Source organism: Phenylobacterium conjunctum, from assembly GCF_042679085.1.
GTDB lineage: Bacteria > Pseudomonadota > Alphaproteobacteria > Caulobacterales > Caulobacteraceae > Phenylobacterium > Phenylobacterium conjunctum.
On record NZ_JBHTLQ010000022.1, the window covers coordinates 1 to 54,456 of the forward strand.

The 54,456-nt window shown below is 68.6% G+C and carries 56 protein-coding genes and 2 tRNA genes (1 of these 58 only partly in view); 37 read left to right on the forward strand and 21 right to left on the reverse strand.

All coding sequences use genetic code 11. From position 1 onward, the window contains the following. From ACFQ27_RS11055 to ACFQ27_RS11080, 6 genes are all read left to right on the forward strand, one after another. On the forward strand, positions 1–583 hold a 583-nt coding region (locus ACFQ27_RS11055; RefSeq protein ID WP_377353628.1), incomplete at its 5' end, for a hypothetical protein. 21 nt (positions 584–604) lie between these two features. Beyond that, on the forward strand, positions 605–2,587 hold the full coding sequence (gene mrdA / locus ACFQ27_RS11060; protein ID WP_374344834.1) for a penicillin-binding protein 2: 1,983 nt from the start codon (positions 605–607) through the stop codon (positions 2,585–2,587). Continuing rightward, positions 2,584–3,738, forward strand: coding sequence for a rod shape-determining protein RodA (rodA, locus tag ACFQ27_RS11065; protein WP_374344833.1), 1,155 nt, complete (start codon positions 2,584–2,586; stop codon positions 3,736–3,738). The genes mrdA and rodA overlap by 4 nt, the downstream gene beginning before the upstream one ends. A gap of 59 nt (positions 3,739–3,797) precedes the next feature. Next, positions 3,798–4,763: an alpha/beta fold hydrolase gene (locus tag ACFQ27_RS11070; RefSeq protein ID WP_377353629.1), complete on the forward strand. Its 966-nt coding sequence runs from the start codon at positions 3,798–3,800 to the stop codon at positions 4,761–4,763. A 67-nt stretch (positions 4,764–4,830) separates the two neighbouring features. Next, a complete protein-coding gene (locus ACFQ27_RS11075) occupies positions 4,831–6,702 on the forward strand; it encodes an AMP-binding protein (RefSeq protein WP_377353630.1) in 1,872 nt (623 codons plus the stop codon). Between the two features lie 137 nt (positions 6,703–6,839). After that, positions 6,840–7,721: a c-type cytochrome gene (locus tag ACFQ27_RS11080; protein WP_377353631.1), complete on the forward strand. Its 882-nt coding sequence runs from the start codon at positions 6,840–6,842 to the stop codon at positions 7,719–7,721. Positions 7,722–7,731: 10 nt separating this feature from the next. On the opposite strand, the gene pip is transcribed toward ACFQ27_RS11080, so the two are convergent. Both pip and ACFQ27_RS11090 read right to left on the reverse strand, forming a co-directional pair. Continuing rightward, positions 7,732–8,724, reverse strand: a complete 993-nt coding sequence (pip, locus tag ACFQ27_RS11085) for a prolyl aminopeptidase (RefSeq protein ID WP_374344829.1) — start codon at positions 8,722–8,724, stop codon at positions 7,732–7,734. 90 nt (positions 8,725–8,814) lie between these two features. Then, the gene (locus tag ACFQ27_RS11090) at positions 8,815–9,837 is read right to left on the reverse strand and encodes an alpha/beta fold hydrolase (protein ID WP_374344828.1); all 1,023 of its coding nucleotides are present in this window, start codon (positions 9,835–9,837) and stop codon (positions 8,815–8,817) included. Positions 9,838–9,945: 108 nt separating this feature from the next. On the opposite strand from ACFQ27_RS11090, the gene ACFQ27_RS11095 reads away from it, so the two are divergent. Beyond that, entirely contained in the window at positions 9,946–11,169 is a 1,224-nt protein-coding gene (locus ACFQ27_RS11095) for a multidrug effflux MFS transporter (protein ID WP_377353632.1), read from the forward strand. Here the strand turns inward: ACFQ27_RS11095 and ACFQ27_RS11100 are convergent. After that, complete coding sequence (locus ACFQ27_RS11100) at positions 11,154–11,534, reverse strand: DUF423 domain-containing protein (protein ID WP_377353633.1); 381 nt, start codon at positions 11,532–11,534, stop codon at positions 11,154–11,156. The genes ACFQ27_RS11095 and ACFQ27_RS11100 overlap by 16 nt on opposite strands. Positions 11,535–11,545: 11 nt before the next feature. Continuing rightward, positions 11,546–12,976: an amidase gene (locus ACFQ27_RS11105; protein WP_374344825.1), complete on the reverse strand. Its 1,431-nt coding sequence runs from the start codon at positions 12,974–12,976 to the stop codon at positions 11,546–11,548. A 66-nt stretch (positions 12,977–13,042) separates the two neighbouring features. Here ACFQ27_RS11105 and ACFQ27_RS11110 point away from each other — a divergent pair, with 66 nt between their 5' ends. After that, positions 13,043–14,086: a DUF1176 domain-containing protein gene (locus ACFQ27_RS11110; protein ID WP_377353634.1), complete on the forward strand. Its 1,044-nt coding sequence runs from the start codon at positions 13,043–13,045 to the stop codon at positions 14,084–14,086. Between the two features lie 3 nt (positions 14,087–14,089). On the opposite strand, the gene ACFQ27_RS11115 is transcribed toward ACFQ27_RS11110, so the two are convergent. Beyond that, entirely contained in the window at positions 14,090–14,716 is a 627-nt protein-coding gene (locus tag ACFQ27_RS11115) for an exopolysaccharide biosynthesis protein (RefSeq protein ID WP_374344823.1), read from the reverse strand. Positions 14,717–14,834: 118 nt separating this feature from the next. Here ACFQ27_RS11115 and ACFQ27_RS11120 point away from each other — a divergent pair, with 118 nt between their 5' ends. The 8 genes from ACFQ27_RS11120 (at position 14,835) to dgcA (ending at position 23,994) form a co-directional block, all read left to right on the forward strand. Continuing rightward, on the forward strand, positions 14,835–15,995 hold the full coding sequence (locus tag ACFQ27_RS11120; RefSeq protein WP_377353665.1) for an MFS transporter: 1,161 nt from the start codon (positions 14,835–14,837) through the stop codon (positions 15,993–15,995). A gap of 70 nt (positions 15,996–16,065) precedes the next feature. Then, the gene (locus ACFQ27_RS11125) at positions 16,066–17,082 is read left to right on the forward strand and encodes a zinc-dependent alcohol dehydrogenase family protein (protein WP_377353635.1); all 1,017 of its coding nucleotides are present in this window, start codon (positions 16,066–16,068) and stop codon (positions 17,080–17,082) included. 59 nt (positions 17,083–17,141) lie between these two features. After that, positions 17,142–18,641, forward strand: coding sequence for an AlkA N-terminal domain-containing protein (locus tag ACFQ27_RS11130; RefSeq protein ID WP_377353636.1), 1,500 nt, complete (start codon positions 17,142–17,144; stop codon positions 18,639–18,641). Next, a complete protein-coding gene (locus ACFQ27_RS11135; protein WP_377353637.1) occupies positions 18,631–19,179 on the forward strand; it encodes a methylated-DNA--[protein]-cysteine S-methyltransferase in 549 nt (182 codons plus the stop codon). Before ACFQ27_RS11130 ends, ACFQ27_RS11135 begins: the two co-directional genes overlap by 11 nt. Positions 19,180–19,247: 68 nt before the next feature. Beyond that, complete coding sequence (locus tag ACFQ27_RS11140; protein WP_374344818.1) at positions 19,248–19,877, forward strand: beta/gamma crystallin-related protein; 630 nt, start codon at positions 19,248–19,250, stop codon at positions 19,875–19,877. Between the two features lie 112 nt (positions 19,878–19,989). Beyond that, positions 19,990–20,232, forward strand: a complete 243-nt coding sequence (locus tag ACFQ27_RS11145; RefSeq protein ID WP_377353638.1) for a hypothetical protein — start codon at positions 19,990–19,992, stop codon at positions 20,230–20,232. A 175-nt stretch (positions 20,233–20,407) separates the two neighbouring features. Continuing rightward, complete coding sequence (locus ACFQ27_RS11150; RefSeq protein WP_377353639.1) at positions 20,408–23,011, forward strand: polar localization protein TipN; 2,604 nt, start codon at positions 20,408–20,410, stop codon at positions 23,009–23,011. Further along, entirely contained in the window at positions 23,008–23,994 is a 987-nt protein-coding gene (dgcA, locus tag ACFQ27_RS11155; protein ID WP_377353640.1) for an N-acetyl-D-Glu racemase DgcA, read from the forward strand. The genes ACFQ27_RS11150 and dgcA overlap by 4 nt, the downstream gene beginning before the upstream one ends. 2 nt (positions 23,995–23,996) lie before the next feature. On the opposite strand, the gene ACFQ27_RS11160 is transcribed toward dgcA, so the two are convergent. Continuing rightward, a complete protein-coding gene (locus ACFQ27_RS11160) occupies positions 23,997–24,335 on the reverse strand; it encodes a heavy metal-binding domain-containing protein (RefSeq protein WP_374344814.1) in 339 nt (112 codons plus the stop codon). 161 nt (positions 24,336–24,496) lie between these two features. Between ACFQ27_RS11160 and ACFQ27_RS11165 the strand changes: the two genes are divergently transcribed. The 3 genes from ACFQ27_RS11165 (at position 24,497) to ACFQ27_RS11175 (ending at position 27,143) form a co-directional block, all read left to right on the forward strand. Continuing rightward, complete coding sequence (locus ACFQ27_RS11165) at positions 24,497–24,958, forward strand: DUF4112 domain-containing protein (RefSeq protein WP_374344813.1); 462 nt, start codon at positions 24,497–24,499, stop codon at positions 24,956–24,958. 35 nt (positions 24,959–24,993) lie between these two features. Beyond that, positions 24,994–25,401 carry a DUF4112 domain-containing protein gene (locus ACFQ27_RS11170; protein ID WP_374344812.1) on the forward strand — a complete coding sequence of 136 codons (408 nt, stop codon included), beginning with the start codon at positions 24,994–24,996 and terminating at the stop codon, positions 25,399–25,401. Positions 25,402–25,481: 80 nt separating this feature from the next. Then, positions 25,482–27,143 (forward strand): SulP family inorganic anion transporter, encoded by a 1,662-nt coding sequence (locus ACFQ27_RS11175; protein ID WP_377353641.1) that lies wholly within the window; start codon positions 25,482–25,484, stop codon positions 27,141–27,143. Here ACFQ27_RS11175 and ACFQ27_RS11180 read toward each other — a convergent pair. Genes ACFQ27_RS11180 through ACFQ27_RS11190 form a run of 3 tightly spaced genes read right to left on the reverse strand, consistent with a single transcriptional unit; the run spans position 27,097 to position 31,390 of the window. Then, positions 27,097–27,810, reverse strand: coding sequence for a M23 family metallopeptidase (locus tag ACFQ27_RS11180; RefSeq protein WP_374344810.1), 714 nt, complete (start codon positions 27,808–27,810; stop codon positions 27,097–27,099). The genes ACFQ27_RS11175 and ACFQ27_RS11180 overlap by 47 nt on opposite strands. After that, a complete protein-coding gene (gene scpA / locus ACFQ27_RS11185; protein ID WP_377353642.1) occupies positions 27,810–29,966 on the reverse strand; it encodes a methylmalonyl-CoA mutase in 2,157 nt (718 codons plus the stop codon). Before scpA ends, ACFQ27_RS11180 begins: the two co-directional genes overlap by 1 nt. Continuing rightward, a complete protein-coding gene (locus ACFQ27_RS11190; protein ID WP_377353643.1) occupies positions 29,963–31,390 on the reverse strand; it encodes a methylmalonyl-CoA mutase family protein in 1,428 nt (475 codons plus the stop codon). Before ACFQ27_RS11190 ends, scpA begins: the two co-directional genes overlap by 4 nt. 132 nt (positions 31,391–31,522) lie before the next feature. On the opposite strand from ACFQ27_RS11190, the gene ACFQ27_RS11195 reads away from it, so the two are divergent. Beyond that, positions 31,523–32,527, forward strand: coding sequence for an NAD(P)H-dependent flavin oxidoreductase (locus ACFQ27_RS11195; protein WP_374344806.1), 1,005 nt, complete (start codon positions 31,523–31,525; stop codon positions 32,525–32,527). Between the two features lie 56 nt (positions 32,528–32,583). Here the strand turns inward: ACFQ27_RS11195 and ACFQ27_RS11200 are convergent, their stop codons facing one another. The 4 genes from ACFQ27_RS11200 to ACFQ27_RS11215 all read right to left on the reverse strand — a co-directional run bounded on the left by ACFQ27_RS11200 (position 32,584) and on the right by ACFQ27_RS11215 (position 35,137). Beyond that, positions 32,584–34,017 carry an MFS transporter gene (locus ACFQ27_RS11200; RefSeq protein WP_374344804.1) on the reverse strand — a complete coding sequence of 478 codons (1,434 nt, stop codon included), beginning with the start codon at positions 34,015–34,017 and terminating at the stop codon, positions 32,584–32,586. After that, a complete protein-coding gene (locus ACFQ27_RS11205) occupies positions 34,014–34,460 on the reverse strand; it encodes a MarR family winged helix-turn-helix transcriptional regulator (RefSeq protein ID WP_377353644.1) in 447 nt (148 codons plus the stop codon). The genes ACFQ27_RS11200 and ACFQ27_RS11205 overlap by 4 nt, the downstream gene beginning before the upstream one ends. 66 nt (positions 34,461–34,526) lie before the next feature. Next, positions 34,527–34,925 (reverse strand): hypothetical protein, encoded by a 399-nt coding sequence (locus ACFQ27_RS11210; protein WP_377353645.1) that lies wholly within the window; start codon positions 34,923–34,925, stop codon positions 34,527–34,529. Positions 34,926–34,975: 50 nt separating this feature from the next. Continuing rightward, the gene (locus tag ACFQ27_RS11215; RefSeq protein WP_377353646.1) at positions 34,976–35,137 is read right to left on the reverse strand and encodes a hypothetical protein; all 162 of its coding nucleotides are present in this window, start codon (positions 35,135–35,137) and stop codon (positions 34,976–34,978) included. Here ACFQ27_RS11215 and ACFQ27_RS11220 point away from each other — a divergent pair. After that, entirely contained in the window at positions 35,127–35,984 is an 858-nt protein-coding gene (locus tag ACFQ27_RS11220) for a hypothetical protein (RefSeq protein WP_377353647.1), read from the forward strand. The genes ACFQ27_RS11215 and ACFQ27_RS11220 overlap by 11 nt on opposite strands. Before the next feature lie 10 nt (positions 35,985–35,994). On the opposite strand, the gene ACFQ27_RS11225 is transcribed toward ACFQ27_RS11220, so the two are convergent. Next, entirely contained in the window at positions 35,995–36,531 is a 537-nt protein-coding gene (locus ACFQ27_RS11225; RefSeq protein WP_377353648.1) for a DUF2239 family protein, read from the reverse strand. Between ACFQ27_RS11225 and ACFQ27_RS11230 the strand changes: the two genes are divergently transcribed. Together ACFQ27_RS11230 and ACFQ27_RS11235 are read left to right on the forward strand one after the other, a co-directional pair. Continuing rightward, on the forward strand, positions 36,469–36,939 hold the full coding sequence (locus tag ACFQ27_RS11230) for a hypothetical protein (RefSeq protein ID WP_374345543.1): 471 nt from the start codon (positions 36,469–36,471) through the stop codon (positions 36,937–36,939). The two genes, ACFQ27_RS11225 and ACFQ27_RS11230, sit on opposite strands and share 63 nt — an antisense overlap. A gap of 598 nt (positions 36,940–37,537) precedes the next feature. After that, complete coding sequence (locus tag ACFQ27_RS11235; RefSeq protein ID WP_377353649.1) at positions 37,538–37,969, forward strand: hypothetical protein; 432 nt, start codon at positions 37,538–37,540, stop codon at positions 37,967–37,969. A gap of 105 nt (positions 37,970–38,074) precedes the next feature. Here ACFQ27_RS11235 and ACFQ27_RS11240 read toward each other — a convergent pair whose 3' ends face one another. Both ACFQ27_RS11240 and ACFQ27_RS11245 read right to left on the reverse strand, forming a co-directional pair. Further along, positions 38,075–38,905: a S1 family peptidase gene (locus ACFQ27_RS11240; protein WP_377353650.1), complete on the reverse strand. Its 831-nt coding sequence runs from the start codon at positions 38,903–38,905 to the stop codon at positions 38,075–38,077. 423 nt (positions 38,906–39,328) lie between these two features. Then, a tRNA-Thr gene (locus tag ACFQ27_RS11245) sits at positions 39,329–39,403 on the reverse strand. A 322-nt stretch (positions 39,404–39,725) separates the two neighbouring features. Between ACFQ27_RS11245 and ACFQ27_RS11250 the strand changes: the two genes are divergently transcribed. The 11 genes from ACFQ27_RS11250 (at position 39,726) to ACFQ27_RS11300 (ending at position 46,930) form a co-directional block, all read left to right on the forward strand. Continuing rightward, positions 39,726–40,151 carry a DUF2948 family protein gene (locus ACFQ27_RS11250; protein WP_377353651.1) on the forward strand — a complete coding sequence of 142 codons (426 nt, stop codon included), beginning with the start codon at positions 39,726–39,728 and terminating at the stop codon, positions 40,149–40,151. A 41-nt stretch (positions 40,152–40,192) separates the two neighbouring features. Beyond that, positions 40,193–41,473 (forward strand): histidinol dehydrogenase, encoded by a 1,281-nt coding sequence (hisD, locus tag ACFQ27_RS11255; protein WP_377353652.1) that lies wholly within the window; start codon positions 40,193–40,195, stop codon positions 41,471–41,473. Between the two features lie 64 nt (positions 41,474–41,537). Further along, on the forward strand, positions 41,538–42,833 hold the full coding sequence (locus ACFQ27_RS11260; protein WP_377353654.1) for a mechanosensitive ion channel family protein: 1,296 nt from the start codon (positions 41,538–41,540) through the stop codon (positions 42,831–42,833). Between the two features lie 56 nt (positions 42,834–42,889). Then, positions 42,890–43,537: an SH3 domain-containing protein gene (locus ACFQ27_RS11265; RefSeq protein WP_377353655.1), complete on the forward strand. Its 648-nt coding sequence runs from the start codon at positions 42,890–42,892 to the stop codon at positions 43,535–43,537. Positions 43,538–43,693: 156 nt separating this feature from the next. Further along, the gene (locus ACFQ27_RS11270; protein ID WP_374344762.1) at positions 43,694–44,173 is read left to right on the forward strand and encodes a UPF0262 family protein; all 480 of its coding nucleotides are present in this window, start codon (positions 43,694–43,696) and stop codon (positions 44,171–44,173) included. A 21-nt stretch (positions 44,174–44,194) separates the two neighbouring features. Beyond that, positions 44,195–44,644: an arsenate-mycothiol transferase ArsC gene (locus ACFQ27_RS11275; protein WP_374344760.1), complete on the forward strand. Its 450-nt coding sequence runs from the start codon at positions 44,195–44,197 to the stop codon at positions 44,642–44,644. A gap of 124 nt (positions 44,645–44,768) precedes the next feature. Next, entirely contained in the window at positions 44,769–44,987 is a 219-nt protein-coding gene (gene infA, locus ACFQ27_RS11280; RefSeq protein ID WP_111458197.1) for a translation initiation factor IF-1, read from the forward strand. 17 nt (positions 44,988–45,004) lie between these two features. Beyond that, complete coding sequence (locus tag ACFQ27_RS11285) at positions 45,005–45,586, forward strand: Maf family protein (RefSeq protein ID WP_377353666.1); 582 nt, start codon at positions 45,005–45,007, stop codon at positions 45,584–45,586. Beyond that, positions 45,583–46,623: a ribonuclease E/G gene (locus ACFQ27_RS11290; protein WP_377353656.1), complete on the forward strand. Its 1,041-nt coding sequence runs from the start codon at positions 45,583–45,585 to the stop codon at positions 46,621–46,623. The genes ACFQ27_RS11285 and ACFQ27_RS11290 overlap by 4 nt, the downstream gene beginning before the upstream one ends. Next, on the forward strand, positions 46,620–46,787 hold the full coding sequence (locus ACFQ27_RS11295) for a DNA gyrase inhibitor YacG (protein WP_374344755.1): 168 nt from the start codon (positions 46,620–46,622) through the stop codon (positions 46,785–46,787). The genes ACFQ27_RS11290 and ACFQ27_RS11295 overlap by 4 nt, the downstream gene beginning before the upstream one ends. Before the next feature lie 67 nt (positions 46,788–46,854). After that, positions 46,855–46,930, forward strand: a tRNA-Phe gene (locus tag ACFQ27_RS11300). Positions 46,931–46,960: 30 nt separating this feature from the next. On the opposite strand, the gene ACFQ27_RS11305 is transcribed toward ACFQ27_RS11300, so the two are convergent. Genes ACFQ27_RS11305 through ACFQ27_RS11325 form a run of 5 tightly spaced genes read right to left on the reverse strand, consistent with a single transcriptional unit; the run spans position 46,961 to position 51,223 of the window. After that, positions 46,961–47,617, reverse strand: coding sequence for a hypothetical protein (locus ACFQ27_RS11305; protein ID WP_374344752.1), 657 nt, complete (start codon positions 47,615–47,617; stop codon positions 46,961–46,963). A gap of 16 nt (positions 47,618–47,633) precedes the next feature. Next, positions 47,634–48,389 carry an SDR family NAD(P)-dependent oxidoreductase gene (locus tag ACFQ27_RS11310; protein ID WP_377353657.1) on the reverse strand — a complete coding sequence of 252 codons (756 nt, stop codon included), beginning with the start codon at positions 48,387–48,389 and terminating at the stop codon, positions 47,634–47,636. Next, the gene (locus ACFQ27_RS11315) at positions 48,379–49,059 is read right to left on the reverse strand and encodes a TenA family transcriptional regulator (RefSeq protein WP_377353658.1); all 681 of its coding nucleotides are present in this window, start codon (positions 49,057–49,059) and stop codon (positions 48,379–48,381) included. Before ACFQ27_RS11315 ends, ACFQ27_RS11310 begins: the two co-directional genes overlap by 11 nt. Positions 49,060–49,067: 8 nt before the next feature. Beyond that, on the reverse strand, positions 49,068–50,513 hold the full coding sequence (locus ACFQ27_RS11320; RefSeq protein ID WP_377353659.1) for an AMP-binding protein: 1,446 nt from the start codon (positions 50,511–50,513) through the stop codon (positions 49,068–49,070). Further along, positions 50,510–51,223: a thermostable hemolysin gene (locus ACFQ27_RS11325; RefSeq protein WP_377353667.1), complete on the reverse strand. Its 714-nt coding sequence runs from the start codon at positions 51,221–51,223 to the stop codon at positions 50,510–50,512. Before ACFQ27_RS11325 ends, ACFQ27_RS11320 begins: the two co-directional genes overlap by 4 nt. Positions 51,224–51,384: 161 nt before the next feature. Here ACFQ27_RS11325 and ACFQ27_RS11330 point away from each other — a divergent pair, with 161 nt between their 5' ends. From ACFQ27_RS11330 to ACFQ27_RS11340, 3 genes are all read left to right on the forward strand, one after another. Beyond that, positions 51,385–51,906: an RNA polymerase sigma factor gene (locus ACFQ27_RS11330; protein WP_374344744.1), complete on the forward strand. Its 522-nt coding sequence runs from the start codon at positions 51,385–51,387 to the stop codon at positions 51,904–51,906. Between the two features lie 100 nt (positions 51,907–52,006). After that, positions 52,007–52,975: a FecR family protein gene (locus tag ACFQ27_RS11335; RefSeq protein WP_377353660.1), complete on the forward strand. Its 969-nt coding sequence runs from the start codon at positions 52,007–52,009 to the stop codon at positions 52,973–52,975. A gap of 36 nt (positions 52,976–53,011) precedes the next feature. Then, a protein-coding gene (locus tag ACFQ27_RS11340; protein WP_377353661.1) for a TonB-dependent receptor crosses the window boundary here: on the forward strand, positions 53,012–54,456 show its 5' portion. The gene runs 949 nt beyond the window's last position; 1,445 of the gene's 2,394 nt are visible here — the first part of the coding sequence; its start codon is at positions 53,012–53,014; its stop codon lies beyond the right edge, outside the window.

The window sequence follows — 54,456 nt, forward strand, 5'->3', positions numbered from 1 at the left end:
TCGCGCCCCCGGCCGCCGCCCCGGCCGCGGCGCCCGCGCCCGCGCCGGCCGAAGCGGAGATCCCGCATTGAGCCTGTCGGCCGCGCGCCCGCTTGATCCCTGGCGCTGGCTGGGCCTGACGACGCTTCAGGTCATGGCGCTGACCATCCTGTTCGGCGCGCCCTTGCGGTTCTGGGGCCTGCCCCTGCCGGAGCCCGTGTTCGCCATGGTGCCGGCCTTCGCCTGGGCGGTGATCCGCCCATCGATGATCGCCCCCTTCGCCCTGTTGGCGCTGGGCCTGTTCATGGATCTGCTCTGGGGATCGCCGCTGGGCCTGTGGGCCCTGTCGCTGCTGGTGGCCTATGGGGCGGTGCTGTCGGGCCGCAACATGCTGGTCGGCCAGAGCCGGCCGATGATGTGGGCCTGGTTCGCCGCCGCCTGCGCCGTGGCCGAACTGGCCGGTTTCCTGTTCACGCGGCTCGACGCGCGGGCGTCGCCCAGCCTGATCGGGCTGTTCTGGCAATTCCTCGCCACAATCCTGCTCTATCCGTTCGCGCACCGACTGATTGACCGGTTCGAGGACGCCGATGTCCGGTTCCGATAGGGGGCCCGCTGGAGCGGAGCGATGAGCGAGCCCTCAATCTTCTTCACCGAGGTCAACGAGCGCCAGGGGGTGTTCCACCGGCGCGCCTTCCTGCTGGGCGGCCTGGCCGGGACGGGGCTGCTGGCCCTGGGCGGGCGGCTGGCGCACCTGCAGATCGTCGAGGCCCAGCGCTATGAGAAGCTGTCGGCCTCCAACCAGTTCAATTTCCGCCTGGTGCCGCCGCCCCGCGGCCTGATCGTCGACCGCAACGGCGTCGTGCTGGCGACCAACCGGCCCAATTTCCGGCTGTTGGTCGCGCGGGAAGAGCACAACGATCCCAAGGCGCTGCTGACCAGCCTGGCGCAGTTCGTGCCCCTGGATGACGCGCGGCAGAAGCGCCTCTTGGTGGACATCAAGCGGGCGCCTCGCCAGACGCCGGTGGCGGTGATGGAGGACATGACCTGGGAGCAGTTCTCGGCGATCAATGTCCGCGCGCCGGAACTTCCCGGCGTCACCGCCGACATGGGCGAAGTGCGGGTCTATCCGCACGGCGGCGCCTTTGCGCACGTCATCGGCTATGTGGCCAAGGTCAATCGCGAGGACATGACGCCCACGGGGCCGAACTCCGAGCCGATCATGCTGCACCCCGGTTTCCGGATCGGGCGCCAAGGGGTCGAGAAGGCCTTTGACCTGGACCTGCGCGGCCGGCCCGGCGCGCGCAAGATCGAGGTGGACGCCAACGGCCGCGAGGTGCGCCAGGACTCGCAGGGCGACATCCCGGCGACGCCTGGCCAGGAAATCCAGCTGACCCTGGACGCCGACATCCAGGCCCGAGCCCTGGACGTGATGGGCGAGGAGAGCGGCGCCATCGTGGTGATGGACTGCCGAACCGGCGACTTGCTCTGCATGGTCTCGGCGCCCAGCTTCGACGCCAACCGGTTCGTGAAGGGCGTCGCCCCGGCCGACTACAAGGCGCTGTCGGAATACGAGCGCAAGCCGTTGCTGAACAAGGTGTTCGGCGGCACCTATCCGCCCGGCTCGACCTTCAAGCCGACGGTGGCGCTGGCGGCGCTGGAGAGCGGCGTTGATCCCGAACAGCGGGTGCTGTGCACGGGCGCCTGGCGGTTCGGCGGCCGGACCTGGCGCTGCTGGGAGAAGGGCGGCCACGGCTCCCAGAACATGCACGACGCCATCAAGAACTCGTGCGACATCTATTTCTACCAGACCGCGCTGCGGATCGGTCCCGACCCCATCGCCAAGGCGGCCAACGCGCTTGGCTTCGGCCAGACCTTCGACATCGGCCTGCCGGGCCAGAAGAAGGGGGTCGTGGGCTCGCGGGCGTGGAAGCGCAAGGCGGTGAAGCGCGAGCCGGTCTGGCAGCCGGGGGACTCGGTCAGCTACGGCATCGGCCAGGGCTATGTGGCGGTGAACGCCCTGCAGCTGGCGGTGATGACCGCGCGCCTGGCCAACGGCAAGAAGGCGCTCAATCCACGGCTCATTAAGTCGGTGGGCGGGCGCGAGCTGAAGCGGGGCAATGCGGTCTCCGACCTGCCGTTCCAGCAGCCACACCTGGACTATGTGCGCGGCGGCATGATCGCCGTGGCCAACGACGTGCGCGGCACCGCCTATCGGCAGAGCCAGCTGGGCCTGGGCGACGTGATGATGGCCGGCAAGACCGGCACGGCCCAGGTGCGCAGCTACGACAACCTGACCTCGCGCAACAGCGCCGCCTATCAGTGGAAACTCAAGGACCACAACCTGTTCGTGGCCTTCGCGCCGGTGGATGATCCGCGCTACGCGGTGTCCGTTATCATCGAGCACGGCGGCCTGGGCGGGGCGACGGCGGCCGCGCCGCGGGCGCGGGAAGTCATGCGCGTCGCCCTGCTGAAGGACCCGGAAATCCGAGCCCGGATCGAGAAGCCGACCCCGCTGCCGGAGCTGGACCCCAACGCCACGGGGGTCGAAGGCGCCGCGCCAGACGCGCCGATGGTCGAGACCCCGCCGCCGCCAGGAACGCCCACATGACCGTAAGCGCCCTTTCCCGTCCCGGCGAACGGGACCGGCTGATCGTCAAGTTCAGCGAGATCGACTGGCTGTTCGCCCTGGCGCTCAGCCTGATCGCCGGCGCCGGCGCCCTCATGATGTTCTCCATCGCCGGCGGCTCCTGGGAGCCCTGGGCCGGGGCGCATCTGTTCCGCTTCGGCCTGTTGGTGGTGGCGATGGTCGTGCTGGCCATGGTCGACCTGCGGGTCTGGTTCGGCATCGCCTATCCGCTCTACATCATCGGCCTCTTGTTGCTGATCGCGGTGGAGGCGGTGGGCGACGTGCGCCTGGGCGCCCAGCGCTGGCTGTCGCTTGGTCCGTTCAGCTTTCAGCCGTCCGAGGTGATGAAGCTGGGGATCGTGCTGGCCTTGGCGCGCTTCTATCATGGGGTGTCGGCGGACGACGCCCGGCTGTCCTGGAAGCTGCTGATCCCAGCCGCCATGATCGCGGCGCCGGTGGTGCTGGTGTCGCACCAGCCGGACCTGGGCACCGCCATCCTGATCGCCCTGACTGGTCTGACCGTGGTGGTGCTGGCCGGGCTGTCCTGGAAGATCATCGTGGCCGGGATCACGGCGGCGATCGCGGCGGTCCCGCCGATGTTCTTCTTCGTGCTGCACGACTATCAGCGCAAACGGATCGAGACCCTGATCAATCCGGAAAGCGATCCGTCGGGCTCGGGCTATCACATCCTGCAGTCCAAGATCGCCTTGGGCTCCGGTGGTTTCCTTGGCAAGGGGTTTGGCCTGGGCTCGCAGAGCCAGCTGAACTTCTTGCCGGAAAAGCAGACCGACTTCATCTTCGCGACCCTGGCCGAGGAGTTCGGCTTCGTCGGCTGTGCGACCGTGCTGTTCCTGTATGGGGCGGTGATCTTCATGGCCCTGCGCACGGCGGGGGTGGCGCACTCGCACTTCGGACGGCTGTCCGCCGCAGGGGTGACGGCGACCTTTGCGCTCTATGTGCTGATCAACGGGGCTATGGTCATGGGCCTGGCGCCGGTGGTGGGGGTGCCGATGCCGCTCTTGTCCTATGGCGGCACCGTGATGATGACGGTGATGATCGGCTTCGGCCTGGTCCAGGCCGTGCGCGTGCACCGCTATTCCGAGGTCACCAGCGGCAAGGGCTCCTTCCTCTAGGACAATCTTGCGGCGTCCGGCCAACCGCCCCAAGAGTTGTGAAAACGGGGAGGACGCCAATGACCGACTACAGGATGATCGACGCCGGAGCGCTGAAGATCCGCGCGGTGGTGGAAGGCGAGGGGCCCCTCGTCATCATGGTCCACGGCTTTCCGGAGAGCTGGTATTCCTGGCGCCACCAGATCGGCCCGGTCGCCGCGGCGGGCTTCACGGCCTGCGCCATCGACGTGCGCGGCTATGGCGGCTCGGACAAGCCGCATCCGGTGGACGCCTACGCCCTGGCCCCGATCATCGGCGACCTGGTGGGCGTGGCTGACGCCCTGCAGCCGGGAGCGCCCGCCATCCTGCTCGGTCATGACTGGGGCGCGCCGATCGTCTGGAACTCGGCCCTGACCCGGCCGGACAAGTTCCGCGCGGTGGGGGCGCTGTCGGTGCCGCACATGGGCGTCGCCAACCGGTCGTTCCGCGAGATCTTCGACGCCTTGTTCACGGCCAAGAACAAGTTCTTCTACCAGGCCTATTTCCAGAAGGAGGGCGTGGCCGAAGCCGAGGCTGAGGCGAACCCGCGGGATTTCCTGCGCAAGTTCTACTACGCGATCTCCGGCGACGCGCCGGTGGGCAGCTGGCCGAACGACAAGACCGCCGACGCCAAGCTGCTGGAGGGTCTGGTCGACCCTGATCCGTTCCCGGCCTGGCTGACGCCGGAAGACCTCGACTACTATGTGGGCGAGTTCACCGCCTCCGGCTTCCGCGGGCCGATCAATCGCTACCGCAACCACGACCTCGACTTCGAGTGGCAGCAGGCGTTCAAGAATCGCAAGATCGAGCAGCCGGCGCTGTTCATCTCCGGCACGCGGGACCTGGCCTTCAACATGCTGGGCGGCCCCGACCCCATCCAGGTTATGCGCCAGCACGTGACCAACCTGCAGGTCGCCGAGGTGCTGGAAGGCTGTGGTCACTGGACCCAGCAGGAGCGCCCCCAGGAGGTCAATGACCTGCTGATCCCCTGGCTGAAGGGGCTGTAGAAGGGGTTGCCGTCCCTGAGGGAAGGCCTGTCATCGTCCGCGCAACAAGAGATAAGCGGAGGAAGACATGACCCCAGCGGATGATCAGGCCGCCGTGAGCGCCGCCCCGCCGCCCTTCAAGCCCCTGGCCCAGAAGCCACCCTCGGTGAAGGTCGAGGCGCGGCCGGACGGCTCCTACATCGTCTCCTCGAACCACCCGCCGGCGGAGGGGCCTAAGTCCATCGCCCAGCTGCTGGCGGATCGGGCGGCGGCCCATCCCGAGCGGCCCTACCTGTTGCAGCGCGAGCCCGGCCACGGCCCGTGGCGCGGCGTGACCTATGGCGAGGCCAAGCAGGCGGCGGACTCCATCGCCCAGTGGCTGATCGACCAGGGGCTGACGGCCAGGGACAGCGTCATGGTGCTGTCGGGCAACGGGCTGGACCACGCCCTGATCATGCTGGGCTGCTATACGGCCGGCGTGCCGATCGCCCCGATCAGCCCGGCCTACAGCCTGATCTCAACCGACCACGCCAAGCTGAAGCACTGCTTCGCGACGGTGAAGCCGAAGGTGGTCTACGCCCAGGACGGGGCGATGTTCGCGCGCGCCTTCGAGACCCTGAAGGCCCTGGACCCCAGTCTGCGTTTTGTCGTGTCCCAGGGCGGCGGGGAGGGGATGCACGACATTTCCGAACTGCTGGCCGTGACGCCGACGCCGGCGGTGGAAGCCTCCCGCGCCCGGCTGGGCCACGCCGACATCGCCAAGTACCTGTTCACCTCCGGCTCGACCGGCATGCCCAAGGGGGTGCCACAGACCCATGGGATGATGGCGGGGGTTATCGCCGGTCAGCAGGGCCTGCGCACCGACCTGGAGGAACCGGCGGAGCCGACCCAGTCGCTGGAGTGGATGCCCTGGAGCCATATCTCGGCGGGAAACATCAGCTTCAACGGCGTGCTGTGGGGCGGCGGCACCCTCTATCTCGACGAGGGCAAGCCGATACCGGGGCAGTTCGAGACCACCATCAAGAACCTGTACGAGGTCTCGCCGGCGGTGTTCGGCTCGGCGCCCATCGCGTTTGGCATGCTGGCCGAGGCGATGGAGAAGGACCCAGCGCTTCGCAAGTCGTTCTTCAAGAACCTCAAATACATGGGCTATGGCGGCGCCACCCTGTCCAACGACATCTATGAGCGGATGCAGGCCCTCGCCATCGCCGAGACCGGCCACCGCATGCCGCTGACCACCATGTACGGTGCGACCGAGACCCAAGGCATTACAGTGGTGCACTGGGCGACGGAGCGGGTGGGCCTGGTGGGTCTGCCCCTGCCGGGGGTGACGCTGAAGCTGGTGCCCAATGGCGGCAAGCTGGAGGTGCGGGTCAAGGGCCCGACGGTGACCACCGGCTATCACAACGACCCGGCCAAGACGGCGGAGGCCTTTGACGAGGAAGGCTTCTACAAGCTGGGCGACGCCGCCCGGTTCCTGGATCCGAAGGACCCGAACCAGGGCCTGGTGTTCGATGGTCGGGTGACCGAAGACTTCAAGCTGGACAGCGGCACCTGGGTCTCGGTCGGCACGCAGCGCCCCGACGTGCTGGCCGCCGCCAGCCCCTATCTGCAGGACGCGGTGATCGCCGGGCAGGACAAGCCGTTCATCGGCGTGCTGGCCTGGCCGTCGGCGGCCGGCATGGCCGCGGCCCAGGCCGCGCCGGGCGTCGGCGGGCCGCTGGAGAAGCTGGCCGGGCTGGTGGCGGAGAAGCTGCGGGCGTTCAACGCCGACGCCGGCGGATCGTCGCGGCAGGTGGGCCGGTTCGTGATCATGGCCGAGCCCCCGTCCATCGATGCAGGCGAGATCACCGACAAGGGCTATGTGAACCAGCGCGCCACCCTGGAGCGCCGGGCCGACCTGGTGAAGGCGATCTACGCCAATCCGCCGGGCGCGGGCGTGGTGGTGCTGAGAGGGTAGGCCGCCGCCAAAACTCTACAGTCCTCGACGGGCGCCGGCCCTTGTAGCTTGCCGGCGACGGTCGGCTTCGGTCCGGCCAAGTGGGGGACGATATGCTGGTACGGGGCCTTGCGGCGCTCGCGGCAGTGAGCTTGAGCGTGAGCGCGTTGGACTGGGCGACGCCGTTGGGCGTGCCCGATAAGCCACCGGTCTGGGACAAGGCCAAGCCGGTTGGGCTGCCGGGGGCGTCTGCGACCTTCACCGAGGCCCAGCTGCATGACCGGTTGAAGGCGGTGGACTGGTTCCCGAACACCCATCCGCCCATGCCGAAGTCGGTGGCTAGCGGGCGTGGCGGGGCGGGCGCCTGCGGATTCTGCCATTTGCCGGACGGCGCTGGTCGGCCGGAGAACGCCGCCCTGGCGGGGCTGTCGGCGGACTACATTCAGGAACAGGTGGAGGCCTTCGCGGCGGGCCAGCGCAAACCGCTGGATGGCTCATGGACCCCCAATGTGCTGATGACCAAGACCTCGGTGGAGGCGACGCCGGCCGAGGTGAAGGCGGCGGCCCAGTATTTCAGCCGCCTGAAGTTCGTCTCGCATGTGCGGGTGGTCGAGGCGGCCCAGATCCCGCGTGCCACCGAGAAGGTCTATGTCTACAGCCTCGACAAGAGCCGCACTGAGCCGATCGGGGTGCGGATCATCGAGGCGCCGGACTCGCTAGAGGCTTTCGAGAAACGGGATCCGCGTCTGCGCTACACCGCCTATGTGCCGCCGGGCGCGATCTTGGGCGGCGCGGCCTTGGCGCGCACCGGTGGGGCGGCGGGGCAGCCTTGCGCCGCGTGTCATGGGGCGGGGCTGAAGGGCGGGATTGCGCCGCCCCTGGCTGGACGATCGCCGAGCTACATCGCCCGACAGCTGTTCTCGTTCCGGCAGGGGATGCGGAACAGTCCGGCGGGCGCGGCCATGGGGCCGGTCACGGAGCGGCTGAGCAACCGGGACATCGTGAACCTGGCCGCCTACGCCGCGTCCCTGAAGCCCTGAGCGGCGTCCGCTAGAGCGCCAGGGCCTGGTCGGTCGCGCGGACCAGGGCGTCGACGATGCCGGGTTCGGTGGAGGCGTGGCCGGCGTCCCAGACCACTTCGAACCGGGCTTCCGGCCAGGCGGACTTCAGGTTCCAGGCGCTTTCCATCGGGGTGACCACGTCGAAGCGGCCCTGGACGATCCAGCCGGGGATGCCGCGGATCTTGCCGATGTTCTTCAGGATCCAGCCATCCTCGGGGAAGAAGCCCTTGTTGGCGAAGAAGTGGCACTCGATCCGGGCGAAGGCGATGGCGAAGTCGATCTCGTTGAACTTCGAGGGCCGGGCCTCCGGGCCGCGAATGGAGATGGTGTCGCCTTCCCACTGGCTCCAGGCGGCCGCGGCCTCAGCCTGGACGCGGCGGTCATGGTGCGTCAGGCGCTTGTGATAGGCGCTGATCATGTCGCCGCGCTCGGCTTCCGGGATCGGGGCCACGTAGCGGGACCAGGCGTCCGGGAACAGGAACGAGGCACCGTCCTGGTAGAACCAGCCCAGCTCGCGCTGGGTGAGCAGGAAGACGCCGCGCAGCACCAGGGCCTCGACCCGGTGCGGATGGGTGATGGCGTAGGCCAGGGCCAGGGTGGAGCCCCAGGAGCCGCCGAACACGGTCCACTTCTCGACGCCCAGATGGATGCGCAGGCGCTCGATGTCGTCGATCAGCGACCAGGTGGTGTTGTCTTCCAGGCTGGCGTTGGGGCGGGACTTGCCGCAGCCGCGCTGGTCGAACAGGGCCATGCGCCACTTCGACGGATCGAAATAGCGCCGCATGGTGGAGTTGATGGCGCCGCCCGGGCCGCCGTGCAGGATCACGCACGGCTTGCCGTTCGGATTGCCGCATTCCTCATAGAAGATTTCGTGCGGCCCGCCGGTGGACAGCCACCCGTGAGCGAAGGGCTCGTTCTCAGGAAACAGGCCCCGGCGATTGGCCGAGGAGGAGACGGCGGGCGGCGGAGAATAGCGTTCCATCCCCCGCATTAGAGCGCGTTAGAGAAGGGGCGGGAAGCCTCTGGCGGGTCCCGCCCCCAACTTTCGCACAGTGTGCTCGCAAGGTGTCGGTCAGGCCGGGAAGCGGCGGCCCATCCAGTCGATGAGGATGCGGTTCACCTCGTCCGGCTTTTCCTGCTGGGTCCAGTGGCCGGAGCCCTTGATGAGCACCTTTTCCAGGTCGCCGATGCGGTCTTCCATGCCGTCGGCGGCCGATGGCGGCAGGACGGCGTCGAGCTCGGCCATCACCATCAGGCAGGGCAGGTTGTCGATCCGCGTGGGCAGGTCGGCCGAGCGTTCCCAGTTGCGGGTGAAGTTGCGGTACCAGTTGATGCCGCCGGTGAAGCCGGTGCGCTCGAAGCTTTCGACGAAGAAGGCGAGTTCTTCGGGCTTCAAGAGCTGGCCTGTGGTGTCGGACTTGTCCCATTGGGCGAGCAGGTCGCGGAAGGCGAAGGTGGACTGGCCCTCGGCCGCCTGGCCGGTGGGCTCCAGGGCGTTCTGCTTCGGCGGCTCCAGGTCGGCGATCATGGCGTCGGCCCGGCGCATGAAGAAGCGGATAGTCTTGTCGACGTCCTTGCCCAGGGCGGCGTCGGCCTCGCCGGGCTTCTGGAACCAGACGATGTACATGTCCTCGCCCAGGGCCATGCGCATCAGGGCGATGGGGTCCATGGGCTGGCGCTGCATGAAGGGGGTGTTGAGGCCGATGACGCCGGCGGACCGCTCCGGGTGCATCAGCGGCATCATCCAGACGATCAGGCCGCCCCAGTCGTGGCCGCAGAACACCGCCTTCTGAGCGCCGACGTGATCCAGCAGGCCGACCAGGTCGCCGGTCAGGTGCTCGAGGTCATAGTCGGTGACGGCGTCGGGGCGGCTGGTCAGGCCATAGCCGCGTTGGTCCGGCGCGATGGCCCAGATCCCGGCCGCCTCGCAGGCGCGCAGCTGGTGGCGCCAGGAAAAGGCCAGTTCCGGAAAGCCGTGGCAGAAGACGATGGGCGTGCCCTTGCCGCGCGGGCCGACCTCATAGAAGGCCATCCTGATTCCATTGACGTCGGCGTACTGGACCGGCGGCATCTGGGCGGCGTTTGCGTCGGACATTGGCGTTTCCCCTGTTTGTTGCGCGCATCTTTGCGGGCTTCCCGGGCGGCAAGGCAAGAGATGGTTGCGAGACGTTCCCTTCTCGCCTCCGGCCGGTAGAAGGGGATTATGAACCACGCCGATGACAGCCGCGCCGCCGACAAGGTCCCCTGGGGGCTGGTGATCCTGCTGGGCGCGCTGACGGCCTTTGCGCCCATGTCCATCGACATGTACCTGCCCAGCCTGCCGGCGATCGGCGCGGACCTGCGGGCGGACGCCGGCCTGACCCAGGCGACGGTAGCGGCCTTCCTGGCCGGCATGGCGATCGGCCAGTTCTTCTATGGCCCGGCCTCGGACCGGCTTGGCCGGCGCGGTCCGATCCTGCTGGGGGTGACCATCTATGTGCTGGCCTCCATCGCCTGTTCCCTGGTCACCTCCATCGAGGGCCTGATCGCCGCCCGGTTTGTCCAGGCCCTGGGCGGGTGCGCGGGCGCGGTGGTGGCGCGCGCGGTGGTGCGCGACCGGTTCAACCACACCGAGACGGCGCGGATGCTGTCCCTGCTGACCCTGGTGATGGGGCTGGCGCCGGTTCTGGCCCCGCTGCTCGGCGGCGCCGTGCTGGCGCTGGGCGGCTGGCGCGCCAACTTCATCGTGCTGACCCTGTTTGGCCTGGCGGTCGGGGCGGCGGCCTTCTTCCGCCTGCCGGAGACGCGATCGGAGGCGACGGCGGCCCACGCGCGGACCGAGAACCCGCTGCAGGCCTATCTGGCCCTGCTGGGTCAGCGGCGTCTGATCGGCTACGCCCTGGCCGGGGCCCTGAACGGGGCGACCCTGTTCACCTACATCTCCGCCTCGCCGGAGCTGCTGATCGGGACCTATGGAATCTCGCCCCAGGCCTTCGGCTGGGTGTTCGGCCTCAACGCGGCGGGCCTGATCGGGGCGGGGCAGGTCAATCGCCTGGTCCTGCGCCATCGGACCCCTGACCAGGTGCTGTCAGCCGCCAGCCTGGTGGCGGTGGGGATCGCGGTGCTGTTGCTGGTGGCGGCGCTGACGGGGCTTGGCGGGCGCTGGAGCGTCCTGCCGCTGCTGTTCCTGCTGCTGGCCAGCTACGGCTTCATGCAGGGCAACACCATGGCCGGCGCGCTGAATATTGACCCGCTGCGAGCGGGGTCGATCTCGGCCCTGATGGGGGCGGCGAGCTTCGCCACCGGCGCCATCGCCTCCAGCGCCACCGGCGCCTTCCACGATGGCACGCCCCGGCCGATGGCGGCGGCGATGTTCGTGGCCCTGGCGGGCTCGGCGCTGGCGCTGCGCTTCCTCGCCCTGCCGGGTCGGCGTCAGGCCGCGGGCTGATCCGCGTCCCGGGCGGCCCAGGCCAGGATCGCCCAGCCGATCAGGAACAGGACCCCGCCGATGGGCGTGATCGCGCCCAGCCAGCGCGGCGCGCCGAAGGCCATGGCGTAGAGGCTGCCTGAGAAGAACACCACGCCGGACAGGAAGAAGGCCGGGGCCAGCCGCGCCCGCTTCGCGCCGATGTTCATGAAGGTGGCGCAGGCGAAGGTCGCCATGGTGTGCATGAAACCGTACTGGGCGCCGGTCTTCAGCCACTCCTTGGCCTGGGGATCGGCGACGCCATGGGCTGCGAAGGCGCCGACGGCGACGGCGATGAAGCCCCCGACGGCGGCGAGGGTCATCCAGGTGCGGCGGGTCCAGGCCAAGGCGGCGTCCTTCAGTTCCAGAGCCGCGGGCGGCGGCTGTTCCAGGGCGCTTCTTTCTCAAGTTGCGCGGCCAGGCGGAAGAGGGTGGCTTCATCGGCGTAGCGGGCGGTGAACATCATGCCGATGGGCAGGCCCTGGCTGTCCTGTTCCAGGGGCAGGGAGAGGGAGGGCTGGCCGGAGAAGTTGAACGGCGGGGTGAAGGGGAAGGCCTCGCCCTGGCGGCGGTTCACCTCCACAGGTTCCAGGTTCACCGGGTCGATATGGCCGACGCGGGGGACCGGCGTGCCGAGCACCGGACAGAGATAAACGTCCCAGTCCTCGAAGAAGCTCAGGGTCTGGCGGTTCATCATCCGCAGTTCCTGGAGGGCGTAGATGGCCTGGGCGCCGGTGACCTTGCGCCCGCCCTTCAGCGAGGCCCAGGTCAGGGGCTCAAGCTCGTGCGGCTCGGGTTCGCGGCCGACCTCCTCGATCAGGCGCTGCATGCCGGCGGCGAAGTTGGCGCCGGAGAGGGGCGCGCGGGCCGTGTAGAGCTTGCGGTAGTCGATGCCCAAGCCCTTCTCGACCACCTCGTGGCCCAGGCCCTTGAGCAGGGCGGCGGTGCGCTCGAGCGCGGCCTGGATCTCCGGGTGGATGGGGCGCCCCGAAGGTGTCTCTGGCGACCAGGCGATGCGAAGTTTGCCGGGGCTGGCCAGGATTTCTTCCATGTAGGGCCGGGCCTTGGGCGGGGCGGGGTATGGCGCGCCGGGTTCGGGGACGCCGGTGGCGTCGAGCATGGCGGCGCTGTCGCGGACCGTGCGGCTGACCACATGGTCGACGACGAAGCCTGCGGCATAGTCATAGCCGTCGGGTAGGTTCGGGTTGCGGTCACGGGTGACCTTCAGGCCGACAAGGCCGCAGCAGGCGGCGGGGATGCGGATCGAGCCCAGGCCGTCGCTGGCGTGGGCCAGGGGGACCATGCCGGACGCCACAGCCGCGGCCGCCCCGCCGGAGGAGCCGCCGGAGATGTGGTCCGGATTCCAGGGGTTGCGGCAGGGGCCCAAGAGGGCGCTCTCCGTCGTGCCGGTGATGCCGTATTCGGGCGTATTGGTCTTGCCCATCGGGATCACGCCGGTGGCGCGATAGCGGGCGGTGAGGCCGCCGTCCTCGGCGTCGATGATGTGGGACGCAAAGCGGCTGCCCGAGGTGCGGGGCCAGCCGGCGACCGGCATGGCCAGGTCCTTGATCAGGAAGGGCACGCCCTTGAACGGGCCGTCGGGCAGGGGGCCTTTGGCGCGGTCGCGGGCCTCGTCGATGGCCGAATAGACCACGGCGTTGAGGCTGGGATTGTGGCGCTCGATCCGCTCGGCGGCGGCGTCGACCAATTCAGCGGGCGTGACCTCGCCCTTGGCCACCAGGGCGGCGAGGGCCAGGCCGTCGTGTTCGGAAAAGTCAGGCAGGCTCATCGGATCACCTCAGTTGCGCAGCCGCGAGCTTACCCGCACCCTGTCGCTCAGCAATGGGGGTGTGCGATGTCTGGAAGGTCATGGCTGGCGGCGGCGGTCGCGGTGGTGGGGCTGATGGGGGGGCGGGCGGAAGCTGCTTCGGCCAGCTTCAAGGACTGGACGGTCGTCTGCGACAATGTCCGACACTGCACCGCGTTCGGGTTCGCCAGCTACGAGGACGATACCCTTGGCTATCTGAGGCTGGAGCGCGATGGCGTCGCTGGCGCCCCGGTGCGATTGACTGTGGCGGTGGCCGACGAGGAGATGCGCGGCAAGGCCTGGACCCTGGCCCTCGATGGACAGGCCATCCCCGGTCTCGCCGGCCTGAAGGCCAAGGATCCGGAAGAGGGAACCTATCCGCAGGTCTCGCTCGACCCCGCGCAGGCGGCGCTGCTCGCGGGAAAGCTTGTCAGTGGGCAATCCTTGAAGGTGACGGGAGCCGAGGGGCGGGCCGGGCGGATCTCGCTCGCCGGAAGCTCCGCGGCCCTGCGCTGGATGGACGTTCAGCAGAAGCGCGCCGGGACCGTCACCGCCCTGGTCGCCAAGGGGGATCGTCCGGCCTCGGAAGTTCCGGCGCCTCCGGCCCCGCCCCTGGTGACGCCGGGCGTGATTCCGTCTCAGGAGGGCCTGAGCGACGTCCTGCCCAGGTCCGTGCGAGCCAAGTTTCCCCCCGAGTGCGAGCGCAACCTGACGAAAGACATGACCGATCCGATCGTGGCGCGGCTGTCGCCAGGCGTCGTGCTGTGGGGCGACGTCTGTTCCGTCGCCGCCTATCAGTCGACCTATGTGATGTTCCTGGCCGACGAGAAGGGGCGGAACCCACGTCCCCTGGTGCTGACCGACGCGGAGGGCCGCAGCCTTGGGTTTCCGGACATCGGGTTCGCCTTTGATCCTGAGCGCCTGACCTTGTCGAACTTCTACAAGGGCCGCGGGCTTGCCGATTGCGGCGGGGCTTCAAGCTGGGTGTGGGATGGCAAGGCGTTCCGCCTTGTGGAGGGGACCTTCATGGACCTGTGTCGCGGGCTGGCGCCGGACGACTGGCCGGTCTCGTACGTCTCCCGGTCCCAGTAGGCCTCAGAACATCCCGATCAGGGTGCTGAAGAAGGCGATCATGGCGGCGATGATCGCCTTGGACAGCACCGCCAGCACGAAGAAGCTGAGGATCGCCGCCATCCAGCCAATGATGGCGGCGACGCCGTCACGCTCGGCCCCGCCCATGGCGAAGGCGGCGATGGCGAAGGACGGCAGCATGTTGCCGAACGGGATCGGCAGGAAGACGATCAGCGACAGGACGAAGCACAGGGCGCCGACGATCCGGTCGCCGAGCGGGTTGTACATAAAGGTCAGACGCGGCCGCAGGCGACGCTCGATGCGCGCCAGATAGGGTGTCAGCTTGTGCGAAATGGTGCGGAAGTCGGACAGGCTGACCGTCCGGTCGAGCAGCACCTTGGGCAGCCACAGGGTGCGGCGGCCCAGCATCCACTGGAAGGTGATGAAGATCAGGGGCGCGCCGAGGATGGCCGAGACCCCCGGCGGCATGGGCAGGACCAGGGGCACGGCGAAGACGAACATCATCGCCCCGAAGGCCCGGTTCCCGAAGGTCTCCAGGATGTCGCCGACCGAGATCGTCTCCCGCGTCGAATCCTTGCCGATGAGGTCGAGGAGTTCGGAAACGCTGGAGGACTTGAGATGCTCGGACATGACCTGCTGCCGCTAGCACGGTCGACGCGCAGGGGAAAAGGCGGAACGCGCGCGCCGCGGCGATTGTGACGCTCGGTGACCGCAAGGCGACTCGGCTTAGGCGTGGGGCGTGATCTCGATGCCCGTCCGACTTGGCCTGTTCTACGCCGCGATCTTTCTCGGCAATGGGGCGAGCTCGCCCTACATGCCGGTCTGGTTCAACCACCGGGGCCTGAGCGGGGCGGAGATCGGCCTTATCCTGTCGGCGCCGATGCTGGCCAGGACCTTTACCGCCCCGATGCTGGCGGTCTGGGCCGACAGCTTCCGACTGCGCCGCACGCCCCTGGTGCTGCTGGCCCTGGTGACAGCCGCGACCTACCTCTTGATGGCCCCGCCGTTCGGGTTCGCCTGGTGGATGGTGGTGTGGTTCGTGGCGAGCTCGGTCTATTCCAGCTTGCCGCCCCTGCACGACGTGATCGTGCTCAATCGGGCCCGTAGCGACGGCTTCAACTATGGCTGGCCGCGGGGCATGGGCTCGGCGGCCTTTATCGTCGGCAATGTCGGCATGGGAGCGATCCTGACCAAGGGCTCGCCGGAGCTGGTGCTGGTCTGGATGGTCGTCGCCGTCCTGCTGACCGCCATCTGCGGGCGCTGGCTGATCCCGCCGGACCCGGTGCAGGCCGGGGGCGCGGTGCTGAAGCTGTCGGAGCGGCTGGCCGGGGTCGGCGACCTGCTGCGGGACCGGGACTTCATGCTGGCGGTGGTGTCGGTGGGCCTGATCCAGTCGGCTCACGCCTTCTACTATGCGTTCTCGGCCCTGACCTGGAAGGCGCAGGGGATTCCGGAAAGCCTGACCGGGGTGCTTTGGGCCATCGGGGTGGCGGTGGAGATCGGCTTCCTGTGGTTCATGGAGCCGTGGCGGCGGCGGATGGGGCCGCGGAACCTGTTGATCCTGGGGGGCGTCGCCTCGGTGGTGCGCTGGACGGCGCTCGCCTTTTCGCCGCCGCTCTGGCTGCTGTTTCCGGTGCAGGCCCTGCACACCTTCACCTACGCCGCGACCTTCCTGGCCTCCCTGGAGATCGTCGAGCGGCTGTCCAGCCGGGCCAACGCCTCGGCGGCCCAGACCATCAATTCGGCCCTGTCCGGCGGCATGCTCTATGGCGGGGCGCTGATCGCTTCGGGCGCGCTGTTCGATCAGGTCGGGGCCTGGGGCTATCTCGCAATGTCCCTGATGGCGGTGGCCGGCATCGCTGCGGCGATCCCCCTGTACCGCGTCGCCCGGCTGAACGACGCCGGCTGACGCAGGGTCAGACTTGCCCTGCGGATCGCGGGCGTGAGTATGCGCGCCAACAAGCTGATGGGAGGATGCGATGCGCGCGCTGGAAGTCTCTGAGCCGTGGGGTCCCGACCAGATCCGGATCGTCGAGCGGGAAGATCCCAAGCCCGGCCACGGCGAGGTGCTGGTGCGGATGAAGGCGGTGTCGCTGAACTACCGCGACCTCTTGATGATCAACGGCATGTACAATCGCGGCGCGGCGATCAGCGGGACCATCACGCCGTTTTCCGACGGTTGCGGGATTGTCGAGGCGGTGGGGCCAGGGGTGACCCGGGTGCAGCCCGGCGACCGGGTCTCGACCCTGTTCTTCCAGGGCTGGACCTCGGGGCGCGCGACGGTGGAGAAGCTGCTGACCTCGCTGGGCTCGCCGATCCCAGGCGCTGGCCGGGAGTTGGCGGTGTTCAGCCAGGAGGGGGTCTCCAAGGTTCCCGATTTCCTGACCGACGAGCAAGTCTCGACCCTGGCCTGCGCCGCCCTGACCGCCTGGCGGGGGCTGTTCGAGGATGCGCGGCTGGAGCCCGGCGACACGGTGGTGCTGCAGGGCACGGGCGGGGTCTCGATCTTTGGCCTGCAGTTCGCCAAGGCGGCCGGATATCGGACCGTGGTGACCTCGTCCTCGGATGAAAAATTGTCCCGCGCCAAGGCCTTGGGCGCGGATGTTCTGATCAACTACAAGACCACGCCGGACTGGTCCAAGCCGGTGCGGGCGGCGACCGGAGGCGTGGGCGCGGACTTCGTCATGGAGGTCGGCGGGGCGGGCACCATCCAGCAGAGCCTGAAGGCGGTGCGGATCGGCGGGCACGTGGCGATCATCGGCGTTGTCTCCGGCGCGGGCGAGGGCGTGAACCCGGCTCAGTTGATCGGCAACAATGCGCGACTGCAGGGGCTGTCGGTGGGCTCGCGGGAGATGTTCGAGGCCATGTGCCGGGCCATCGACCTGCACCGGATCAGCCCGGTGGTGGACAAGGTCTTCCCGTTCACTGAGGTGCGGGCGGCCTTCGAGGCCATGCGGGCCGGTGAGCATTTCGGCAAGATCGTCCTGACCTTCTGATCCACGAGCAGGTCCGAAAACCGCGAGACATCGGCTCCGGCGGGGCCGATGATCTGCGCATGGATCTCGACGACGACGCCTGTTACCGCGCCTTTTCGATGCGCGACGCCCGGCTGGACGGGCGCATCTTCGGCGCTGTCCGGACCACGGGGATCTATTGCCGGCCGATCTGCCCCGCCCGGACGCCGAAGCGCGAGAACATCACCTTCTACCCCTCCGCCGCGGCGGCGCAGGAGGCGGGGTTTCGGCCCTGCCTGAGGTGCCGACCTGAGACCTCGCCGGACCTGGGCGCCTGGAACGGCGCCTCCAACACCGTGACCCGCGCCCTGTCGCTGATCGAGCAGGGGGCGATGGACGGCGGCGATGTCGAGGCCCTGGCCGAGCGGCTGGGGGTTGGCGAGCGGCAACTGCGCCGGCTGTTCCGCAAGCACCTGGGCGCGTCGCCGGTGGCGGTGGCCCAGACCCGGCGGGTGCTGCTGGCCAAGCAGCTGATCCATGAGACGCGCCTGCCCATGGCCGAGGTGGCGCTGGCCGCCGGCTTCGGCAGCGTCCGGCGGTTCAATGAGACCTTCCAGCAGCTGTTCGGACGCCCGCCCGGCGCCCTGCGGCGCAGCGGCGCCCTTGAGCTGTCGGCAGGCGAGGGTGGGGCGGCGAGCCTGAAGCTGCCCTACCGGGCGCCCTATGACTGGGAGGCGATGATCAGCTTCCTGGCCGGGCGGGCCATTCCCGGCGTCGAGACAGTCAGCGCCCGGCGCTATGCGCGGACCCTGGCCGTGGGCGATGCGGTGGGCGTGGTGGTCGTCGAGCCCGGCGAGGGGGACTGGCTGAAGGTCACCCTGAGCTTTCCAAGGGTCGAGGTCTGGCCGGCGGTGATCGCCCGGGTGCGAAGGGTGTTCGACCTGGCCGCCGATCCCAACCTGATCGGGGCGCACCTGTCGGAGGATCCGGACCTGGCGCCCCTGGTGGCGGCGCGGCCGGGCTTGCGGGCGCCGGGCGCCTGGAACGGCTTTGAACTGGCGGTGCGGGCGGTGCTGGGTCAGCAGATCACCGTGACCGCGGCGCGGAACCTGGCCGGCCGCATCACCGCGGCGCATGGCGCGCCCCTGGACACCGAAGTGGCGCGGGCCAACGGCCTGAGCCGGCTGTTCCCGACCCCGCAGGCCATGGCGCTGTTGGATGTGGAGACCCTGGGCATGCCCCGAGCGCGAGCGCGGGCCCTGGTGTCCCTGGCCCAGGCCGCCGCGGCCGACCCGGACCTGTTCGGAACCCGTCGCAGCCTGGACGAGGCGGTGGCGCGACTGAAGGCCCTGCCGGGGATCGGGGAGTGGACGGCGCAGTACATCGCCATGCGGGCCCTGCGCGAGCCCGACGCCTTCCCGCACGCCGATATCGGCCTGATGCGGGCGCTGGAGGACGGGGAGGGGCGGCGGCCGACCCCGCTGGAGCTGCTGGCGCGGGCCGAGCGCTGGCGGCCCTGGCGCGCCTATGCGGCCTCGCACCTCTGGGCCTTTGATCCCGTTTACGCCCCACCCGCCCAAGGGACGCCCAATGCCGCCTGAAGCCTCCTTCCCTCGGGACCTGATCCTGTCGCGCCTGGCCTCTCCGGTCGGGGAGATCCTGATCGTCACCGATGAGGGCGAGGCCCTGCGCGCCCTGGACTTCCACGACTATGCGCCGCGGATGCGCCGCCTGCTCGCCCGCGGCTATGGCGAGCGCGAGACACGGGAGGGGACGGCGCCCCGCCAGGTCGCCGAGGCGCTGGAGCGGTACTTCGCCGGCGACCTGGCGGCCCTGTCCGGCCTGGCCTGGCGCACCAACGGCACGGACTTCCAGCGCGAGGTCTGGAGCGCCCTGACCACCATCCCGGCCGGTGAGACCCTGACCTACAAGGGCCTGGCCCAGCGGATCGGGCGGCCGGCGGCGGTGCGGGCGGTGGGGCTGGCCAATGGCGCCAACCCGATCGCCCTGGTCGCGCCCTGCCATCGGGTGATCGGCGCAGATGGCGGCCTGACCGGCTATGGTGGCGGACTTTCCCGCAAGGCCTGGCTGCTGGCCCATGAAGGCGCCCAGTTCAAGGCGCCTCATCCCGCAAGGTAAGCCCGCTGCATTGCGTCCGCCGTCCCCGCCGCTAGGGTGGGGGCGGACTCAGGTCCGAGGGGGTGCGCGTGAAGGTGATCATTCTGCTGGGCCTGTCCGGTCTGCTGCATCGGGGGCCGCCTGGACCCGCGGCGGTTCAGGACATCGCCCGGCCTGTGTCGGCGCCGGTCGCGACCCTCTACGAACTGCCGAACTTCCAGGGGCGGCAGATCACCCTGGAGGCCTATTCGGGCGACCTTTCCAACCTGAATTTCAATGACATGGCCCAGAGCGCGCGCTTCCAGGGGCGCTGGCGGATCTGCCAGGACAGCGAGTTCCGGGGTCGCTGCCAGGAGGTCGGCGGCGACGCCCCTGACCTGTCCAAGATGGGCCTGTCCCAGAAGATCTCGTCCCTGCAGGCCTATGAGGAGCGGGTCTGGGACAACGCGCCGCGCTGGCAGGCCAACGCCCCCTGGCCCGGCCCCCCGGCCGCGCGACCGATCCAAGCCGCCACCGGTGTGCTGTTTCCTTTTCCGAGCGCCATGGGGTGGGACATCGCCGCGAGCGGGGCGGCGGCCGCGGCCTTCTGCAAGTCCGCGGGCCTGGGCGCCGGGGCCTATTACGACGCCAGCCAGCGGGCGGCGCGCGCCCTGGACTATGCCGGCCGCTATGTGGGCGAGACGCCGGTGCTGCGGGACGTTCTCTGCCGCCGAAGCTGACGGCGCGGGCGCCGCGCCTTCATGACCGAAAATTCATGTTACCCAGCGTCGCGCTACGGCCCGGCTTCGCCTATAAGGCGCTGTGGAATCGTGTCGGGCGCGGGAGGGTTCGGTGCAGACCTTGACCGAAATCGTCGCCGCCGTCGTCGTCCACTCCTCGGCTGTGGCCTATTCCCATTTCGGCGTCACCCTCGAAGCCCCCCAGGCAGAGAAGCCCCCGGCGGCGGCCGAGAAGAGCGTGGCGCGCACTGTTGCGCCCAAGCCGGCGGTTAAGGTTGTCGCGCCGCGCACCTCCGCCCTGAACGCTCCTTTGTCCAAGGCCGCCCCGACCCAGGGCTGTCGCGACCGGGCCTGAGGCTCAAGGACGCGAGCTTTCCGCGACAATACGCCTCCAGAGCAAAAGATTCCGTCGCATGACGCTTTGCCTAGGGGCTGATCGCCGGTAATCGTTTCACTTGGGGCGCGAATTCGCGCGGGACGTGATGACCCGCCGCGGTCGCAGGTCGTGAGGCGCTTGAGCAAGTCCGCGTATGAAGATCAAGAAGCGGCGCCAGCCGGCAGATTTCCAGGCCATTTCGGACGAGGGCGTCACGCCTGCCGTCCAGGAAGCCGCGCCTGACGCCGTTCATGACGCTGCGCCAGCGGACCTGATGGAGGCCCGGCCCGATGAGGATCTGGCCCCGACGCCGCCGCCGGCTCTTGAGGCCCCGCCACTGAGCCAGCCCGCGATGTCGCACCAGGCTGCGCCCGCCGCCGCCGAGGCCAAGGCGGTGTCGCCGCGCGCGCCCATCACCTGGCCGGAGCCCTCCGCGCGTACGCCGCCGCCCGCCGCCATTGAGGCGCCAAGCGGCTGGCCGATCTATCTGGCGGCCTTCTTTGTCTCGGTGCTGTGGGCCTGTGCGCCGATCGCCTTCGCCTTCGGCTATCAGCGGGCGCGCTCGCCTTTCGATTTCGATCCCTTCGTCCTGACGGTGCTGGCCGCCATGGCCATCGGGCCGGCGGCCTTTGTCTGGATCGCCGCCTACATGGTGCGCCAGGGCCAGCTGCTGGGTCTGGAGTCGCGCCGCGCCCAGGCGCTGGCGGACCAGATGGTGACGCCGGCCATGGCCGCCGGAGCCCAGGCCGCGGACGTGGTCCAAGGGGTTCGCCAGGAAATCGAGCGGGCCGGCGCGGCCGCGGACGAGGCGCGCGAAACCCTGCTGGCCCTGCGCCAGGCCTTGGCCGTTGAAAGCGAGCGGCTGGTGGAGGCGGCGTCGCAGTCGGCGCGCACGGCCTCGACCCTGAGCGAGACCCTGGGCCGTGAGCGCCAGGAGTTCGGCGACCTGGCCCAGCAGCTGGACAAGCAGGCGGTGGCCGTCGCCGACGCCATCACCCAGAAGGCGCGGATGGTGGCTGAGGCCTCCGACCTGGCTGAGACCCAGATCCGCGAGGCCGAGGCGGCCCTGGCGGCGCGGGCTGCGGACCTGGCGGCTGCGGCCGGCGAGGCGAGCGACGCGGCGCGGACGGCGGGCGAGGACCTGACCCGGCACATCGCCCGTCTGGAGACCGCCGGCGTCGGCGTCACCGACCAGATTTCCCAGGTGGAGCGCAGCCTGACTGAGCAGCGCGCTGGCCTGGTGACCACGGCCCACGCCCTGCGGTCCGACCAGGAGGCGTTCGCGGCCCAGGCCGAGACCCACGCGGCCCAGCTGTCGGAGTTCATCTCCCAGGCCCGGCTGTCGGCGGCAGAGCTGGGCGACCGGGCGGTGAAGGGCGGCGAGGCCCTTCGCCAGCTGATCGCCGAGGCCGCGGACCAGTTCCGTGAACTGGCGGAATCCGCCGCGGCGGAGCGGGACGAGTTCGGCCAGTCGACCCTGCATTCCATGGAGGCTGTCTCCCAGGCCGCCGCCGAGGAGCGGGCGCGGCTGGAGGCCCAGACGCGGGCCGCCATCGCCGGCCTGGCCGAGGCCGCCGAGCAGACCCGCCTCGCCGCCGAACGCCACGCCGAGACCGCGCGCCAGCAGGTGGACCAGCTGTCTGAGGCCGCTTTCACCGCTGGCCAGCGCGCCAACCAGGTGTTCGAGACCCGCCTGGCCGAGGCGCGCGAGCTGATCGAAAAGTCCGCCCAGATGGTCGAGCAGGCCGGGGCGGCCACGGCCCGCAAGCTGGACGAGGGGGCGGCTGCCGCGCGCACCACCTTAGACGAGCTGGCCGGCATGATGGCCGAGATCGAGGCGCGGGCCGCGCGCCTGCCGGCGACGGCCAAGGGCCAGGCCGAGGAGGTCCGCCAGGCGGTCGCCGATTCCATCGACGAGCTGATGGACTATGCGCGGCGCACGGCGGACGAGACCCAGGCCATCGACATGGCCTTCCAGGAACGGGTTCGCCGCAACTATGAAATGCTGAGCGAGGCCGTGCGGATGATGGGCACGGTGGCCGGCGCGGCCGGCAGCTTCGCCACACCTGCGCCGCCCCGGGAGCGTCCTGCGCGCCCGGCCCGAACGCCGATGGCCCGGCCCGCGCCAGAGCCTGCATCGGCCTTGTCGGAGCCTGACGAGGACGATCTGGAGCTGGACCAGCCGATCACCCCGGCGCCGGAGGAACCCTTCCAGCGCCCGCGCCTGCGGCTGACCCCGACCGCCACCGACCGGGAGTTCAGCGATGTGTTCGAGCAGGCCACCGGCCGCGCGCCGCCCGAAGCCCCGAAGGGGCCTGAGGGGCGCGACGACTGGACCTGGAAGGACCTGCTGAGCGCCATGGATACGGGCGGCGGAGCGGGCCAGGCTGGGGGCGACGAGCCGCCCCTGGATGACACCCTGCGCGCGGATATTGCGGACCTGGGGATCGACCCGGCGGCGCTGTTGCCGCGGGCGCGGATCGACGAGATCGCCGCCGCCATCCAGGCCCAGGACTTCGACGGCGCCCGCGAGGTCGTGCGCCGGCTGGCCCCGGCCGCGACCCGGCGGCTGGCCCGCAAGCTGTTCTCGGACGACCGGCTGAAGCGCCGGGCTATCGCGCACCTGAACCAGCACCAGGACCTGCTGGCCGAGACGATTGAGCGTGACCCCGAGGGCCGGCTGGCGGCGGAGCTGCTGGCGACCGAGGCCGGCCGCGTGTTCCTGCTGCTGGATGCGGCGGCCGGCGACCTGATTTGATCCGGACCCTGCGCGTGCTGGACGAGCGCTGGCCGACGGCGCACGTCTTCACCATCGCCCGCGGCGCCAAGACCGAAGCCCATGTGCTGGTGGTGGAGATCTCCCAGGCTGGAGTCACCGGTCGCGGGGAGGCCGTGCCCTACGCCCGCTATGGCGAGACCGTCGAGGGGGCGATGGACACGGTCGAGCGCCTGCGGCCGGCCATTGAGTCCGGGGCGACGCGGGGCGAGCTGCAGGACCTGGTCATGGCCGGTGCGGCCCGCAATGCGCTGGACTGCGCCCTGTGGGACCTGGAGGCCAAGCTGACCGGACAGCCCGCGTGGAAGACCGCGGGGCTGGCGCGGTTGGACCCGGTCAAGACCTGCGTGACCTTGAGCCTGGATACGCCGGAGGCGATGGCGGAGGTCGCCCGAGGCCTACAGCGCCGACCGATGTTGAAGCTGAAGATCGGCGCAGCCGGCGATCTCGACCGGGTCGAGGCAGTCCGGGCCGCGGCGCCGAAGACCCGGCTGGTGGTGGACGCCAATGAGGCCCTGAGCTTCGAGGACCTGAAGCGGCTGGCGCCGGAGTTCGCGCGGCTGGACGTCAAACTGGTGGAACAGCCGCTGCCCGCAGGCGCCGACGAGGCGCTGGAGGGCTGGGTCAGCCCCGTGCCGCTGTGCGCGGACGAGAGCGTTCGGACGCGGCTGGAGCTGGAGACCTGCGCGCGGCGCTATGCCTGCGTGAACATCAAGCTCGACAAGGCCGGCGGCCTGACCGAGGCCCTGGCGATGAAGGCCCGCGCCGCGGAGCTCGGCCTGGAGGTGATGGCTGGCTGCATGGTCGGGACGTCGCTCGCCATGGCGCCAGGGGTGATCCTGGCCCAGGGCGCGGCCTTCGTGGACCTGGACGGACCGCTGCTGCTGGCCAAGGACCGCACGCCGGGCCTGAGGATCGACGGGTCGTTGATCCACCCGCCGGGCGCGGAGCTCTGGGGCGCCTAAAGCTAGAGAATGACGGCCGAGCCGTTGACCGAGACCATCAGCATCGAGCCGTTCGGCCCCACCGTATTGTAGTCGAGGTCGACACCCAGCACGGCGTTGGCGCCTATGGCGCGGGCCTCGGCTTCCAGGCCGCGCATGGCGTCGGCCCGGGCCTGGGCCAGGATGCGCTCATAGCCCTTTGACCGGCCGCCGATGAAATCGCGGATGGCGTTCATCAGGTCCAGCACCACATTGGCGCCCAGGATCGCCTGGGATGAGACCATGCCCAGGTGCTGGCGCACGGGCCGGCCCTCAATGAAGTGGGTGGTGACGAGCAGGACAGGTGTTTCAGACTTGGCCATGCCCAGAACATAGGGTGGATTGTGGTCGTCCGCGAGGGCGTCTCCCGCCTGAGGGGCAGGAATTGATGCGCGACTAGCCTGACGGGCGAAAAGCGGGCGGCTGGGCTTTGAGCCGAGCCCCGCATGCGGCATGGTGTTGGCGGTATCCCTGGGGACGGCTCATGATCCTGGCGCGGTCGCATATCGATCTGCACAACATCCGCAACAGCATCGAGCGTACGAAGAAGCTGTCGGACAATGTGATCGGGATTGGTCCGCTGGGAATCGGGCTCGACGGCCTGTTGACCTGGATCCCCGGCGCCGGCGAGCTGTACAGCCTGGGGGCGGGCCTGCTGCTGATCTATGACGGCGTGCGGGCGAGGGCCGCGCCGATGGTGCTGCTGCAGATGACCGCCATCATCGTCATCGACACCCTGGCCGGGGCGGCCAAGACCCTGGGCAAGCTGGCGGACGTGCTGTTCACGGGCCACAAATGGTCGGCCGACCTGTTGCTGAACCACATGGAAGACACGATCTATTTCGAGGGGTCCCGCAAGGACGTCCAGTCGAGCCCGGAGTACAAGGAGATCCTGTCGCGCATCCGGGCCGGCAAGGAAAAGCGCCGGGTGGTGTTTCTCGGTTAGCGGAGCCATGGGGCGCGGCGGGCGTTAGGGGGCGGATGACCCAGGAAAGAGCCCATCGGGCCTGGCGCTCAGCGGAACGCATCAAGCGGCTGTCCGACCGTCTGGTGGGCGTCGGGCCGTTCGGCATCGGGCTGGACGCCGTGCTCGACTGGATCCCGGGGCTTGGCCCCATCTACAGCGTCGGCGCCGGCGCGCTGCTGGTTGGCCAGGCGCTGTCGGCCCGGGCCTCGGCGGCCACCATCCTGCGCATGATCGCCTATCTGGCCGCGGACACCGCGACGTCCAGCGTGCCCCTGGCCGGCTGGGCCATCGACGCCCTGTTCCCCGGACACCTGATGGCGGCCAACGCCCTGCAGAAGGATATCGAGGCGCGGCATGGCCCCTCGGACCTGCCCGGCTGGGGCGGTCGCAAGCCGTCCAAGGGGCGCAAGGGGCGGCGCTGAGCGCTTGAGAATATCTCGCAAACTGTCCCGCGCCTGAGTCGCGGGCCTAGGGTCGCCGCCAGCAAGACAGGGGGAGGCCCATGCCGGCTCGCTTCGCACCCAAGCTGCTCACCGTTTTCAAGGAAGGCTACGGACTTCCGGAGTTGCGCGCCGACGCCGTCGCCGGCCTGACGGTGGCCATCGTCGCCCTGCCCCTGTCCATGGCCATCGCCATCGCCTCCGGCGTGTCGCCGGACCGAGGCCTGTTCACCGCCATCGTCGGCGGTTTCCTGGTGTCGCTGTTGGGCGGCAGCCGGTTCCAGATCGGCGGGCCGGCGGGCGCGTTCATCGTCCTGGTGGCGGCGACGGTGCGGGCGCATGGGCTCGACGGTCTGCTGCTGGCGACCATGCTGTCGGGGCTGATGCTGACGGTCCTGGGGCTGATCCGGGCCGGCGCCTTCATCCGCTACATGCCCTATCCGGTGACGGTGGGGTTCACCGCCGGGATCGCGGTGATCATCTTCGCCAGCCAGATCAAGGACCTGTTCGGTCTGACCCTGTTGGGGCCTGAGCCAGGGGAATTGGCCGCCAAGCTTGGGGCGCTCATCAGGGCTGCGCCAACGGCGAACCCCCAGGCTATCGGGCTGGCGGTCGGCGTGATGGTTGTGATCCTGGGCCTGAAGCGGTTCCGCCCCCAGTGGCCGGGCATGCTGATCGCCGTCACCCTGGCCGGGGTGACAGCGCAGGTCGCGCAGCTGGACGTCGTGACCATCGGTGAGCGGTTCGGGGCCCTGGCCCAGGGCCTGCCGGCGCCCAGGCTGCCGGCGCTCGGTTGGGACAAGGTTCAGGCGGTCCTGCCCTCGGCCCTGTCCTTCACCCTGCTGGGGGCGATTGAGAGCCTGTTGTCGGCGGTGGTGGCCGACAGCATGACCGGCCGGCGGCACCGGCCAGATACGGAACTGATCGCCCAGGGGATCGCCAATATCGGCTCGGCCCTGTTCGGCGGGATCGTGGTGACAGGGACCATCGCCCGGACCGCGACCAATGTGCGCTCAGGCGCGCGGGGGCCGGTGGCGGGGATGCTGCATGCGGCGTTCCTGTTGGCCTTCATGGTGATCGCCGCGCCCCTGGCGGCCTACATCCCCCTGGCGGCGCTGGCCGGGTTGCTGGCGGTGGTGGCCTGGAACATGGCCGAGAAGCATGAGTTCGCGGTTCTGCTGCGGGCCTCGAAGGCGGACGCGGCGGTGCTGCTGACCACCTTCGGCCTGACCCTGGCCAAGGACCTGTCGACGGGGATCGTGGCGGGCTTTTCCCTGGGGGCGCTGCTGTTCATTCACCGCATGGCCTCGCAGGTGGAGGTGCAGGGGCTGGAGGACGAGCCGGATGGCTTTGACCCGGTCTTGACCGCGGATCGCGACATCGCAGTGATGAAGATCGCCGGGGCCTTCTTCTTCGGCGCCACGGCCCAGGTGGGCGCGACCCTGGACGAGATCGGGGATCGGCCGAAGGGCTATGTGCTGGACCTGTCGGAGGTGCGGCTGTTGGACTCGTCCGGTGTGGCGGCGATCAGCGGCTTCGCTCGCAACGCCCAACGGCGCGGAGCCAGGGTCTATCTGGCCGGGGCGGACAAGGCGGTGCGTCGGGCCCTGATGGCTCAGGGGCTGACGCCGCCGGTGGTTAGGTATCGGTCCAGCGCCGAGGCGGCGGTGCGGGCGCTTAAGGCGCCGCTGTCGCCACCGTCAGACGCGGCGCATCCGGGGTAAGGCGTCGGCCATTGGCCGCCAGGTCGAGCAGGAGTTGGGTGGGGTTGCGCATCTGCGGCGGCGGAGGCGAGCCCACAGGCCACTTGATGTTCTGGGTGACGCCGGGGGCGTAGACCTCAGTGTGCAGCTGAGCCGTGCCGCTGACGACGCCGATCGGCTGGCCGGCGCTGACGGTGTCGCCGACTTTCAGATGATGGGCGGCCAGGGAGTTGGCGCGGACCTCGCCATAGAGGGCGACCATATCCTTGTGGGCGATGAGGATGGCCCAGGTCTCCTCGCCGCCGTCCTCGGGCGCGCGGACCAGGAACTTGTAGAAGGCGACGATCTTGCCGTCCTCCATGGCCACCACCGCATCGCCCTCGGCGGCGGTGAGGTCGACGCCCACGTGACGGCGGGTCTGGGGCTTGGACGGATCAGAGGGGCGGCGGCTGTCGAAGGTCCGCATAGGATCGCCCTGAGCGTGGCCGTCGGCGAGCACCGCTGGAACCACCAGGGCGTTGGGCCGGGCGGTCACCACCGGCCAATAGCGGATCGGCGTCGTTGACCCGGCCATGGGCACGGGCGCGGGGGCCGGGAGGCTGGCCGCGATCAGGCGGGCGTCATCGGCGCCGGCCGGCCAGGGCGCACCCAGAAGGGCGGCCGTGGCGAGGACGGCGCCCAGGCGCATCAGCCGGCGGTCTCCAGCTGGGCGTAACCCATCTGCTCGTTCAGACGGTCCATGACCTCGATCGCCGCCTCCGGAACCACGGTGCCTGGGGCGAAGATCGCCGCGACGCCGAAATCGCGCAAGGCCTGGAAGTCCTCGGGCGGTATCACGCCTCCGACAACGACCAGGATGTCGGGACGGCCCAGCTTGGCGAGCTCGGCCTTGAGTTCCGGCACCAGGGTCAGGTGGCCGGCGGCCAGCGAACTCGCGCCCACCACATGGACGTTCTCGGCCACGGCCTGGGCGGCGGCCTCGGCGGGGGTCTGGAACAGGTCGCCAATATCGACGTCGAATCCGAGGTCGACGAAGCCCGAGGCGATCACCTTCTGGCCGCGGTCGTGGCCGTCCTGGCCCATCTTGGCGACCATGATCTTGGGTTTGCGGCCGTCGGCCTGGCGGAAGGCCTCGATCATCGCTTTGGCGCGGTCTCCGGCCGGGGTGGGGCCGGCGGCCTTCTGGTAGACGCCGCTGACCGCGGAGGCCTTGGCGGCGTGGCGGTTGAAGACCTTTTCCAGGGCGTAGCTGATCTCGCCCACGGTCGCCTTGGCGCGGGCCGCCTCGACGGAGAGTTCGAGCAGGTTGGCGCCGCCGGCCGCGCCGTTGGTCAGGGCGGTGAGGGCGGCCTCAACCGCGACCGGATCGCGCTCGGCCTTCAGGCGGGCGAGCTTTTCCAGCTGGCGCTCGCGGACGGCGGAGTTGTCGACCTTGAGCACCGGGATCTCGTCGGCGGTCTCGGGCTTGTAGCGGTTGACCCCGACCACCGACTGACGGCCGGAATCGATGCTGGCCTGGGTGCGGGCCGAGGCTTCCTCGATGCGACGCTTGGGCAGGCCGTCCTCGATGGCCTTGGCCATGCCGCCCAGGGCTTCGACCTCGGCGATGTGCTCCAGGGCGCGGGCGGCGAGGTCGGCGGTCAGGCGCTCGATATAGTAGGAGCCGCCCCAGGGATCGACGACGCGGTTCTGGCCGCTCTCCAGCTGCAGGAACAGCTGGGTGTTGCGGGCGATCCGGGCCGAGAAGTCGGTGGGCAGGGCCAGGGCCTCGTCCAGCGAGTTGGTGTGCAGGCTCTGGGTTTGGCCGCCGGCCGCGGCCATGGCCTCGACGACGGTGCGGGCGACGTTGTTGTAGACGTCCTGGGCCGCGAGGCTCCAGCCGCTGGTCTGGGTGTGGGCGCGCAGGGACAGGGAGCGGCTGTCCTTGGGGTCGAAGTTCTCCTTCATGAGCTTGGCCCACAGCAGGCGGCCAGCGCGCTGCTTGGCGATCTCCATGAAGGTGTTCATGCCGGCGTTCCAGAAGAACGACAGGCGCGGGGCGAACTGGTCGACGGTCATGCCGGCGGCGACGCCGGCGCGGACATACTCGATCCCGTCGGCCAGGGTGTAGGCCAGCTCCAGGTCGAGCGTCGCCCCGGCTTCCTGGATGTGATAGCCGGAAATCGAGATCGAGTTGAACTTCGGCATTTCGCGCGAAGTATATGAAAAGATATCCGAAATGATCCGCATCGAGGGCGCGGGCGGATAGATGTAGGTGTTCCGGACCAGGAACTCCTTGAGGATGTCGTTCTGGATCGTGCCCGACAGTTGGGCGTGGCTGACGCCCTGTTCCTCGGCGGCGACGATGTAAAGGGCCAGGATCGGCAGCACCGCGCCGTTCATGGTCATCGAGACGCTCATCTTGTCGAGCGGGATGCCGTCAAACAGGGTCCGCATGTCCAGGATGGAGTCGATGGCGACGCCCGCCATGCCGACGTCGCCCTTCACCCGGGGGTGATCGGAATCGTAGCCGCGGTGGGTGGCCAGGTCGAAGGCGATGGACAGGCCCATCTGACCTGCGGCCAGGTTGCGGCGGTAGAAGGCGTTGGAGTCCTCGGCCGTGGAGAAGCCGGCGTACTGGCGCACGGTCCACGGGTTGGTGAGGTACATGGTCGGGTAGGGACCGCGCACGAAGGGCGCGAGGCCAGGATAGCCGGCGAGCGCATCCAGGCCGGCGATGTCTGCCTTGGCGTAGCCGGTCTTCACGGCGATGCCTTCAGGGGTTTCCCAGGCGGGGCCGGCCGGCGCGGCGCCGGCGGACGGCGGGGCGTAGGCCAGGGTCGCGAAGTCGGGGAAACGGCTCATTGGGCGGCCTCATGGGCTTGGGCGAGGCGGATCGGGCGCAGGGGCGGGCAGTGGCCGTCCGGACCGGGCAGGCGGGGCGAGGGAGCGTCGACGGCCTTGGGCGTGACGCGCTCCACCTCGACCGGCGCCTGTTGGGTCGGCGGGAAGGCGGTGACGCCGACGATACGCGGCTTGGGATCACGGGCGGCGACCACCTTGGCGACCTCGTCGGCGACGAGGCCGGCGGCCAGGGCGTTGATCAGGCCGCCCTTGGCCTCGATGGCCTGGACCTGGGTCCAGGCGGCGCGGGCGATCTCGTCGGTGAGGGTCTCGACATAGCCGGCGCCGGCGGCGGGGTCGGCGACGCGGCCGAGGTGAGCCTCTTCCATCAGCACCAACTGGGTGTTGCGGCTCTGGCGGCGGGCGAAGGCGGTGGGCGGGCCGAGGGGATCGGTGAATGCGCCGAGCACCACGGCGTCCGCGCCGCCGACCGAGGCGCCGAAGGCGGCCGAGGTCAGGCGCAGCATGTTGGTCCAGGCGTCCTGGGCGGCCAGCATGCGGGCCGAGGACCGGGCTTCGATCCGGGCGGGGACCGAGACACCGCAGGCGGCGGTGACCTGGGCCCAGAGCAGGCGGGCGGCCCTCAGCTTGGCGATGGTCAGGAAGTAGTCGACGTCGGCGGACAGGCCCAGCACGATGCGGCTGAAGGCGTCCTCCATCGACATGCCGGCCACAACGGCGGCCTTGGCGTAGGCGATGGCCGAGGCGATGGCGAAGGCCAGTTCGCCGGCTTCGCCGCCGCCGGCCTCATGGACCACACGTCCGGAGGCCAGGAACAGGGTGGCCTTGGGATAGATCTCGGCCAGACGCGCGCCGACGGTGGCGGCGGAGACGAGATGGCTTTCGACGGGACCCGGGCTCTCGCCGGCTTCGGCGAAGGCGCTCAAGGGATCCATGTGGAAGGCCAGCACGGCGTTCGGGGCGGACTTGGCGAAGGCGCTCAGCCAATCGGCGGCCTTGGGCCCGAGAAAGCCGGCGTCGAGGGCCACAGACGCCAGCTCCACCAGGACGCCGTCGAGGGCCTTGGCGAGGGCCTCGGGCGAGCCGACGGCGACGCCGGCCTGGCCGGTCGGGTCCAGGCGCACGAGGACCGAGGCCGCGCCGCCTTCCAGATCTCTGATCAGCTGATTGCGGGCCGCCGCGGGGTCCGGGTGCGTGGTGGCGACCCGCAGATCCCAGGGGCGTTCCACGTCATAGGGACGGGTGGCCAGGACCGGGGCGTTGTCGGGCGCTTCGTAGAGCGGCTCGATGGCCAGGCCTTCCGGGGTGGCCTTGCGCAGGCTCTCGAAAGGGGCGTCCTTGAGGGTCTTCTCGACCAGGGACCGCCATTGGTCGGCGGTGGCGGCCGGGAAGGGGCTGGTGATCTGGGGCGCAGGGTTCGTCATCGCGCGCCAGATGGGCCGTTCGGGGCTTGGGCGTCAAGTTCACGCGAGGTCACGCCGAGGCCGGTCTTGCATGGTGAAGGCGACCATGCTTACGCTGTAAAAATAAGAACCCCATCGATTGGAAACGCGCCCATGGCCCTGCCTCCTGTTCTTCGTGATCGTCTCCGCCTGCCGGTGATCGCCTCGCCGCTGTTCATCATCTCCAATCCGGACCTGGTGATCGCCCAGTGCAAGGCGGGCATCGTCGGCTCATTCCCGGCTCTGAATGCACGGCCGGCGAGCCAACTAGACGAATGGCTGGCGCGGATCACCGAGGAGCTGGCCGACTGGGACCGCAAGAACCCGGACCGCCCGTCGGCGCCGTTCGCCGTGAACCAGATCGTGCACAAGACCAATGACCGGCTCGAGCACGACGTCGAGATGTGCGTGAAGTACAAGGTGCCGGTGATCATCACCTCGCTGGGCGCCCGCGAGGACGTGAACGCCGCCCTGCATTCCTATGGCGGCGTCGTGATGCACGACGTGATCAATGACCGCTTCGCCCGCAAGGCGGTTGAGAAGGGCGCCGATGGCCTGATTCCCGTCGCCGCCGGCGCCGGCGGCCACGCCGGGCACCTGAGCCCCTTCGCCCTGATCCAGGAGATTCGCGCCTGGTTCGACGGGCCGATCGCTCTGTCGGGCTCGATCGCCAACGGCGCCGCCATCCTGGCCGCCCAGGCCATGGGCGCGGACCTGGCCTATATCGGCTCGGCCTTCATCGCGACCAAGGAGGCCAACGCGGAGCAGGGCTACAAGGACATGATCGTGTCCTCGAGCGGCGACGACATCGTCTATTCGAACCTGTTCACCGGGGTGCACGGCAACTATCTGCGGCCGTCGATCATCGCGGCCGGCCTGGACCCGGACAACCTGCCGGAATCGGATCCGTCGAAGATGAACTTCGGTTCGGGTGGCAACACCAAGGCCAAGGCCTGGAAGGACATCTGGGGCTGCGGCCAGGGCATCGGCGCCCTGCACGACATCCCCTCGGCGGGCGACCTGGTGGACCGGTTCGCGGCCGAATATGAGGCGGCCAAGGCGGACCTGGCGGCCAAGACCGCGCTGACCGCCGGCAAGGCGCTGCAGCCGGCCGAATAGGCTGACGCTCAGGCTGAACGGCATGGGCCCCGCGCTGCAAGGCGCGGGGCTTTTTCTTAGCTGCGGACCCGACCGTTCATATCGTCGCCCGCGTTGTCCGGCAGGCGGACGTAGAAGATCAGGCTGAGGAAGGTCAGGCCGCCGATCACCAAGAAGGCCGGCGAGATGGTGTCGACGGTCATGTGGGTCTGGTGGTGGGAGACCATGAAGACGTGCAGCAGGGTGGCGGCCAGGCCGATGCCGATGGACTGGGTCAGTTGTTGGGCCATGGAAGACATGGTCGAGGCCCGGCTCATCTGGTGCTGCTCGATCTCGGCGTAGGACAGGCCATTCAGGCTGGTGAACTGCAGCGACCGGAAGAAGCCGCCGACCAGCAGGATCAGCATGATCACATAGTGCGGGGTGTCGGCCTTGAAGAGGGCGTAGGCCAGGAAGCTGACGCCGGTGATGACGGCGTTGACGCAGAGCACGCGGCGGAAGCCGAAGCGGCGGAGGATGGGCGGGGCGGCGGTCTTCATCACCAGGGCGCCGGCGGCGCTGATGAAGGTCATGGCGCCGGCCTGGAAGGCGCTCATGCCGAAGCCGATCTGCAGCAGCATGGCCAGCATGAAGGGCATGGCGCCCATGGCCAGGCGCATGAAGCCGCCGCCGACCACCGAGGCCGTGAAGGTCTGGAGCCTGAACAGGGACAGGTCGAGGATGGCGTGCGGGTTGCTGCGGGAATAGACGCCGTAGGCGACCAGACAGGCGAGACCGAAGCCGAACAAGCCGGCGACGGCCAGGGGCGGCAGGAAGGCGCGGCCGAGGTTCTCGAAGCCGAAGATCAGGGCGGCGAGGCCGACGCCGGTCAGCACGATGCCGATGAGGTCGATGGGCGGGGCGTCCTGCTCGGCGACATTGGGCACATAGCGCTGGATCAGCACGCTGCCGACGGCGGCGATGGGCAGGTTCATGAAGAAGATCCAGCGCCAGTCCGCGAAGGTGACGATGGCGCCGCCCAGCAGCGGGCCAATCACCGGGCCGAGCAGGGCGGGCATGGTGAGCACCGACATGGCGCCGACCAGTTCGGCCTTGGGCGTGGTGCGCAGGAGCACAAGCCGGCCGACCGGCAGCATCATGGCCCCGGCGATCCCCTGAACGAAACGGGCCGCCACCAGCTGGGTCAGGTTGTTGGCGAAGCCGCAGGCGGCGGAGGCCAGGGCGTAGAGGATGGTGGCGGTCAGGAAGACGCGCTTGGCCCCGAACTTGTCGGCCGCCCAGCCGGAGACGGGCAGGAAGATCGCCGCGGCCAGGATGTACATCGAGATGGCCAGGTTCAGGCGCAGGGGATCCTCGTGCATCACCCGGGCCAGGGTGGGCAGGGCGTTGGACAGCACCGTGGCGCTGAGGGTCTGCATCATCATCGCCGCGCCGATGATGCCGGGGACGATCCAGCCTCGGGTGAAGGCGTCGCGGCTTTCCGCGGCGGTGTCGACGGCGGCTTCGGTCATGCGTCGAGGCTCAGCAGCTTGAGAAGGGCGGGGGCGGCCTGGGCGATCTGGTCGCGTTCAGCCTCGGAAAGTTGGGTGAGACGGCTGGAGAGCCAGTCATTGCGCAGGCGGCGGATGTCCTCGATGCGGGCGTCGCCGGCGGGGGTGACGGCCAGGCCGGAGCGTCGGCCGTCTTCCGCATGGTCGGCGCGGGCCACCCAGCCCGCGGTCTCCAGACGTTTGACGTGGCCGCTCATGGTGGGGCGGGACAGGCGTTCGGCGTCGGCGAGCTCGCAGACCCCGACGCCGGGATTGCGATGGATCTGACCCAGGATCAGGGCGTCCAGGGCGGAGACCCCGGCCTTCTGAGCCTCCTGGCGCAGGCGGCGAGAGAGGCGCAGCAGCAGCGGGCGCAGGGCGTCTGCGAGCAGCTCCGGGGCGGCGGTAGTGGGGGATGTGGGCATGGCAATCTAGTTAGATAGGCGAACTATCTTGTAGGCGAAGATCCGCGGATGCGCAAACCTGGGCGGTCAGGGGGCGCTGGAAAGGCGGCGCAGCCGTCGGGCCTGGCGCAGGGCGCTGGCCACCTGGACGGAGATGTCGTGAACCAGGTCGCCGCAGGCCGAAGGGGTGTCGCCGCGGGCCGTGGCGGACCGCAGGCGCTCACCCAGGTTCAAGGCTGCATCGCAGGCGCGCTGTAGGCTAGCGACTATCGATGTGAAGTCCCCCTGAGGTGACGCGGCCCAGGCCGCCCGGCGCAGGATCTTGGCGTGGGCTGCGGCCAGGATCTGACTATCGGTGCGGGGCGGATGCGGGGGTGCGGATAGTCCCGACCAGGAGACGCCAGCCGCGCGAAGATCGGCCAGGCCCATCAGCCGATCGATCTCATGCTCCTGGGCGATGGCGTCTTCGAGATCGAGCGGGGTCATGCGTGAAATGTATTAAATATACAGTTTTGCGCAATCAAAAGCTGTAGTGGTCAGCCGCCTCGCACGATGATCCGGCGGGCCTGGAAGGGCGGGATGATGGCGGTGATGTGGGCCGCCCAGCGCAGGCGGGCGTCGTGTCGCGTGGGGCCGGCGACGCTCTCGAGGTCGTAGCGTCCCGGCGAGCTGCCCCGCAGCAGCCGCTTGACCAGCACCTCGTCGCTCTCGGTTTCAACCACCACGACGTGGGTAGACGACGCAGCGAAGAGCCTGACCGATCGCATTCAGCAGATTGGTCAGCAGGACCCCTACAGCTTTGTTGCGCCGGTCTCGGATCTGGAGCGGATGGCGGCGAACGGTGCGTCAAAGCTGGGCGGCGGAGACCCCAAGGCGATTGGTGGGGCGGACTGGTATGCCGACCTCATGGGGCGGGCTGCACCCAGCGTCAGCGCCGCGAGCCTCTTGGACAACCTCAACGCCTACATGAACCCCTATCGCGACATGGTCACCAACGCTCAGATGGCGGACTTTGACGCCGACGCGGGGCGCACGCGAGCCAGCCAGACCTTGCAGATGGCTCAGCAGGGGGCGTTTGGGGGATCCGGCGCCGCGCTCACGCGGTCGCTGACCGAAGGCGAGCTGGCCCGGGCGCGAAACGCGCAGCTGGCTAAGTCTCTAGCGGACATGTTCAACACTGGCGCCGCCCTATCGAACCAGGACTCCGATCGTCGCCAGCAGGCGGCAGTCTCCAACGCCCAGCTGGCGCAGCAGCACAATCAGTGGCTGGGCCAGCTCGCGGCGGATCGGCAGGCCAATGAACGGGCCAATCTAGCCACCCAGGCGGCGCTAGGCCAACAGATGCGCGCCGCGGACCAGACCTATCGCGAGGCGCCGCTGACGGCGTTGGCCAAACAGGTGGACATGTTCTCGGGCCTTCCGCTTTCGCTGTTTCATGGCCAGATCACGGATACAGCGGGGCGAACAAGTTCGACCCAAAGGACTTCGGGCTTGGACTCATCTGACGTCGCCCAGGCGGCGCAGATCGCCGCCATGATCATCTAGACGCTCTAGTTCAGGGGAGCGGGCCCAAGCGTCGTGACAAGGCCGCAAGGTAGGTCGCAACGTCGTCCGGCCAACTGCAGACAATGGCTTCTAAGCCTGCGGTATTGAGCGCGTACAAAGCCCTCAGAGCCTCTTCGTAGCCGGGGAGGTCTCCCGCCAGCGTCGTCATGGCGCGATGGATGGCGGCCTGAGCGGCGCGCGGGTCGGCCTCTGAGGTCTTGCGGGCGGCTTCGACAAGTCGGCGCAGGGCCGCAGAGGCCCCTCCAGGCTGCTGCGCCAGCCAGTCCCAATGGCGCGGCAAGAGCGTCACTTCACGCGCTGTAACGCCCAGTTTCGGGCGCCCCCGAGCAGGCTTCTGGGGGGGGCTAGCGTGGCCCGCCTCGAAATCTCGGGTTTCTCCGGACAGATCTGAGAGCACCACGATGTGGCTTAGTCCCGCGCGGGCCGCTTGTTGTGCGGCGCTGGAGACCTCCGGCCAAGAGCCGTGGGCCAGCCGCTTTGGGCCGCTGAAGGCGGTAAAGGTCTCTGGCGGATCGAGGTCGTCCATGGCGTCTCCTTCGGCGAGATTTTAGCCCGGGCAAAATTTGACGCAAGCGGATCAAATGGATTGATGCTGATGAACCTAGACGCCGGACAGCTGATCGCCACCGTGGTGACGGGCGCCGCCGGTGGTGGCGGGCTCTCTACCTTGCTGACCTGGCTTGCCCGGCGGCAGCGCTCGCAAGCCTATACGATGGGGGCGGTAGATCATGCGGTGCAGACAGCAATGTCCGCGGTCACAGCGGCGCTAGAACGAACTGAGGCCCGACTTGGACTGGTCGAGGCGCAGCATGGGGACTGTCAGACCAAGCTCACCCTGGTCCACCAAAGACTGGACGCCAGTGAGCGGGAACGCGCCGCGATCAAGGCTGAGCTGGACCGTGTGCTGAGCACCCGGCTGCAGACGGTGACCTAGCGGCGGCTGCGCTAGATTGATTTTCAGGAGATTGGCGGAGACCCAAGCATCTCAGGACGCTTGGGTCTCCATGGTGCCGCCGGGCAGGATTGAACTGCCGACCTCAGCCTTACCAAGGTTTTTGTGGGCGCGCTAATTGTATATATAAAACAATATCATAAAGCGAATTTTCTTTCATGCTCCCCGGATTCTCCCCCAGAACAAAGCGGGAAAATTTGGAGCCATAAGCACTCATTTGCCTTCGTGAGGGCTAGGTGTCCGTGGACCTGGTTCAGGCTGTGTGGTTAGCTTCTTGAGACCTGTCGGGACGAAAGGGTGCATGCCTTCTTCAGGCCACTGCATTTGACGGCTTCTACCAAGGGAGGCCAGCGGCGACGGTTTTCTTGTTGTCGCAGCCAGTGCTGAGCGATGAGCTTCCGTGCGAGCCTACAAATTTATTGAGCCGCAGTATCTTGCCGGAGCGCTATCTGGGCGTCTGCTCCTGCGTCCGCTCCACGCTTACGCGTCACTGGAGAATGGCCTGGCTGACGATCTTGATGGTGCTGTCCGACTAGAATGGCCCGGTCGCCGGGTCGTGACGTCCGGCTCTAGAGAGGCAATGATCGCCCAACGTATTGGCTTCAGTCTCGGGCCAGGAGTCCATGCGACTTTCGATGGTGTCTCCGGAACGCGGCTAGTCCAGCCTGGGCTTGCCTTTTGCACCTGTGCGACGCCAGCCAATGTTGAACTTCGGAAACAGGGCAGAACCGCGATCATCGAGATTCTGGATGTTGACGAGTTGGGCCGGCGTCTCGCAGCTGCCCACCCCGACCGTCTTGGTGCCCCGACTGCGCGTTCGGTTCGCTATGAGAACCGGGTCTTCCGTGCGGATCAGCCAATTCTGCCTGAGCCGAATGCATTCATCAAAGACAAGGCGTTTCAGAGCGAAAAGGAGATCCGGATCGTATGGCCGACCATCAGCGGTGAGATTCCAGAACAATTCACCACTGCCGCGCCTGGAATTGCCCCTCTGTTGCGGCACTATGCCTGATCGCTAGCCCGCCCCCCGGGGCGATGTATCTGGTTAGCCGCCTCCTTGAGCGCGCCAGCGATGCAGCGACATCATCCTTGTTTCCCTCAATTTTTGGGGGCTTGCTCAAGGGTAATCTGGATGGCGCGCTCGGGCTCCACCGGCTGCCGCGTGATCTACCAAGGCGCGAAGCGCATCGGTGCGCCACACCATGCCCAGGTCGGATTCGGCGCTGATTCGGCCGCTGTATATGCCGAGCAACTGGGTGGATTCCTTTCTGACGCGGATCCAACGGTTGCCACGCAGGGCCGGCGGGGAGGTGCCATCCTCTGCAACTGAGAGGGTATTCGGCATAACTGGAGACCCGGACTGGCCCTTCCGCGCCCGACAGTCGATGAGGAAGACGGGCAGCCCCTCGAAATCGAGCGCTGGATTGGATGCCACGAAGCCGGTGCTGAAAATTGGCCAGGTATTCTCTATGGCCTTCCCGAAGGGATATCCGATCACCGAAACGATATCTGTTGGGTGTAGGCTTCCGTATAGCTCTGGCTGGTCCAAGGATAGGGGCACCAGGCGAATTATCGGATCGTGTTCAATCGGTATTGCAACAAGATCCGCGCGTCGCCTCAAGGCTGGATGCTCAAACCAAGTCGGCTCGTTGTCGTAATAGAGCTCAATTCGTTTGAATATCCAAGGCGAGTTGGGTTCGACATCAACATGGAAAAGAACCTCTAGTGCCTCCGGCACTGCCCCATGCTCATTGAGGACCTCGTTGGTCACATTGTCCCTGCCCGTGACGACGTGCCGGTTTGTGACCACATAGACCTGCTCCTCAGACTGGATCGTGAAACAGGTTGCGGTTCCAAGGGTGAGGTCTCGGAATTTCGCACGGACGAAGAGCGCCGCCATCTCCGCGGGGCTAACCGTAGCAATCGGCGTGGTGATATTGCCCCGCATGGCCGCCCCCAATGAGTCTTCGGATTTTCTAGCTAGATCCTCTCTCGAAGTGATCTCCAAGAGCCGTCAATTCTCGCTGGACGAGCTTACCCACATCGGTTCGGTCCGCCCACTCGACGGTCAATTCGGCGTCGGCCAATAGCCGCTCAAGGGTGCCAGGGATCGCGGTCCTTTGCCGAGCTCGGCTACAGCGGTCGGAGACAAAGTGGTCTGCCTAGTCGAGTCCTGGCTAGTCTGGGCGCGGCATGCGCAGTGGCGACCTCATCCTTGCTTCCCGCAAATTCCCCACCTCTCAAAAATGAGAGATTGGTTGCGCATTGATTTTGTTCGGAAAAATCAGGCGCCGCAACTTTGCGATTACGGCAAAACCTGGGGGAGTGGGATGAGGTCCCCCGGAAAAACCTTATATTTTTCCGGGGGATATGGTGCCGCCGGGCAGGATTGAACTGCCGACCTCAGCCTTACCAAGGATGCGCTCTACCACTGAGCTACGGCGGCGAAAGGCGAGGCGGGGGCTATAGCTAAACCCGCGGCCGGAGTGAAGCGGAAAAGCGCGGAAAGTGTGCTTGACGTGAGCCGGTCCCTAGCGCACCGGGGGTATGTGATGGAAAAGCCGTCGAAATCTCCAATTCCGGATCGCGAAGCCAAGCTCGCTGAAGCCCTGCGAAAGAACCTCAGGCGCCGAAAGGCAGGGGGCAATGCTCGCCCGGGGGAACCCAGCAAGGACGAATCTGGCGCCGAGGTGATAGGCGAGGGCGACTAATCGCGTTGGTTTGGCCCGTAGGTTCGCGCGGCCCGACGATTCTGATCGAGGCTACGTGTGACGGAATACGCACCCCTGAAACTCCTGGCCGCCGACGCGGAGGACCTGAAGGTTGTGGCGTCGGCGCTGCAAGATGCGGTGGCCAAGATCGGTGATATCGAATTCGATGCGCGGCGCAGGCTCCTGACAATCGGCTTCAACCGGTACTGTTGGGAAGTGGGCTCCGACCTTCGTGTTCGCAGTGGTCTGCAGGTGGGCTCGGTCATGGGCCTGCAGGCTCGCAACCTGCGCCGGCACGCGCGCGACGCGGTGGTGGAGTTGCTCACCATCGCCTTTGAACCGGATGAAGAGCCGGGGGGCGCGCTGATCCTGAGCTTCTCGGGCGGCGGAGATCTGCGGGCGCGCGTTGAGTGCGTGGACCTCGTCCTGGCCGACGTATCGGCGCCGTGGCCCGCACGCCGCACTCCGACGCACGATCTCTGACAGGCATGGCGTCTGGCGGGCCGCATCGCTAAGTAGCCGCCATGCGCAGCTTCAAATTTTCAGACCCCGGGTTCGAGGCCGCCTTCGCCGCCTTTATCGATGAGCGTCGTGAGACGCCCGAAGAGGTGGATGCGGCCGTTCGCGACGTGCTGGCCGCCGTGAAGGCCGAAGGTGTGGCGGCCCTGTTGCGGTTCTCAAAGGACTTTGACCGGGTCGAACTGACGGAAGAGACCTTGCGGGTCTCGGCCGATGAGATCGCGGCCGGCGCGGCCGAGTGCGCGCCTGAGGTACGCGCAGCGATCGACTTCGCAGCGAAGCGCATCCGGGCCTACCACGAGCGCCAACGGCCGGCTGACCAGAGCTTTGTAGACGAGGCCGGCGTGCAGCTTGGCTGGCGTTGGACGCCTCTTGAAGCTGTCGGCATCTATGTTCCAGGTGGGCGTGCGGCCTATCCTTCCACCGTTCTGATGAACGCTGTGCCTGCGGCAGCGGCAGGGGTGTCGCGGATCGCGATGGTGACGCCGCCCGGGCGTCTGCAGCCCGCGGTGCTCGCCGCCGCCCAAGCCGCCGGCGTCACCGAGATTTGGCGTGTGGGGGGGGCGCAGGCTGTCGCCGGCCTCGCCTATGGCGCGGGGCCGATCAAGCCGGTCGACAAGATTGTCGGCCCCGGCAACGCCTATGTGACCGCCGCCAAGCGGCGGGTCTATGGGACCGTGGGGATTGATGCGCTCGCGGGCCCTTCTGAGATTGTGGTGGTGGCCGATGCGGCCAACGACCCTGATTGGATCGCCGCCGATCTGCTGTCTCAGGCAGAACATGACCCCGCGGCGCAATCGATCCTCATCACCGATGATGAAGCCTTCGCCGCAGCCGTGGCCGCGAGTGTCGAGCGTCAGATCGGACAACTGGACACCGGAGATGTCGCGGCCGCGTCCTGGCGCGATCACGGCGCCGTCGTGGTGGCGCCCCTTGATGCAGCGCCTGGCCTGGTCGACCTGATCGCGCCGGAGCATGTCGAGTTCGCTGTCGAGCAGCCGGAGCGCCTGTCCGACAAGGTTCGGCACGCCGGCGCGATCTTCCTTGGCCGCTACACGCCCGAAGCCATCGGCGACTACGTGGCCGGCTCAAACCACGTGCTCCCGACCAGCCGGGCAGCTAGGTTCTCGTCCGGGCTTTCGCTCTACGACTTCATCAAGCGGACTTCGATCGTGAAGTGTGACGCGGACTCGTTCGGTGTGCTGGGTCCGCACACGAGGGTGCTGGCCGAGGCCGAAGGCCTGCCGGCGCATGCGTGCTCCGCGTCCATCCGGCTTAACCGGTAGGAACTGTCCCAGGCGTCTCGACGTTCGGCCCCACGGGTGGGCCAAGCTTCGAGATCGTCACAACATGTCCGTCACCAATGCTGCAGGCGCGGAGACCGCGGCCTATGGACAGCCCTCGGCCGCCGAGAAACTGATAACCCTGGGGCGGGAGGCCTGGGCCGCCCTGGCTCGCCTCGATAGCAGGGAAGTGGCGGTGAACCTCGCCCTGTCTGCCGTGGTGGTCCTGGCGGCGCTCGGCCTCATCGCACTGCTGCGCCGATTGTTTGATCGCTGGCTCGCCCGGTTCGCCACCGACACCCCGGCCGATGTCAAGGATCCACGAACGCCCCGCGCCGCGGGCCTCAGCTGGCTCTTGCTCCGATTGGCGATCCTGGGCGGAGCGCTGATCCTGGTGGCGGGGGTTTGGGGTGTCGATCTGTCGGTCCTGGGCGGCGGAGCGCTAGGCGCTCTGCTTCGCGCCATCGGGGTGATCATCCTGGCTGTGGCCGCCATCGAGATTGCAGGCTTCGTGGTCGATCACCTGGTGGCGGGCGTCGCAAAGCGTAGTCGCGATGTCCGACGGGCGGCTCAGGTCCGCACACTCGGGCCCCTGATCCGCGGTTTCATCCAAACCGTTCTGGTGGTGGTCTCGACCTTGACCTTCCTCTCCGAGATCGGCGTCAAGGTTGGGCCCCTGTTGGCCAGCGCCGGTGTGGTCGGTGTCGCCATCGGCTTCGGCGCTCAGACCCTTGTGAAGGACTTTTTGACCGGGCTGTTCCTGATCGCCGAGGACGTAGTCTCGGTGGGAGACAATGTTCAGATCGCCGAGTTCGGGGGGGCGGTCGAGGCCATGACCCTGCGCACAATCCGCCTCCGGGACCAAAACGGCACCCTGCACATCTTCCCCTATTCCGAGGCCCAGGTGATCCACAACCGGACTAAGACCTTCTCCTCCTATGTGTTCGAGGTGATGGTCACCTACGGCTCCGACATCGACCACGCCTTGCGTGTGATGGGGGACCTGGGCGACGAGATGCGGCGTGACCCTGACTTCGGCCGCAAGATCATCCGTCCCTTTGAAGTCCTGGGCGTTGATCGTCTGGATCCTATGGGGGTGCTGCTGAAGGCGCGGGTGACCACCCACCCTCGTGACCAATGGAGTGTCGGGCGAGAGTACAATCGCCGGCTCAAGCTCGCCTTCGAACGGGAAGGGGTTGAACTGGCCTATCGCCCGGTCGGCGCGCCTGCGCCCACGATCCCGACCGCAAAGCTCGACCGGGAGACCCCTGCTGATCCGGATGTCGTCGAGGCGCCGCTGGATCCGAAAGCTGAACAGAAACTGTCAGCCCCGCCCCGAGGAGGTTCAGGTTCGAGGTCCTAGGGTGGCGTCATCGGAGCTCGAGAGGGTTCCGGACACATTCTGAACGGAGACCACCCATGACCCAACTGACCTCCAAGCTGATGCGCGGCGCGATCGCCGCCACTCTGGCCGGCGCGATCACTGCGGGCGCCGTCTCGACCGCTTCGGCCCAGGACTACCGCGCCCCGACGGGCGGCGGCCTTGGCTCCGTCGTCAGCTGCGATGCGCCTGGCGGCAAGCAGGCCGGCGGTGCGCTGATCGGCGCCCTGCTGGGCGCGGCGGCCGGCTCGAACCTGGCCAAGAACGACCGCGGCACGGGGACGGCCATCGGCGCCGTGGTCGGCGCGGCGACCGGCTCTTATGTCGGCTGCAAGATGCAGCGGACGGATCAGGCCCAGGCCGCCTACGGCTACGGCGAGGCCTACAGCGCGCCGGCCACCTACACCCACGGCGGCCTGCGCCTGAGCGGCCAGATCTCGCCGGCCAAGTATGTGCGCGAGAACGGCCTGTTCGCCGCCAACACGACCCTGAACCTGCGCGGCGCGCCCACCACCTCGGCCCGCAAGGTGGGCCAGCTGGCGGCCGGTGAGCGGTTCCAGGCCATCGCCCGCGTTCGCGGCACGGACTGGATCCTGGTCGGCCAGAACGGGGTCGGCGTGGGCTATGTCCACGGCGCCTATGTCCGCCCGGCGAGCGGCTACCAGTACGCGTCCTACGGCTACTAACCCTTCGGCGGTTCCTCCCCTCCGGTAGAGCCTGCGCCCGACGCCCCCCGCGTCGGGCGCTTTTTTCGTATTCGCAGCGCTTGAAGCGTGAAGGCGGGATGACGTCGGGGGGCGGCTTGCACTACATCTCGGCTCAGCCTTCCGCAGCGACCCCTCATGGCCGACGAAGACCGCACACAACACCGCCTGCAGAGCGTCCATATCGACGAGGATTCCCTCGCGGCGGTGTCGCGCGACCAGGAGCAGGAGCGGCAGATCGCGATCTTCGATCTGCTGGAACAGAACTTCTTTCGCCCCGAGGGCGCCGAGGCCGGCCCCTATGACCTGAAAATGGGGTTGATGGAGAACCGGCTGGTCCTGGATGTCACAGGACCGAGCTATGAGCGCCGGCATATCCTGTCGCTGTCGCCGTTCCGCCCGCTGATCAAGGACTACTTCATGATCTGCGAGAGCTACTATCAGGCGATCCGCAACTCGACGCCCCAGCAGATCGAGGCCTTGGACATGGGCCGCCGTGGCCTGCACAACGAGGCGTCGCAGCTGCTGCAAACCCGTCTGCAAGGCAAGATCGAGACCGACCTGGATACGGCGCGGCGACTGTTCACCCTGATCTGCGCGCTGCACTGGCGGGGCTAGGCGCCGATGGAGCCCCCAGCTTTGCGACCGCGTCTGCCTGATGCGGTTCTCTTCGCCTGCAACTTCAATCGGGTGCGCTCGCCCATGGCTGAGGCGTTGCTGAAGCGCTTGGTTGGACAGCGCATCTATGTGGACAGCTGCGGGCTGAAGCACGACGACCCTGACGCGCCGCCCGTCGATCCCTTCGTTGAGGCGGTGATGGCCGAGGTCAGCTGCGATCTGTCCGACCACCGGGCCAAGACCTTTGATCAATTGGAAGCCAGCGCCTTCGACCTGGTCATCTCGCTGACGCCGGAGGCCCAGCACCGGGCGGTGGAGATGACGCGGGGCAGGGCGGTGGAGATCGAATACTGGCCGACCCACGATCCGACGCTGAGCGAAGGCTCCCGGGAGGCGCGGCTGGCGGCCTATCGCGAAGTGCGTGATTCCCTGGCGGCCCGCATCGCTGAGCGCTTCGGCGCGCCCCGTTAGGCCGCGGCAAGAGGCCAGTCGACCTTAAGGGGGGGCTTGAGTTATAAGGCGGCCCTGTTCACGGCTCGCGCCCCGATTCAGGCGTGGGCCGTTTCATTTTATCGAACGCCTACTTGGAGCCTCTATGGCTAAAGAAGAACTCCTCGAATTCCCCGGCACGGTCAGCGAGGTCCTGCCGAACGCGACCTTCCGCGTGAAGCTCGAGAACGACCACGAGATCATCGCCCACACCGCGGGCAAGATGCGCAAGAACCGCATCCGCGTCTCGGCCGGCGACAAGGTGCTGGTGGAAATGACGCCGTACGACCTGACCAAGGGTCGCATCACCTTCCGCGTCCGCTAAGAGGGCGCTTGCCCCCGATGACGTCGCCGCGCCTGGTGCTGGCTTCCGCGAGTCCCAGGCGGCTCGATCTTCTGGCCCAGATGGGCCTGGTCCCCGACCTGGTGGACGCCGCCGAGATCGACGAGACCCCACAGAGAGACGAGACCCCGCGGCGCCTGGCCTTGCGCCTGGCGAAGGGCAAGGCCGCAAAGGTCGCGGTCACGCACCCGGACGCCTATGTGCTCGCCGCCGATACGGTGGTGGCCGTCGGGCGTCGGATTCTGCCTAAGGTGGAGACGCTGGTGGAAGGGCGTAGCTGCCTGGAGTTGCTGTCCGGCCGCGCCCACAAGGTGCTGACAGCTGTGGCCGTCCACGCTCCGGGCGGGCGGGCCGTGGCCCGCCTTGTCGAGACTCGGCTGCATTTCAAGCGCCTTTCGACGGCCGAGATTGACGCCTACCTCGCCCTCGGCGAGGGGATCGGCAAGGCCGGCGGCTATGCGATCCAGGGCCAGGCCGGCGCCTTCGTCATGGCCATCCAGGGGTCCTACCCGGCGGTGGTCGGCCTGCCGCTTTATGAGACGGCCTGCCTGCTCGATGGCGTGGGGTTCAAGCGATCATGAGCGTGCGCAAGCTCTATCTCGATGCGTCCATCGGCGAGCAGCGTGGGGTTGTGACCCTGGACGGGCGGCCGGAGCGCCTGCTGATCGAGCGCGATGGCGACGCCGCGGCGACCCGCCTGGGCGCGCGTCTTGCGGCCCGTGTGCGCAAGGTGGAGCCCGCCTTCGCCTCGGCCTTCCTGGAGTTGGCCGGCGGGCTGGAAGCCCTGATGTCGTACAAGCCGGATGAGCGGCCGGTGCAGGGGCAACTGCTCGAAGTCGAGGTCCGTAGCGAGCCGCGCAACGGCAAGCTTGCGACCGTTCGCGCGATCGGGCCGGCCGAGGGACAGCCGCGTGTCATCGCGCCAGCGCCGGGTCTGGCCGATCAGTTGCGCGCCTTCGCCAAGGACGCAGAGATCACTGGTGGGCGCGTGGCCCGCGAGATGGCCGACCGCGCCGAGGCTGAGGCGCTGGAGGTCTTCCATCCGCTGCCGGGCGGCGGGGACATCGCCATCGAACCGACCCGCGCCCTGGTGGCCATCGACGTCGATCTTGGCGAGCGCAAGGGCCCTGACGCCAAGCGGGTCACCCGCCAGGCCAATCTCACCGCCCTTTCCGAATCGGCGCGGTTGCTCCGGCTGAAGGGCCTGGGCGGCATCGTCATCCTGGACCTGGTGGGGCGCGGACATGACGGCAATGCGCTGATGACCACGGCGCGCGCCGCCTTTGGTCCGGACAATCCGGGCGTCTCCATCGGCCCGGTCGGGCGGCTCGGCACCATGGAGTTGTCCATTCCCCGGCGCGGACGGGCCGTGGCCGAGATTCTCAATGGTCCTGACGGTCAACCCACCGACCTAACCCTGGCCCTACGCCTCGTTCGAGCGCTGCAAAGCGAGGGCGAGGTCTTGACCGGCGCACGGCTGACGGCGGCCTGCACGCCCGCCGTCGCCAAGCTGGCCCAGCCCCTGATCGCCCAGCTGGCGGACCGGATGGGCGCCCGCTTCGCCCTCAGCCCCGACCCGGCCTGGCCCCGCGAACGCGTCGAGGTTCGCGCCCAATGAGCGCCAGCTGCCCCATCTGCCACAAACCCCGCAGCGTCGAGTACCGGCCCTTCTGCTCGCGTCGCTGCGCGGACGTGGACCTCCAGCGCTGGCTGGTCGGGGCCTATGCCGTGCCCGCTGAGGAAGAGGATGAGAGCCGCCCTGACGACAGCGGTGAATTCTGACAAATCCCCCGCTGGACAGAGGCCGGGGCCTCTTCTATAGACACGCCTCCCGCGTCGACGGACCCAAGCCTGGGTAGCTCAGTTGGTAGAGCAGCGGATTGAAAATCCGCGTGTCGCTGGTTCGATTCCGGCCCCAGGCACCACCTTTCTTTCACATCGAGTTCGACGCGCGCTCACCCGTGCGCTTTGCGGCGCGCCTGGGCCAGGAGATTGAGGACGTCGGCGTGGCGGCCCCGGTCGGCGACCTCCCGGCCTGGGCGGGCAGGGGCGGCGGCGGCGCGCTCAAGGGCCTTCACGGACCCCGCATAGTCTCCCTGGCGGAACAGGAAATCGCCCCAGAAGTAGTTGGAGTCGACGCCATTGGGGTTGGCGCTCACGGCCTTCTGCAGATAGGCGCGGGCCTTGGCCGGGTCGCCGAAGCCGATCGGGAAGCCTGGAACCTGAGCGTAGAGAGAGCCGAGGCTGGTGTAGACCGAGCCGTCGCCTAGCGCGGCCGGATTGATGCGTTCGGCCTGCTCGAGCAGGCCCTTGGCGGACTTGGCGAGGGCCAGACCGCCCAGGCCGCCTTTGGCGCCGGCTTCGGTGGATAGGGCGATGGCTTCCCAGACCAATGGTTCGGCGCGCCCTGGGTACTGCTTCGCCAGGCCTTCAGCCTGAGCCGCGACCCGAGCCGCTTCTTCAGACTGAGCGGCCTTGTCGCGAATTTCGAAGTTGGCATGGGCCCAGGCCTTGGCCAGGCCGTCCAATCGGGCGTCGAGACTGTCAGCGGCCAGGGCGGGTGCGGCCACGGACAGGGCGGCTACGGCGACCAGAAGGGACTTGAGGTGCATGAGGAACTCCTGGGGCTCAGCCGGCGAACAGGCGGGCGGCTTTGCGGTCGTTGGCGAACAGGGCGCGGTCCACGAGCCCGGGAAATAGAGCGTTGATCCGCACGAACAGGCTCTCCGGGAAGCCGAAATAGACGTCGCGTTTTCGCGCCTGGATCGCCTGAAAGACCCGCGCCGCGATCACAGCGGGCTCGTCCATGTTCATCTGGGTGAGGCGGGCGAACTCTAGGACCGCCGGGCTGTTCAGGGCTGTTCGAACGGCCCGCGGGGCGATGTAGGTCACGTCGATCCCGGAGCCTGAGATCTCGCGCCTCAGGGCCTGGCTGAAGCCGCGCAGGCCGGCCTTGGCGCTAGAGTAGGTGACGAAGTGGGCGAAGTTTATCGACCCGAAGATTGAGCCGACATTGACGATCTGACCCCTGCCGCGGGCCTTCATGCGCGGCAGGACAGCCTGGGTCAGGCGCACGGGGGCCACCAGGTTGACCAGGTAGCTGGCCACGAGATGGGCCGGGGCCTCGCGCTCCAGGGGGCCGAAATGCTGGATCCCCGCCAGATTGACCAGCACATCCCAGTCGCCACCAGCCACCGCGCTCGCCGCGGCCTCAAGGCCGTCCGCCGTGGAGAGGTCGGCGCGGATGAATTTGACGCCTGCAGAAGGTTCGGCTCGGTCCAGCACGGTGACCTGGGCGCCGTCGCCGACGAACTGGCGGGTCAGCAGCGCACCGAGGCCGCCCGATCCGCCGGTGATCAAAACCTGCTTGTTCTTAAAGGACATGGGCCGGTTCCTTCGCAGTCTGAGTGTGGGGGATTGAGGCGAAGACGGCGGCGAAACGGGTGAACACGCCCTGGGCCACCTCGATGATGGCCGCCTGGTCTTCAGGATCATCGACCTGGTCCATGAGCTTCTGGAAGAACACCAGATGGTCCTGGTCCAGCGCCCCGTGGGAGGTCAGATAGGAGAAGCACTGCGGCCCGAGGTTCAGGCTCTCGGCCACGGCCTGGGCCCCCTGGGTCGCCAGGCGGACGCTTGTACCCTCCAGCACCAGGACCATGCCGAAGAAGCCCATCGGGTTCTTGCGGGCGATGTAGTCGTAGACGTACTCGACCATCTCGCGGGTCGCCGCGCGCGGCTCGCCGGTCCGGACGGATTCAGCGTCGCCGCCACAATTCCGGATGTCATTGAGGATCCAGGCCTCGTGCCCCGTCTCTTCCTCGATGTACTCGTCCAAGGCCTCAACGAACCGAGCGCGGCTGGCGTCGAGCCTGGCCCGGGCCGCCTGCATCAGCGGCACGGTGTGCTTCACGTGGTGATAGGCCTCGGTCAGGTAGGCGATGTAGGTCTCAAGCGAGATGCGGCCGACAAGGCCATCCTGGATCTGCGGGGTGGCGGCGAGGGCCTGTTGGCCCTCCAGGGTCTCGGTGATCAGTCGGACGAAGAAGGTCACGGCGGCTCCTATTCAGCAGGTTCGACGAGGGTGGCGGCCAGAATGGCGGCGCGACGGGGACGACCGTTGCCGGTCAGTTCACCGGCGGCGGGGTCCAGGGGGGCGCGGGTCCGCCAGCGGCGGACCTGGGCGTATTCGGGCAGGTTCTGGTTGGCGCGTTCCACGGCCTGGGCCACGGCGGCCTCGGGCATGTCCGGCGACAGCGGTACGATCAGCGCGCTCAACTCGGCCTGGGCCTCGCCGTAGACGATGGCCTGCCGGATCTCCGGCTGGGCGGTCAGCTCGGACTCCACCCACTCCGGCGCGATGTTGCGGCCGAAGGCGTTGATGATGGTGTTGCCGCGGCGCCCCTCGATGCGCAGGAAGCCATCGGCGTCGAAGCTGCCGATATCGCCGGTGCGCACCGGACCTTGATGGGCTGTGCGCCCGGCATAGCCCAGGAACGGGGATGGGCCGACAATGATCTCCCCGTCGGGATCGAGCTCGACCTGCAGATGGGGCAGGGGGCGACCGACGGCGCCGGCCTTGCGGCCCTGGGGCGTGTTCAGCGCCACCACGGAGGCGCATTCGCTGAGGCCGTAGCCCTCATACACGGGCAGGCCGAGCTGGTCGGCTTGCGCGAGCAGTTGCGGAGAAACCTTCGCCCCGCCGACGGCGACGAGATTGAGCGCGGGGAACCGGGCGCCGGTGAAGGCCATCACCATCATGATCGCCCGCAGGAGTTCCGGGACCAGGATCAGGCTGGTCGCGCCCTCGGTGGCGATGGCGGCGATCAGGCGCGGCAGATCCGGCCTGAAGGGTTCAGCCAAGCCCAGCACCGCCGGGGGCAGCACCCGATAGCAGCCCCCGGCCAGCAGGATCGGATAGAGGCCGGCGACATTCTCCAGCAGGATCGAAAGCGGCAGCAGCGGCAGATGCCGCCCGGCATAGTCCTCGCCCAGCACCTCAACGAGCGATTGGGCCACCGCCTCCATCTGGGCCAACGACAGGCAAACCCCCTTGGGCTGCCCCGTCGAGCCGGAGGTGTAGGTGATCTTGGCGGTCCCTTCGGGCAGCCGCACCGGCGAGACGTCGAGCTGTTGCGCCTTCAGCAAGGTCTGGCCGATCGCCAGGTCGAGGCCTGGACCCTCAGCGGTGATCAATAGGCCCGAGCCGGCGTCCGCCAGGGCGTGATCGCGTTGAGCGGGCGTGAAGAAGCCGGGGATCGGCAGGCTCGGCCAGCCGAGCCGCACCAGGGCGAGGTCCAGCACCACCCACGCCGGCCCATTGTCCAGGGCGATGGCGACCGGTGCGCCGGCGGGCATGTCGGCGCCCAGCTTCGCGAGCCGCGCGGCGGCCGCCTCGACCTCTTGGGCGAGGGCGCTCCAGGTCAGATCGGTCTCCGCGCCCGAGATCGCCACGGTGTTCGGGCGGATGCGGGCGTAGCGCTCAACGGCGTCGAGAACGCGGCTCATTGAGACTCTCCATTGCTGAGATCAGGGTGAAGCCGTGGCAGCACCTCGGCGGCGGGCGCCGGCTCTGACACCAGCATCCGTCCCAGCGCGGGAAGCGCCGGGGCGATGGGGCCCGCCATCACTTCAGGGTCGCGGTCGTAGTATCCGCCCCAGTCGTCGGCGCGTTCGCCCAGGCGCTCCGGGCGCGCAGCGCTCAGGGTGATTGTCTCGAAGCCGACCCGGGCGAAGCCACGGCGCAGTTGCCGGGTCGCCGTCGCAACGGCGTAGGCGCAGCCCAGGCCATGGAGGTGTCGAGCCAGCGCCAGGAACAGAAAAAGCGAGGCGCCGGGGCTCTCTGACGCCAGGTTGCCGATTTCGGCCACCTCGGACCGGGCCACATCACCGAAGGCCGCGGAGAGTGCGGTCTCGACCGGCGCGTCGAGATACTGCTCCAGGAACAGCGGCCCGGCCGCGGCGGTGCGGAAGCCGACGGCGGCGTGGATCTGGCCGCTGCGGTCCTGCAGGCTCATGAGGGTCGGGTAGTGGCTCCGGATGCGGCCATCGAAGGCGCGGGCGTAGGCCGCCTCGAGAAACGCCTCCACCCGCAGGCGCTCGGGGCGCAGCAGGTGATGGATCGAGATCACCTTCGGCTCCAGGCGCGTGAAGCGCCTCAGGCGTTCGGCGTCGAATGTCAGGCTTCCGGCGGGCGCGCCGTCATCCTCCATCATCACTTTCAGCAAGGCTCGTCTCCCTCGGCGCGCGGCCGGGCCGCACCTGTTCGACCGGCATGACGACGTGCTGGGACGACCACCTCATCGCTTTTTCGATTTGCGGCGGACGGGGGCTTGGCGATGATCGCCCCGACCCCGGAATCAGGCGGGGCGGAGCCGCCTTGGACACCACCGACCCGCATCCGCTGCTTGCCGCCTATCTCGCGCGACGCGACGAGCTGGTGCGCTATTTCCGGGTGCGCCTGCGCTCGGAGAGCGCGGCGGAAGACCTGGTCCAGGATCTCTATCTGAAGATCACCCCGCCGCCGGAGGAGGAGATTCTCAATCCTGGCGCCTATCTGTACCGGCTCGGTACGAACCTGATGCTGGACCGGCTCAAGCAGCAGCGGCGCGCGGGGCGCCGGGATGCGGACTGGCGCGACAGCCAGACCGCCTCTGCTGGGGGGCAGGACATCGCCGACGCGCCGCCCGCAGACGAGGTCGTGGCCGCCCGCCAACGCCTGGCCCGCATCATGGAGGCGGTGGACAGCTTGCCGGCGCCGGTCAAGGAGGCCTTTCGCCTGCACAAGCTGGAAGGCCTGAGCCACGCCGAGACAGCGCAGGCTATGGGCGTGTCCAGATCGAGCGTGGAAAAGTACCTGATGGCCAGCCTGAAGCGCATTGCTGCAAGGGTCGGGCGATGAGGCCAGAGATCGCCATGAAGATTTTTTGGAGGCGCCTGGCCCATTGTGGCGTCATTGGGGCGAGGACCATGATGACACCCGCCGACAGGACCGCCGCGATATGACCGACGACGCCGAGAATCCGGCGGCGGACGCCTTGCGCGAGGAAGCCTTGGCCTGGCTCATCCGGGTCGAGGCCGAAGACGCCACGCCTGAGGACTGGGCCGCGCTGACCGACTGGCTGGAGGCGGATCCCGCGCATCTTGAGGCCTACGAGGCGGTCGAGGCGCTCTCGGCGGAGATCGACGCCAACGCGGCCGGGCTGCGCGAGATCGCGGCCCGAGGCAATGTCGTGGCCTTTGCGCCGCGCCGACCCCGCCGGGTCTGGATGCCCGCGGCGGCGGCCGCAGCAGCGGCGCTGTTCATCCTTCCGGTGGCGTGGCGCGGGTATCAGGGCGTTCCCGTCGTCTATCAGACCGGCCAGGGCGAGACCCGCGAGGTCGACCTGACCGACGGCACCCAGATCCGGCTGGACGCCCGCTCCAGGATGACCGTGCGACTTGGCTGGGGCGCCCGGCGCGTGAAGCTCGACGGCGCCCAGGCGGCCTTTGACGTCGCCCATGATCCCCGCCGCCCGTTTCTGATCGATGTCGGGGACCAGCAGGTGAAGGTGGTCGGCACAGCCTTCAACATCCGCCAAGACGACCGCCAGGTGGTGGTCACGGTCCGCCGGGGCGTGGTTGAGGTCCGGCAACCGGACCTGGGGCCGCAGCCTGTGGCGCGGCTGGTCCGGGGGCAGGAACTGCGTCATCAGGTCGGTGCGGCCAAGTCGGTTCAGGCCAGCGTCGATCCGGATGCGGCCTTCGGCTGGACAATGGGGCGGCTGGTCTGTGACGACCGCCCCCTTACCGAGATTGTCGCCGACCTCAACCGCCGCTACGCCACGCCAATCGCGCTGTCGCCCCGGGCGGCGCGCATGCGGTTCTCTGGCGTCCTCGACCTGGCTGACCAGGACGCCCTGGTCGACCGCCTGGCCAAGTATCTCGCGCTGAACGTGGATCGCGGCGGGGGCAAAATCACCTTACGCTAGACCAGGTTGGTGCGGCTCCGGGGAGGTATCGGCGTCTTGGCGCGCTTTGGATGGAGCGGAGCAGCCCTGGGCGTGGCTCTGGCGGTGAGCGCGCCCGCGCGGGCGGCGGAGACCGGCTACGCCCTGGATATCCCGGCTCAACCTCTGCGCTCGGCGATGGTGCAACTGGCCCTCCAGGCGGGCGTCTCCGTCTCGACGGGCCAAGCGGCGGCGTGTGGCCCTGTGCGTCAGCGCCTGGTCGGACGCTTCAGCCTTTCCGAGGCCGTGAGCCGGCTCGTGGCCGGGACGGGCTGCAGCTATCGCCTGGTTGATGCTCGGGCGGTCGAGATCCTCGCTGCGCCTGTCCGCCCGCCAACCCCTGTCCGCCCGGCGCCCGTCAGCGCGCCGCCCAGAGAGGTGTCAGAGCTGGTGGTGGTCGCGACAGGGCGTCCTACGCCCGCGGACCGACTGGCCTATCCGGTGAGCGCCTTGTCCGCCGCGACGCTTGAAGCTCAAGGCGTGCGCGACGCCGCGGATGTGGCCCAACTCACCTCCGGCATGATGGTGACGAACCTCGGCTCCGGGCGCGACAAGATCATCCTGCGCGGCCTCTCGGATGGCCCCCTCACGGGCCATAGCCAGTCCATGGTCGGCGGCTACCTGGACGATGTCCGGGTCAGCTACAACGCGCCGGATCCAGACCTGAAACTCGTGGACGTGGCGCAGGTCGAGGTTCTGCGCGGGCCGCAAGGCGCGCTCTATGGCTCAGGCTCCCTAGGGGGCGTCGTTCACCTGGTGACGGGACAACCCGATCCCGGCGGGATCGCGGGCTGGCTGTCCGCCTCCCGCGCCTGGACGCGAGGCGGAGCGGCGTCTTCGACGTTTGAAGGCATGGCCAACCTGCCGCTGCTGTCTGGCCGCGGCGCCGCCCGGCTGCTCATCTGGCGCGAAGACCAGGGCGGCTATATCGACGACGTCGGGCTTGGCGTGGGTGACGCCAACCGAACGGTGCGGCAGGGCCTGAGGCTCTCGGCGGGGCTGGACCTCAATGCGGACTGGCGGCTGACCGGCGGGTGGGTCAGCCAGGCGATCAACGCCCAGGACACCCAGTACGCCACGCCCGCGCTCGGCGCCTATCGCCGCGCCAACCGCCTGCGCGAGCCTCACGACAATGACTTCGCCATGGCCCATCTGGGTCTGCGCGGGCGCACGGATTGGGGGGAGGCGCGGCTCAGCTTGGCCTGGCTCAGGCACGAGCTTGCCAGCCGCTATGACGCCAGCGCCGCCCCACCCATGGCGACAGCCGCCGGCCCGGTGGCCTTCGATGACGACAACTTCGTCCGGGGCCTGATCGCCGAGGCCAGCCTGTCGTCGCCGGCGGACGCCAGGGTGCAATGGCTGGCCGGCCTGTTCCTGGCCCGCAACCGGCAGGACCTGGATGATGACCTGGTCCATGAGGGCCTGGGCGCCCTGCTGCTTGACGAAACGCGCCGCGACCGGCT

What these genes read in the sequence shown, in the direction of transcription:
- ACFQ27_RS11095 (WP_377353632.1), top strand. Translation starts at nt 9,946, where the DNA reads ATGAACCACGCCGATGACAGCCGCGCCGCCGACAAGGTCCCCTGGGGG.
- hisD (WP_377353652.1), top strand. Translation starts at nt 40,193, where the DNA reads ATGCGCAGCTTCAAATTTTCAGACCCCGGGTTCGAGGCCGCCTTCGCC.
- ACFQ27_RS11305 (WP_374344752.1), bottom strand. Translation starts at nt 47,617, where the DNA reads ATGCACCTCAAGTCCCTTCTGGTCGCCGTAGCCGCCCTGTCCGTGGCC.
- mrdA (WP_374344834.1), top strand. Translation starts at nt 605, where the DNA reads ATGAGCGAGCCCTCAATCTTCTTCACCGAGGTCAACGAGCGCCAGGGG.
- ACFQ27_RS11195 (WP_374344806.1), top strand. Translation starts at nt 31,523, where the DNA reads ATGGCCCTGCCTCCTGTTCTTCGTGATCGTCTCCGCCTGCCGGTGATC.
- ACFQ27_RS11210 (WP_377353645.1), bottom strand. Translation starts at nt 34,925, where the DNA reads ATGACCCCGCTCGATCTCGAAGACGCCATCGCCCAGGAGCATGAGATC.
- ACFQ27_RS11150 (WP_377353639.1), top strand. Translation starts at nt 20,408, where the DNA reads ATGAAGATCAAGAAGCGGCGCCAGCCGGCAGATTTCCAGGCCATTTCG.
- ACFQ27_RS11175 (WP_377353641.1), top strand. Translation starts at nt 25,482, where the DNA reads ATGCCGGCTCGCTTCGCACCCAAGCTGCTCACCGTTTTCAAGGAAGGC.
- ACFQ27_RS11320 (WP_377353659.1), bottom strand. Translation starts at nt 50,513, where the DNA reads ATGAGCCGCGTTCTCGACGCCGTTGAGCGCTACGCCCGCATCCGCCCG.
- ACFQ27_RS11160 (WP_374344814.1), bottom strand. Translation starts at nt 24,335, where the DNA reads ATGGCCAAGTCTGAAACACCTGTCCTGCTCGTCACCACCCACTTCATT.
- ACFQ27_RS11115 (WP_374344823.1), bottom strand. Translation starts at nt 14,716, where the DNA reads ATGTCCGAGCATCTCAAGTCCTCCAGCGTTTCCGAACTCCTCGACCTC.
- ACFQ27_RS11310 (WP_377353657.1), bottom strand. Translation starts at nt 48,389, where the DNA reads ATGTCCTTTAAGAACAAGCAGGTTTTGATCACCGGCGGATCGGGCGGC.
- ACFQ27_RS11170 (WP_374344812.1), top strand. Translation starts at nt 24,994, where the DNA reads ATGACCCAGGAAAGAGCCCATCGGGCCTGGCGCTCAGCGGAACGCATC.
- pip (WP_374344829.1), bottom strand. Translation starts at nt 8,724, where the DNA reads ATGGAACGCTATTCTCCGCCGCCCGCCGTCTCCTCCTCGGCCAATCGC.
- ACFQ27_RS11235 (WP_377353649.1), top strand. Translation starts at nt 37,538, where the DNA reads ATGATCGCCCAACGTATTGGCTTCAGTCTCGGGCCAGGAGTCCATGCG.
- ACFQ27_RS11110 (WP_377353634.1), top strand. Translation starts at nt 13,043, where the DNA reads ATGTCTGGAAGGTCATGGCTGGCGGCGGCGGTCGCGGTGGTGGGGCTG.
- ACFQ27_RS11200 (WP_374344804.1), bottom strand. Translation starts at nt 34,017, where the DNA reads ATGACCGAAGCCGCCGTCGACACCGCCGCGGAAAGCCGCGACGCCTTC.
- rodA (WP_374344833.1), top strand. Translation starts at nt 2,584, where the DNA reads ATGACCGTAAGCGCCCTTTCCCGTCCCGGCGAACGGGACCGGCTGATC.
- ACFQ27_RS11240 (WP_377353650.1), bottom strand. Translation starts at nt 38,905, where the DNA reads ATGCGGGGCAATATCACCACGCCGATTGCTACGGTTAGCCCCGCGGAG.
- ACFQ27_RS11335 (WP_377353660.1), top strand. Translation starts at nt 52,007, where the DNA reads ATGACCGACGACGCCGAGAATCCGGCGGCGGACGCCTTGCGCGAGGAA.
- ACFQ27_RS11135 (WP_377353637.1), top strand. Translation starts at nt 18,631, where the DNA reads ATGCCGCCTGAAGCCTCCTTCCCTCGGGACCTGATCCTGTCGCGCCTG.
- ACFQ27_RS11290 (WP_377353656.1), top strand. Translation starts at nt 45,583, where the DNA reads ATGAGCGTGCGCAAGCTCTATCTCGATGCGTCCATCGGCGAGCAGCGT.
- ACFQ27_RS11285 (WP_377353666.1), top strand. Translation starts at nt 45,005, where the DNA reads ATGACGTCGCCGCGCCTGGTGCTGGCTTCCGCGAGTCCCAGGCGGCTC.
- ACFQ27_RS11260 (WP_377353654.1), top strand. Translation starts at nt 41,538, where the DNA reads ATGTCCGTCACCAATGCTGCAGGCGCGGAGACCGCGGCCTATGGACAG.
- ACFQ27_RS11130 (WP_377353636.1), top strand. Translation starts at nt 17,142, where the DNA reads ATGGATCTCGACGACGACGCCTGTTACCGCGCCTTTTCGATGCGCGAC.
- ACFQ27_RS11190 (WP_377353643.1), bottom strand. Translation starts at nt 31,390, where the DNA reads ATGACGAACCCTGCGCCCCAGATCACCAGCCCCTTCCCGGCCGCCACC.
- ACFQ27_RS11295 (WP_374344755.1), top strand. Translation starts at nt 46,620, where the DNA reads ATGAGCGCCAGCTGCCCCATCTGCCACAAACCCCGCAGCGTCGAGTAC.
- ACFQ27_RS11165 (WP_374344813.1), top strand. Translation starts at nt 24,497, where the DNA reads ATGATCCTGGCGCGGTCGCATATCGATCTGCACAACATCCGCAACAGC.
- ACFQ27_RS11120 (WP_377353665.1), top strand. Translation starts at nt 14,835, where the DNA reads ATGCCCGTCCGACTTGGCCTGTTCTACGCCGCGATCTTTCTCGGCAAT.
- ACFQ27_RS11075 (WP_377353630.1), top strand. Translation starts at nt 4,831, where the DNA reads ATGACCCCAGCGGATGATCAGGCCGCCGTGAGCGCCGCCCCGCCGCCC.
- ACFQ27_RS11070 (WP_377353629.1), top strand. Translation starts at nt 3,798, where the DNA reads ATGACCGACTACAGGATGATCGACGCCGGAGCGCTGAAGATCCGCGCG.
- ACFQ27_RS11270 (WP_374344762.1), top strand. Translation starts at nt 43,694, where the DNA reads ATGGCCGACGAAGACCGCACACAACACCGCCTGCAGAGCGTCCATATC.
- ACFQ27_RS11125 (WP_377353635.1), top strand. Translation starts at nt 16,066, where the DNA reads ATGCGCGCGCTGGAAGTCTCTGAGCCGTGGGGTCCCGACCAGATCCGG.
- ACFQ27_RS11225 (WP_377353648.1), bottom strand. Translation starts at nt 36,531, where the DNA reads ATGGACGACCTCGATCCGCCAGAGACCTTTACCGCCTTCAGCGGCCCA.
- ACFQ27_RS11090 (WP_374344828.1), bottom strand. Translation starts at nt 9,837, where the DNA reads ATGTCCGACGCAAACGCCGCCCAGATGCCGCCGGTCCAGTACGCCGAC.
- ACFQ27_RS11180 (WP_374344810.1), bottom strand. Translation starts at nt 27,810, where the DNA reads ATGCGCCTGGGCGCCGTCCTCGCCACGGCCGCCCTTCTGGGTGCGCCC.
- infA (WP_111458197.1), top strand. Translation starts at nt 44,769, where the DNA reads ATGGCTAAAGAAGAACTCCTCGAATTCCCCGGCACGGTCAGCGAGGTC.
- ACFQ27_RS11265 (WP_377353655.1), top strand. Translation starts at nt 42,890, where the DNA reads ATGACCCAACTGACCTCCAAGCTGATGCGCGGCGCGATCGCCGCCACT.
- scpA (WP_377353642.1), bottom strand. Translation starts at nt 29,966, where the DNA reads ATGAGCCGTTTCCCCGACTTCGCGACCCTGGCCTACGCCCCGCCGTCC.
- ACFQ27_RS11105 (WP_374344825.1), bottom strand. Translation starts at nt 12,976, where the DNA reads ATGAGCCTGCCTGACTTTTCCGAACACGACGGCCTGGCCCTCGCCGCC.
- ACFQ27_RS11205 (WP_377353644.1), bottom strand. Translation starts at nt 34,460, where the DNA reads ATGCCCACATCCCCCACTACCGCCGCCCCGGAGCTGCTCGCAGACGCC.